General features: G+C 63.8%; 53 protein-coding genes. 32 read left to right on the top strand and 21 right to left on the bottom strand.

Going from position 1 to position 56,255, the window contains the following annotated elements; all coding sequences use genetic code 11:
• The first annotated feature begins 90 nt into the window (after positions 1-90).
• From ACYVHK_RS23415 to ACYVHK_RS23400, 4 genes are all read left to right on the top strand, one after another.
• A complete protein-coding gene (locus ACYVHK_RS23415) occupies positions 91-633 on the top strand; it encodes a porin family protein (protein ID WP_460537240.1) in 543 nt (180 codons plus the stop codon).
• 155 nt (positions 634-788) lie between these two features.
• The gene (locus ACYVHK_RS23410; RefSeq protein WP_460537237.1) at positions 789-2,606 is read left to right on the top strand and encodes a CIA30 family protein; all 1,818 of its coding nucleotides are present in this window, start codon (positions 789-791) and stop codon (positions 2,604-2,606) included.
• Between the two features lie 46 nt (positions 2,607-2,652).
• Positions 2,653-3,774, top strand: a complete 1,122-nt coding sequence (locus ACYVHK_RS23405; protein ID WP_460537235.1) for a sensor histidine kinase — start codon at positions 2,653-2,655, stop codon at positions 3,772-3,774.
• A gap of 29 nt (positions 3,775-3,803) precedes the next feature.
• Positions 3,804-4,412, top strand: coding sequence for a response regulator (locus ACYVHK_RS23400; RefSeq protein ID WP_460537233.1), 609 nt, complete (start codon positions 3,804-3,806; stop codon positions 4,410-4,412).
• A 223-nt stretch (positions 4,413-4,635) separates the two neighbouring features.
• Here ACYVHK_RS23400 and siaD read toward each other — a convergent pair whose 3' ends face one another.
• The 9 genes from siaD to ACYVHK_RS23355 all read right to left on the bottom strand — a co-directional run bounded on the left by siaD (position 4,636) and on the right by ACYVHK_RS23355 (position 13,741).
• A complete protein-coding gene (siaD, locus tag ACYVHK_RS23395; protein WP_460537230.1) occupies positions 4,636-5,421 on the bottom strand; it encodes a GGDEF domain-containing protein in 786 nt (261 codons plus the stop codon).
• The gene (siaC, locus tag ACYVHK_RS23390; protein ID WP_460537227.1) at positions 5,421-5,798 is read right to left on the bottom strand and encodes a biofilm regulation phosphoprotein SiaC; all 378 of its coding nucleotides are present in this window, start codon (positions 5,796-5,798) and stop codon (positions 5,421-5,423) included. Before siaC ends, siaD begins: the two co-directional genes overlap by 1 nt.
• Before the next feature lie 19 nt (positions 5,799-5,817).
• Complete coding sequence (gene siaB, locus ACYVHK_RS23385) at positions 5,818-6,360, bottom strand: biofilm regulation protein kinase SiaB (protein WP_460537225.1); 543 nt, start codon at positions 6,358-6,360, stop codon at positions 5,818-5,820.
• A 39-nt stretch (positions 6,361-6,399) separates the two neighbouring features.
• Positions 6,400-8,397 carry a biofilm regulation protein phosphatase SiaA gene (gene siaA / locus ACYVHK_RS23380; protein WP_460537222.1) on the bottom strand — a complete coding sequence of 666 codons (1,998 nt, stop codon included), beginning with the start codon at positions 8,395-8,397 and terminating at the stop codon, positions 6,400-6,402.
• A gap of 208 nt (positions 8,398-8,605) precedes the next feature.
• Positions 8,606-9,952 (bottom strand): glutamine synthetase family protein, encoded by a 1,347-nt coding sequence (locus ACYVHK_RS23375; RefSeq protein WP_460537220.1) that lies wholly within the window; start codon positions 9,950-9,952, stop codon positions 8,606-8,608.
• Complete coding sequence (locus ACYVHK_RS23370) at positions 9,949-10,560, bottom strand: YdbT family protein (RefSeq protein WP_460537218.1); 612 nt, start codon at positions 10,558-10,560, stop codon at positions 9,949-9,951. The genes ACYVHK_RS23375 and ACYVHK_RS23370 overlap by 4 nt, the downstream gene beginning before the upstream one ends.
• A complete protein-coding gene (locus ACYVHK_RS23365) occupies positions 10,557-11,708 on the bottom strand; it encodes a CaiB/BaiF CoA transferase family protein (RefSeq protein WP_460537215.1) in 1,152 nt (383 codons plus the stop codon). The genes ACYVHK_RS23370 and ACYVHK_RS23365 overlap by 4 nt, the downstream gene beginning before the upstream one ends.
• 31 nt (positions 11,709-11,739) lie before the next feature.
• Entirely contained in the window at positions 11,740-12,492 is a 753-nt protein-coding gene (locus tag ACYVHK_RS23360; RefSeq protein WP_460537213.1) for a substrate-binding periplasmic protein, read from the bottom strand.
• Positions 12,493-12,562: 70 nt separating this feature from the next.
• Positions 12,563-13,741: an acyl-CoA dehydrogenase gene (locus ACYVHK_RS23355; protein ID WP_460537211.1), complete on the bottom strand. Its 1,179-nt coding sequence runs from the start codon at positions 13,739-13,741 to the stop codon at positions 12,563-12,565.
• A gap of 252 nt (positions 13,742-13,993) precedes the next feature.
• On the opposite strand from ACYVHK_RS23355, the gene ACYVHK_RS23350 reads away from it, so the two are divergent.
• The 5 genes from ACYVHK_RS23350 to ACYVHK_RS23330 all read left to right on the top strand — a co-directional run bounded on the left by ACYVHK_RS23350 (position 13,994) and on the right by ACYVHK_RS23330 (position 17,815).
• Positions 13,994-14,884: a DMT family transporter gene (locus tag ACYVHK_RS23350; protein WP_460537209.1), complete on the top strand. Its 891-nt coding sequence runs from the start codon at positions 13,994-13,996 to the stop codon at positions 14,882-14,884.
• Complete coding sequence (locus ACYVHK_RS23345; protein WP_460537207.1) at positions 14,881-15,636, top strand: IclR family transcriptional regulator; 756 nt, start codon at positions 14,881-14,883, stop codon at positions 15,634-15,636. The genes ACYVHK_RS23350 and ACYVHK_RS23345 overlap by 4 nt, the downstream gene beginning before the upstream one ends.
• A 116-nt stretch (positions 15,637-15,752) precedes the next feature.
• Entirely contained in the window at positions 15,753-16,286 is a 534-nt protein-coding gene (locus ACYVHK_RS23340; RefSeq protein ID WP_460537205.1) for a glutathione peroxidase, read from the top strand.
• Positions 16,283-17,269, top strand: coding sequence for an NAD(P)/FAD-dependent oxidoreductase (locus tag ACYVHK_RS23335; RefSeq protein ID WP_460537203.1), 987 nt, complete (start codon positions 16,283-16,285; stop codon positions 17,267-17,269). Before ACYVHK_RS23340 ends, ACYVHK_RS23335 begins: the two co-directional genes overlap by 4 nt.
• Positions 17,270-17,362: 93 nt before the next feature.
• A complete protein-coding gene (locus ACYVHK_RS23330) occupies positions 17,363-17,815 on the top strand; it encodes a DUF3429 domain-containing protein (RefSeq protein WP_460537201.1) in 453 nt (150 codons plus the stop codon).
• Positions 17,816-17,822: 7 nt separating this feature from the next.
• Here ACYVHK_RS23330 and ACYVHK_RS23325 read toward each other — a convergent pair whose 3' ends face one another.
• From ACYVHK_RS23325 to ACYVHK_RS23315, 3 genes are read right to left on the bottom strand one after another with little or no spacing between them, the layout of a single operon-like run.
• Positions 17,823-18,470 (bottom strand): FMN-binding negative transcriptional regulator, encoded by a 648-nt coding sequence (locus ACYVHK_RS23325; RefSeq protein WP_460537199.1) that lies wholly within the window; start codon positions 18,468-18,470, stop codon positions 17,823-17,825.
• Between the two features lie 39 nt (positions 18,471-18,509).
• The gene (locus tag ACYVHK_RS23320; protein ID WP_460537197.1) at positions 18,510-19,124 is read right to left on the bottom strand and encodes a pyridoxamine 5'-phosphate oxidase family protein; all 615 of its coding nucleotides are present in this window, start codon (positions 19,122-19,124) and stop codon (positions 18,510-18,512) included.
• 35 nt (positions 19,125-19,159) lie between these two features.
• Positions 19,160-19,777, bottom strand: coding sequence for a pyridoxamine 5'-phosphate oxidase family protein (locus ACYVHK_RS23315; protein WP_460537195.1), 618 nt, complete (start codon positions 19,775-19,777; stop codon positions 19,160-19,162).
• 71 nt (positions 19,778-19,848) lie between these two features.
• On the opposite strand from ACYVHK_RS23315, the gene pdxR reads away from it, so the two are divergent.
• From pdxR to ACYVHK_RS23295, 4 genes are all read left to right on the top strand, one after another.
• A complete protein-coding gene (pdxR, locus tag ACYVHK_RS23310) occupies positions 19,849-21,411 on the top strand; it encodes an aminotransferase-like domain-containing protein (protein WP_460537193.1) in 1,563 nt (520 codons plus the stop codon).
• A 97-nt stretch (positions 21,412-21,508) separates the two neighbouring features.
• Positions 21,509-23,068 (top strand): S41 family peptidase, encoded by a 1,560-nt coding sequence (locus ACYVHK_RS23305; RefSeq protein ID WP_460537191.1) that lies wholly within the window; start codon positions 21,509-21,511, stop codon positions 23,066-23,068.
• A 93-nt stretch (positions 23,069-23,161) separates the two neighbouring features.
• On the top strand, positions 23,162-24,823 hold the full coding sequence (locus ACYVHK_RS23300; protein WP_460537189.1) for a M28 family peptidase: 1,662 nt from the start codon (positions 23,162-23,164) through the stop codon (positions 24,821-24,823).
• A 29-nt stretch (positions 24,824-24,852) separates the two neighbouring features.
• On the top strand, positions 24,853-25,386 hold the full coding sequence (locus ACYVHK_RS23295; protein ID WP_460537187.1) for a cysteine hydrolase family protein: 534 nt from the start codon (positions 24,853-24,855) through the stop codon (positions 25,384-25,386).
• A 28-nt stretch (positions 25,387-25,414) separates the two neighbouring features.
• Here the strand turns inward: ACYVHK_RS23295 and ACYVHK_RS23290 are convergent, their stop codons facing one another.
• A complete protein-coding gene (locus tag ACYVHK_RS23290) occupies positions 25,415-26,860 on the bottom strand; it encodes a protein adenylyltransferase SelO (RefSeq protein ID WP_460537185.1) in 1,446 nt (481 codons plus the stop codon).
• Positions 26,857-27,465, bottom strand: a complete 609-nt coding sequence (locus tag ACYVHK_RS23285) for a GNAT family N-acetyltransferase (protein WP_460537183.1) — start codon at positions 27,463-27,465, stop codon at positions 26,857-26,859. The genes ACYVHK_RS23290 and ACYVHK_RS23285 overlap by 4 nt, the downstream gene beginning before the upstream one ends.
• Positions 27,466-27,484: 19 nt before the next feature.
• On the opposite strand from ACYVHK_RS23285, the gene ACYVHK_RS23280 reads away from it, so the two are divergent.
• The 9 genes from ACYVHK_RS23280 to mutY all read left to right on the top strand — a co-directional run bounded on the left by ACYVHK_RS23280 (position 27,485) and on the right by mutY (position 38,500).
• Positions 27,485-27,976 carry an aminoacyl-tRNA deacylase gene (locus ACYVHK_RS23280; protein ID WP_460537181.1) on the top strand — a complete coding sequence of 164 codons (492 nt, stop codon included), beginning with the start codon at positions 27,485-27,487 and terminating at the stop codon, positions 27,974-27,976.
• A 136-nt stretch (positions 27,977-28,112) separates the two neighbouring features.
• The gene (mdtD, locus tag ACYVHK_RS23275; protein ID WP_460537179.1) at positions 28,113-29,498 is read left to right on the top strand and encodes an MFS transporter; all 1,386 of its coding nucleotides are present in this window, start codon (positions 28,113-28,115) and stop codon (positions 29,496-29,498) included.
• A gap of 74 nt (positions 29,499-29,572) precedes the next feature.
• Positions 29,573-30,688: a ketoacyl-ACP synthase III gene (locus ACYVHK_RS23270; RefSeq protein ID WP_460537177.1), complete on the top strand. Its 1,116-nt coding sequence runs from the start codon at positions 29,573-29,575 to the stop codon at positions 30,686-30,688.
• A 177-nt stretch (positions 30,689-30,865) separates the two neighbouring features.
• Positions 30,866-32,458 carry an ABC transporter substrate-binding protein gene (locus tag ACYVHK_RS23265; RefSeq protein ID WP_460537175.1) on the top strand — a complete coding sequence of 531 codons (1,593 nt, stop codon included), beginning with the start codon at positions 30,866-30,868 and terminating at the stop codon, positions 32,456-32,458.
• A 211-nt stretch (positions 32,459-32,669) separates the two neighbouring features.
• Entirely contained in the window at positions 32,670-34,271 is a 1,602-nt protein-coding gene (locus ACYVHK_RS23260; protein WP_460537172.1) for an ABC transporter substrate-binding protein, read from the top strand.
• An 88-nt stretch (positions 34,272-34,359) separates the two neighbouring features.
• Positions 34,360-35,940: an ABC transporter substrate-binding protein gene (locus ACYVHK_RS23255; protein ID WP_460537170.1), complete on the top strand. Its 1,581-nt coding sequence runs from the start codon at positions 34,360-34,362 to the stop codon at positions 35,938-35,940.
• Positions 35,941-36,166: 226 nt separating this feature from the next.
• Positions 36,167-36,862 carry a riboflavin synthase gene (locus ACYVHK_RS23250; RefSeq protein WP_460537168.1) on the top strand — a complete coding sequence of 232 codons (696 nt, stop codon included), beginning with the start codon at positions 36,167-36,169 and terminating at the stop codon, positions 36,860-36,862.
• 14 nt (positions 36,863-36,876) lie between these two features.
• Positions 36,877-37,329: a VOC family protein gene (locus tag ACYVHK_RS23245; RefSeq protein WP_460537737.1), complete on the top strand. Its 453-nt coding sequence runs from the start codon at positions 36,877-36,879 to the stop codon at positions 37,327-37,329.
• Entirely contained in the window at positions 37,313-38,500 is a 1,188-nt protein-coding gene (mutY, locus tag ACYVHK_RS23240; protein WP_460537166.1) for an A/G-specific adenine glycosylase, read from the top strand. The genes ACYVHK_RS23245 and mutY overlap by 17 nt, the downstream gene beginning before the upstream one ends.
• Before the next feature lie 6 nt (positions 38,501-38,506).
• On the opposite strand, the gene ACYVHK_RS23235 is transcribed toward mutY, so the two are convergent.
• Genes ACYVHK_RS23235 through ACYVHK_RS23225 form a run of 3 tightly spaced genes read right to left on the bottom strand, consistent with a single transcriptional unit; the run spans position 38,507 to position 40,817 of the window.
• Positions 38,507-39,730: a beta-ketoacyl-[acyl-carrier-protein] synthase family protein gene (locus tag ACYVHK_RS23235; protein ID WP_460537164.1), complete on the bottom strand. Its 1,224-nt coding sequence runs from the start codon at positions 39,728-39,730 to the stop codon at positions 38,507-38,509.
• A complete protein-coding gene (locus ACYVHK_RS23230; RefSeq protein WP_460537162.1) occupies positions 39,727-39,972 on the bottom strand; it encodes an acyl carrier protein in 246 nt (81 codons plus the stop codon). Before ACYVHK_RS23230 ends, ACYVHK_RS23235 begins: the two co-directional genes overlap by 4 nt.
• Positions 39,957-40,817: an alpha/beta hydrolase gene (locus tag ACYVHK_RS23225; RefSeq protein WP_460537160.1), complete on the bottom strand. Its 861-nt coding sequence runs from the start codon at positions 40,815-40,817 to the stop codon at positions 39,957-39,959. The genes ACYVHK_RS23230 and ACYVHK_RS23225 overlap by 16 nt, the downstream gene beginning before the upstream one ends.
• Positions 40,818-40,890: 73 nt before the next feature.
• Here ACYVHK_RS23225 and ACYVHK_RS23220 point away from each other — a divergent pair, with 73 nt between their 5' ends.
• Positions 40,891-41,559, top strand: coding sequence for a response regulator transcription factor family protein (locus tag ACYVHK_RS23220; RefSeq protein WP_460537157.1), 669 nt, complete (start codon positions 40,891-40,893; stop codon positions 41,557-41,559).
• On the top strand, positions 41,549-42,928 hold the full coding sequence (locus tag ACYVHK_RS23215) for a sensor histidine kinase (RefSeq protein ID WP_460537155.1): 1,380 nt from the start codon (positions 41,549-41,551) through the stop codon (positions 42,926-42,928). Before ACYVHK_RS23220 ends, ACYVHK_RS23215 begins: the two co-directional genes overlap by 11 nt.
• 10 nt (positions 42,929-42,938) lie before the next feature.
• On the opposite strand, the gene ACYVHK_RS23210 is transcribed toward ACYVHK_RS23215, so the two are convergent.
• Positions 42,939-43,799 (bottom strand): GNAT family N-acetyltransferase, encoded by an 861-nt coding sequence (locus tag ACYVHK_RS23210; protein ID WP_460537153.1) that lies wholly within the window; start codon positions 43,797-43,799, stop codon positions 42,939-42,941.
• 41 nt (positions 43,800-43,840) lie between these two features.
• Complete coding sequence (locus ACYVHK_RS23205; protein ID WP_460537150.1) at positions 43,841-44,437, bottom strand: DUF2087 domain-containing protein; 597 nt, start codon at positions 44,435-44,437, stop codon at positions 43,841-43,843.
• A gap of 281 nt (positions 44,438-44,718) precedes the next feature.
• Here ACYVHK_RS23205 and ACYVHK_RS23200 point away from each other — a divergent pair, with 281 nt between their 5' ends.
• On the top strand, positions 44,719-45,318 hold the full coding sequence (locus ACYVHK_RS23200; RefSeq protein ID WP_460537147.1) for a hypothetical protein: 600 nt from the start codon (positions 44,719-44,721) through the stop codon (positions 45,316-45,318).
• Positions 45,319-45,365: 47 nt separating this feature from the next.
• Positions 45,366-47,591: a TonB-dependent receptor plug domain-containing protein gene (locus ACYVHK_RS23195; protein WP_460537145.1), complete on the top strand. Its 2,226-nt coding sequence runs from the start codon at positions 45,366-45,368 to the stop codon at positions 47,589-47,591.
• Positions 47,592-47,664: 73 nt separating this feature from the next.
• Here the strand turns inward: ACYVHK_RS23195 and ACYVHK_RS23190 are convergent, their stop codons facing one another.
• Together ACYVHK_RS23190 and ACYVHK_RS23185 are read right to left on the bottom strand one after the other, a co-directional pair.
• Positions 47,665-49,722 carry a S46 family peptidase gene (locus ACYVHK_RS23190; protein WP_460537143.1) on the bottom strand — a complete coding sequence of 686 codons (2,058 nt, stop codon included), beginning with the start codon at positions 49,720-49,722 and terminating at the stop codon, positions 47,665-47,667.
• Between the two features lie 117 nt (positions 49,723-49,839).
• A complete protein-coding gene (locus tag ACYVHK_RS23185; RefSeq protein WP_460537141.1) occupies positions 49,840-51,228 on the bottom strand; it encodes an aminopeptidase P family protein in 1,389 nt (462 codons plus the stop codon).
• 227 nt (positions 51,229-51,455) lie between these two features.
• On the opposite strand from ACYVHK_RS23185, the gene argJ reads away from it, so the two are divergent.
• From argJ to ACYVHK_RS23155, 6 genes are all read left to right on the top strand, one after another.
• Positions 51,456-52,679, top strand: coding sequence for a bifunctional ornithine acetyltransferase/N-acetylglutamate synthase (gene argJ, locus ACYVHK_RS23180; RefSeq protein WP_460537139.1), 1,224 nt, complete (start codon positions 51,456-51,458; stop codon positions 52,677-52,679).
• Between the two features lie 13 nt (positions 52,680-52,692).
• Positions 52,693-52,989, top strand: coding sequence for a hypothetical protein (locus ACYVHK_RS23175; protein ID WP_460537136.1), 297 nt, complete (start codon positions 52,693-52,695; stop codon positions 52,987-52,989).
• Positions 52,990-53,016: 27 nt separating this feature from the next.
• Positions 53,017-53,865 carry an ATP-binding protein gene (locus ACYVHK_RS23170; protein WP_460537134.1) on the top strand — a complete coding sequence of 283 codons (849 nt, stop codon included), beginning with the start codon at positions 53,017-53,019 and terminating at the stop codon, positions 53,863-53,865.
• Between the two features lie 62 nt (positions 53,866-53,927).
• Positions 53,928-54,869: a Nudix family hydrolase gene (locus tag ACYVHK_RS23165; RefSeq protein ID WP_460537132.1), complete on the top strand. Its 942-nt coding sequence runs from the start codon at positions 53,928-53,930 to the stop codon at positions 54,867-54,869.
• A complete protein-coding gene (locus ACYVHK_RS23160) occupies positions 54,866-55,285 on the top strand; it encodes a hypothetical protein (RefSeq protein ID WP_460537130.1) in 420 nt (139 codons plus the stop codon). Before ACYVHK_RS23165 ends, ACYVHK_RS23160 begins: the two co-directional genes overlap by 4 nt.
• Positions 55,286-55,408: 123 nt before the next feature.
• The coding region (locus ACYVHK_RS23155; protein ID WP_460537129.1) for a cache domain-containing protein at positions 55,409-56,255 on the top strand (847 nt) is incomplete at its 3' end.

Raw genomic sequence — 56,255 nt, 5'->3', positions numbered from 1 at the left:
CAAGAAGGACGTGCAAGAAGTACCGGATAGTGCCTGTTTTCAGGGCTGTAACGGGACTTCTCTACAACAAACTGACTAGAGGATAAAGTCATGAAAAAGCAATTCTCCCTGCTCGCTATTGCCGCCGTACTGGCCGCTCCCGCTTTTGCCGACAACTTCTACGCAGGTGGCGATATCGGCCGCAGCAAGATTGAAGCTGATCTGGGCAATGGTTACTCCGCGAGCAAGAACGATACCGCCTGGTCCGTCTTCGCTGGCTACCAGTTCCACACCAATTTCGCTGCCGAAGTTGGCTACCGCGATCTGGGCAAGATCGAAGATCGCGCTGGCAACAACTACGACCAAGTCAAGGCCCGTGCCGTGCAGGCCTCGCTGATCGGCATCCTGCCCGTGAGCAACGAGTTCAGCGTATTCGGCCGTCTGGGCCTGGCCAGCATCAAGGGTGAGGGCGAAGGCCGCTTTGGCAACTACACCTACTCGAGCAGCGAAACCAAGACCAAGGGTCTGTTCGGTATCGGCGCCCGCTATGCTGTAACCAAGGAACTGGGCCTGCGCGCCGAGTACAACCAGTACAGCAAGATCGAAGACGTGAAGCTGTCGACCCTGACCATCGGTGCCGACTACCGCTTCTAAGCGCAGGCTGTTTTACTGCTCGCGTTGAAAAGGTGCCTTCGGGCACCTTTTTGTTTTTCCGGGAGATGACATCTGTCATCTCCAAGTCCTGACGCTTGCGACTGCCAATTGCGTGCAGCTTGACCATAATGCTCCCCATACCAAGAGGAGGAGCCATGATGCGTCTTAACCTGATTTCCCTGTTGTTGTCGGCCTTTGTCAGCGGTGCGGCCTGTGCCGATGCCACGCTGATCCGGGATGTGGCGGTGTTTGATGGGACCGCCATGCTGGGCAAGCGCAGTGTGCTGATCCGTGACGGGCGTATTGCCGATGCGGATTTCAAAGGCCCGGCGCCGGCGGGTACGATCGAGCGGCGTTGCGATCCCTGCACCCTGCTGCCCGGCCTGATCGACAGCCATGTCCATGCCTTTGCCAACCAGAAGCTGCCGGTGCTGCTGGGGGTGACCACCCAACTCGATATGTTCATGCCGCCCAGTGCGACGCAAGAGACCCGGGCCCGCATGGCCAAGGGTACGCTGGATGACGAGGCAGACCTGTTCAGTGCCGGCATTCTGGTGACGACACCCAAGGGCCATGGTACCGAGTATGGCATTCCCATCCCGACCCTGAGCAAGCCGGAGGACGCCGATGCCTTCGTGGCGGAGCGGCTGGGGGAGGGCTCGGACTATATCAAGCTAGTCTACGACGACGGCAAGAACTATGGCCTCAACTTCACCACGCTGGACCTGCCTACCTTGTCCGCGGCCATCGCTGCGACCCACAAGCGCGGCAAGCTGGCGGTGGTGCATGTCTCGACCTTGCAGGCCGCGACCGAGGCGGTACAGGCGGGTGCGGACGGGCTGGTCCACCTGTTCGTAGACAAGGAGGCCGATGATGCCTTCGTCGCCCTGGCCAAACAAAAGCGCATCTTCATCGTCCCCACCTACACGGTGTATGAAAGCGTGTTCGGGCGCGCCGGCAGCGCCGAGCTGTTGAAGGCGCCTGCCATTGCGAACCTGCTCGACAGTGGGCAGCGCGGTGCCCTGGGGCAGACCATGCGGCCGGTCAATGCCAGCGCCCGGCTTGATGGCCTGATGCGTATCAGCATCGGCCGGTTGAAGGCCGCAGGTATTCCCATCCTGGCGGGGACCGATGCGGGGAATCCGGGCACCTTGCACGGTGCCAGCCTGCATCGTGAACTGGCACTGCTGGTGCAGGCTGGGCTCAGTCCCAGCGAGGCGCTGGCAGCGGCCACCTCGGTGCCGGCCGCCGCATTCGGCCTCAAGGACCGGGGGCGGATCGCCAAGGATATGAAGGCCGACCTGCTGCTGGTCAAGGGCGACCCGAGCCGAGACATCCTTGCCACGCGCGATATTGTCGAGGTCTGGAAGAACGGCAAGCCGGTCGATGGTTTGCGTACGGCCCGCCTTGTGGCGATGGAACAGGAGCGGTTGGCGGCAGCACAGCGCAAACCGCAGGCCTTGCCCAAGGATGGTCAGATCGGCCAGTTCAGCCTGCAGGATGGGCAGATCAAGTTGGCGGCGCCTTTCGGTAGCTGGAGCCAGACCGCGGATGGGGTCATGCAGGGCAAGTCGAGCGTGGCGTTCAGTGCCGGCCTGGGGCCGGAGCAGCAGACCAGCCTGCGCTTGCAGGGCGAGCTGCGCACCGGCTTCGCCTATCCGTGGGCTGGTGTGGCCTTTATGCCGGGTAGCCAGCCTTTCAGCCCGGTCGATCTCTCTGCGGCCAAGGGTATCCGCTTCAAGGTACGGGGTGATGGCGGCCTCTATGCGATCCAGGCCTTCTGGCAGGCGGGGGGCTATCAACCTTCGGCAGCGACCTTCCGGGCTGATCCGGAATGGAAGGAATTGACCTATGCCTGGGGGTGCTTCGCCGGTTTTGATCCCAAGACCACCACCAGCCTCGGCATCGTGGCCGCCATGCGGCAGGGGCCATTCCAGTTCGAGATTGCCGATGTGAAGCTGATCGTGGATTGATCGACATAATCGTCGTGGGTTGGGCAGGATTAGCGAGGAGAACATGATGTTCAAGCGGGGATGGGTGGCGAGCCTGCATGGCATGGAGCAGGCACATGACGGAAATGAGAACGAGGACTTTGGCGGCCCATGGTTCAGCCTGCTCTATCTCGGCTTCCTGTTCCTGCCGCTACGGCATGAGGTGGGGGTGGAGTGGTTGGCGACCGGTATTGCCATCGCAATATTCCTGCCAATCCACTTCTGGAGCTTCTATGCCAGTGGCCCGCGGTTGTGGCTGAGCTGTGTGCTGATTTTCGTCCTCGGATTGGTGCTGTTCCCTTACAACCCGTTCGCGCATACCTTTTTCATCTATGCCGGTTTTCCCGCTGCCCGGGCCAAGCTACGGGAGGCGACGGCGATCATTGTGCTGACGACCGTCGCGGCGTTTGGCTATTTCAGCTGGCGTAATCTGGGTGGCCTCTATTTCGGCATCATCTCGGCCATGCTGCTGGGCGTGGGTTTTGCCATCCTGGGCGGCCGTGCGAGCAAGGCGTCGCGCAAGACCATTGCCGGCAAGGACCAGGAGATAGAACGGCTGGCCAAGCTGGCCGAGCGCGAGCGCATTGCCCGTGATCTGCATGATCTGCTGGGCCATACCTTGAGCCTGATCGCGATCAAGGCGGAGTTGGCCCACAAGCTATTGCCACAGGAAGTGGAGCGGGCCTCGGGTGAGATGCGCGAGGTGGCCGGCATTGCCCGCTCGGCGTTGGCCGACGTGCGGCAGGCCATTGTTGGCTTGCGTAGCGTGGGATTGCTCGATGCGACCCGTGCCGCCGATACCATGCTGCGAGCGGCCGGCTTGAAGACCGAGCTGGCGATCGCGACGCTGCCCGTACTCTCGCCCGCCAGCGAGCACGCGTTGGCTCAGGCGGTCCTGGAAGCCAGTACCAATATCGTGCGCCATGCCGATGCCCAGCGGGTCCGCATTGCGCTCTCGGTGGATGCGCAGCAACTGGTGCTGCGTGTGGAGGACGACGGTGGCGGTAAGGACATCGTGCCGGGTCAGGGGCTGAATGGCATGCGGGAGCGTCTTCAGGCCGTGGCAGGCAGCCTGGACTGGATTGCCCTGCAGCCGGGCCTGCGCCTGCGTGCCAGTGTGCCGCTTGCGGCGGCGACGCAGCCGGCTTAGGCTGGCCGTCGTTTGTCGGGAGGGTGATGGTGGCGAATCTACGTATCGTATTGGCAGAAGACCAGGCACTGGTGCGCGGCGCGCTGGCGGCCCTGTTGCGACTGGAGACGGGCTTCCAGGTCGTGGGGGACGCCGGTGACGGTCAGGCCGCCTTGCAACTGGTGGAGCAACTGCAGCCGGATATCCTGCTGACCGATATCGAGATGCCGTTGATGACGGGGCTGGAGCTGGCCCAGCAGGTCAAGCAGCGCGGCTTGCCGACCCGGGTGGTGATCGTCACCACCTTTGGCCGGGCCGGCTACCTGAATCGCGCCATGCAGGCCGGCGTGGCGGGCTATCTGCTCAAGGATGCGCCGAGCGAGCAGTTGGCCGCCGCGATACGCCGGGTGGCGGGTGGCGGCCGGGCGATCGCGCCGGAGCTGGCCTTGGCGGGTTGGGATGGTGAGGACCCGCTCAGCGACCGCGAACGGCAGGTATTGCGGCTGGCGGGGGAGGGGAAGTCGTCCGGTGAGATTGCCGGGCTGGTGCATCTGTCCGAAGGAACGGTGCGCAATTATTTGTCTGAGGCGATCGGGAAGCTGGGCGCGGCGAACCGGATCGAGGCGGCGCGCTTGGCGCGGGACAAAGGCTGGTTGTAGGGCCCGTTTCCGTTGCGGGGAAACATGCCCACCTTACAAAGACAAGCGCGAGGGATCCCAAAATGGTGGTGCTGTCGGGCCACCTTTTCTCTGCTTGCTCTCGTCGGTGACGGGGTACATCCGGTCGAGCGTAAGGCAGCTTGCGGGACTCACTCCCGCATTCAATGCGGGCACGGGGCAATTGCCGTCCACAACAGCACAGGAAGCGTGCCGAACAACCGGCTTATGCGACTTCGCAGCGGTCGCGGCCGCCGCGTTTGGCGGCGAGCAGGGCGTTGTCGGCGCGCTTGATGGTTTCGGAGTAGCTTTCACCGGGCTGATGCTGGGCCAGGCCGCAGCTGACCGTCAGGCTCAAGGCCTGGTCGCCGACGCGCACCGCCAGGGTACGGATGCTGTCGCGCATACGTTCGATCACGCCGAGCGAGGTATCCACGCTGGTCTCGGGCAGCAGGATCAGGAATTCCTCCCCGCCCCAGCGGCCGCAGAGATCGTACTCGCGGACTTCGGCTTCCATGACGCGGGTGATCTCGATCAGCGCGGTATCGCCGACCTCATGACCGTACTGGTCATTGACCCGCTTGAAGTAGTCGATGTCGATCATCGCCACGCTGAATACATGCTGCTGTCGCTCACTGCGCTCGACCTCGGCCTTCAGACGTTCCACCAGCAGTCGGCGGTTGGCGATGCCGGTCAGCGAGTCTCGCGTGGAGGCTTCGCGCAGGGCGAGGTTGAGGTCGCGCATCATGTGTTGGTAGCGGTCCGAGATGCGGGCCACCTTTTCCAGCTGGCGCAACTGCTTGTCAAAGCGCTCGCTGAGACTCATCTCGCGCTCGCGAGCCAGGCTCTGGTAGACGTCCGAGACCCGGGTGATGCGCTCCATTCGGTTCAGGAGTTCGCGGTGCTGCTGCCAGAGCTGGCCCAGGACGTGTGTGACCGGACTGTCCCGATAGTCGGGGTCCGCCAGTAGTCGCTTGATCAGTGCTTCGAGTTCGCTCTGGTCCGGTTTCATCAGTCGTGTCCAACAATCTCGAACGGGAAGGTGCAGTCTTCCTTGAATTCCTCAGCCAGCTCCGCGACCCGCTCGTTGCGATGATCGTAGTGCCAGTTCACCGATACCTGCTTGCCCCTGTGGTGGGCTTCTTCCAGCAGGTCGAAGATATCCATCATCGCCTTGATGCTGCTGGTATTCAGATATAGCAAACGCAGTTCCAGCCGCAGTGGCTGGCCGCCTTCGGCGAGGAAGCGTTCCACCCATTCGAAGACCTGGTGGAACAGTTCGTAGGAATTCTCCGGGTAGGAGTCGCCCTGCATGCTCAGGGTCCCGGTTGCCCAGGCGCCCTGGATGGCGGGGGTGGATTGGGTACCGGCGATGGAGAAATCATTCATGGTTTTGCTCTTCAATCACTTAAATCACAGCGCGCAGGCTGAAAAAGGCGCGGCCATCGGCCAGCTCGCGCAGCGAGGCGACCAGCGGTGCGCTGGCCTTGCGAGCAATGTCGATCAGGCCCAGACCGGCGCCACTGCTGGCGGCCTCGTCGCGGGGCTTGCGCAGTTGCTCCTTGTAGGCGGCCTTGAGGGCGATCTTGTCGAGGCCGGCCAGCTTGTCGACCTGGGCCAGCAGGTGCTGGCCATCCGCCTGTTCGACCAGGTTGCCGGCTGACACGACATAGTGGCCCTCGCTATCGCGGGCAATGACCACGGTAGCCGCTGCTTCCTGCTCGGCCCAGCCCTTGAGGTTGGCGTAATGGCGGATATTCTGTGTCATCTCGATATAGACCGCGAACACGTCCATGGCAGCGGACGGATGGGCATGATCGGCTTGCAGGTAGTTACGCAGGGCATTGCCGATCTCTTCGATCAAGCTGCGCGAGATGGGGCCATTGAAGCACAGCATGATCTGTTGCCGGTTGTAGCTCTCGCGCATGCTGTAGAGGTCTAGCGATTCCATCGTGACTCCAGTTGGGTGGTTGAGCAGTCGCTTGGCGCATCAATCAAAGCGGAAACACAACATCGTAATATCGTCTCGCTGGGCGTGCTCGCCCTGGTAGTCGGCCAGGGTGGCGGCGAAGGCATCCCCCTGCTCGGACAACGGCAGTCGCGCGTGCCGCACAATCATCTCGGTAAAGCGGCTGCTGCCAAAACCAAAGCCCTGTTCACCGCCGGCCTGGTCAAGAAAGCCATCGGTGGTCAGGTAGAAAGTATGGCCCTTGGCGAGGCTGAGCAGTGTATTGCTGTACTGGCCCTGGCGCTTGTCGCCAATGGCACGGCGGGCTCCTGGCAATTGCTCGACCGTGGCGCCATCGCTGTAGTAGAGGGCAATCTTGGCACCGGCGAAGGTGATCTGGCGGCGGTCGAAATCCACATAGGCAAGGCCGACATCCATATTGGTCGCCAGCGCCTGTTGCTCTGGCTGGTCGCGTAGCATGGCGCGGACGATCTGGTCGGTACGGGTCAGGATGGCAGCCGGGTCGGACAGACTGGCATCTGCAATCGCCTGATCGATGGCGGCGTGCGCCAGCATGGTCATCAGCGCCCCCGGTACGCCGTGGCCGGCGCAATCCACCACGCCGAACAGGCAGCCCTGCTCGCCAGCGCGGTAGACATAGAAGTCGCCACCGACCACGTCGCGAGGGCGCCACAGCACCGCGTGTTTCTCGCCCAGTGCGCTGACCAGTTGCCGGTTCGGCAGGATGGCACGCTGGATCAGGCTGGCGTAATCGATGGAATCGTCGATCTTCTTGTGGGCCGCGGCCATGTCCCGGTTGGCCTGTTCCAGCGCCTGGGTGCGCTCCTGTACGCGGGACTCCAGGTCGGCAGTGTGGCTGCGCACCTTCTCGGCCATTACGCCGAAGGCGGTGCTGAGCTGGCCGATCTCGTCGCTACGCCCTGCCGGCAGGGCGACTTCGTAGTGGCCGGCGGCCATTGCCTGGGCGGTTTGCTGCAACTGGCGCAAGGGGCGCAGGACCAGCTTTTCCACTGCGTAGGCAAAGCCGGCAAGAAGGGCGATCAACATCAGCGCCAGTGTCAGCAGCAAGGGCGTGAGCCACTGGTCTTCGATCACCTTGGCCGCGTGCAGGTCGACCGCAGTCAGCACATGCCAGGCCAGTTCCGGGATATAGCTGATCGCGAGCAGCTGCGGCTTGCCACTCAGTACGACCGAACGGACTTCGACGCTGTCGGGCTTCTGCTCGACGGCCGTCATGGCGGCGCGCACGTCGGCAATCTGCTGGTTGTTGCCGAGCAGGCGGAACAGACTGGTGGTTTCCGACTCTGTCTTCTGGGTGGCAGAATTGAAGCCGATCAGCTTGCGATCCGGGTGGGCCTGGATGGCGCCCTTGCGGTCGATGATGATGGGTGTGACGCCGGCCTCATCATTGCTGATGAATTGCTTGAGGAAGGTCGTGAGATCAAGGCCGGTGCCGGCCATGCCGAGCTTGCGCTTGCCGTCCTGCACGATGATGTTGAACCAGACCTTGGTCTCGTTCAGCGTGACATCGCGGTTGACGTTGATGCTGTAGTGCGAAATGTCGCGCAGGGTATTGAAATACCAGCTGTCCGGTTCGTTGTTGTTCTTGAGCTGATAGCGCGGTGCAGTACTGAAGCTGCCCTTGGTATCGTTGAAGTAGTACTGGTAGCTGTGGTCGGAGACGATGAAATAGGAGTGGTCGCGAAAGTCACTGCGATAGCCCTCGGCCTCGCGAAAGAACAGCTCACGCTTGGCGGGATTGTCTTCATCCTCCAGCCACTGCCGCGTGACCTCGGAGGCGGCCAGACGTTTGGACAGCGCCAGCTCGCGCGATACCGGGGCGAAGATTCGCTCGCGGTTGAGCAAGGTGGCGTTGCGGGCGTAGGCGAGGCCGAAGTGGTTGCGGATATTGTCGACCACCTGCCAGCCGATCAGGGCCGCCGGGATCAGAGCCAGCAGGCAGGCGAGCGCGAGCGCCAGCAATGATTTGCCACGTAAACCCAAACCTAATGCCGCCATGACCATCCTTGTTGGGCGCAGAGCCCGTGCCGATTTGGTCGCGATTGTGCCGTGCTGCGGCTGGCGGGGCAATCTGCGTTAGCCCGATGCTGCGGCATTTCGGCCACTCTCGGTGCAATTTGTTGTACGAATGTGCAGAAGACGGGCCGGCAGGTGAGTCGCTTTGACGCCATCCCGCCGGTGGGTGCACGCAAATGGTGCGGTTTTCTCAGACGAGGGCAGCCAGGTAACGTCGCTCCCAGGGGGTGATTTCGGTCAGGAAGCTGTCCAGTTCCAGCTCCTTGACCGCGACGAAGGCGTTCACGAATTCGTCGCCCAGAAGGCGACGTACCACGGTGCTGCCGTGCATGGCGGCCAGCGCTGCATCGAGCGTGCGCGGCAGGGCCGGACCGCTATCGGCCTGGTCGAACACGGTGCCTTGCGCTTCGGCCGTAGGTTGCAAGCCTTGCTCCATGCCATGCAGGCCGGCGGCCAGGCTGCCGGCCAGGGCGAGGTAGGGGTTCGCGTCGCAACCGGGGATGCGGTTCTCCACCCGTCGTGCGACCGGCGAGGATTGCGGAATGCGGATGCCGACCGATCGATTGTCGTGACTCCAGGCCAGATTGACCGGTGCGGCCATATGCTTGGCAAAGCGGCGGTAGCTGTTCACATGGGGACAGAACAGCGGCATCAGCTCGGGGATGACGATCTGCTGGCCGGCGATGAACTGGCCGAACAGGGGGGTAGCGCTGCCATCCGGCGCGCTGAAGATATTCTGTCCCTGGCTGTCGACCACGCTCTGGTGCAGATGCATGGAACTGCCTGGCTGGCCTGCCAGCGGCTTGGCCATGAAGACGACTTGCAAGCCATGCTTGAAGCCAATCTCGCGCAGGGCGTACTTGAACAGAAAGGTCTGATCGGCGAGCTTGAGTGCGTCGCCATGCAGCAGGTTGATCTCGTACTGGCTCGGCCCCAGTTCGTGGACGAAGGTGTCCCCCGGGATGCCAAGCACTTCGAGCGCGGTGTAGACCTCATCCCAGAAACCGGCATGATCGTTGAGCCCGCCCAGGCTGAAGCCCTGGTTCCCATCTTCGCGACGGCCGTTGCGGCTGTCAGGCGGCGTCAGCGCCTCGTTGGGGTCGGTATTGGCGGCCAGCAGATAGAACTCGAGCTCCGGCGCGACCACCGGTGACCAGCCCTTGGCGGCATATTGCGCCAGGACCGATTTCAGCACATTGCGGCTGGCGATAGGGGTGGGGCGACCGTCCAGGTCCACGCAGTCATGGATGGCCAGGGCACGGGGCTGGCTGGCCCAGGGGACCGGCTTGAGCGTTTCCAGGAGCGGCAGCAGCTTCATGTCCGGATCGCCCTCGCCGGAATAACGATAGTCTGCCCAATCACCGGTCACGGTATGGATGGCCACGGCCCGACATAGGCGCAGCTCCTGCCCGCCGACGAAGGCCTTTGCGGGCATGGCCTTGCCGCGCGGGACGCCGTTGATGTCGGCGACCAGGCATTCTACTTCGCGGATACCGTGTTCGGTGATGAAGGTGGTGATCGGGTCGTGCTGTTTCATGATTGTTTCTCGTGCTGTTGCAGGCTGCTGTCGGCCTGGTGGGAGCGTTGCTTGAGCTGGTTGCTGATTTCGTCGAGCCGATCGGCGATCCGCGCCAGCAGGGCGAGCTGCGCGGTCTGCTCATCCGTGGCGGTCGCGTGGGCGGGCTGACCGTGCCGCAGGGCGTCGCGAGCCGCGAGGATGCGGGCACGGAAGTCGTGGGCGTCGATGATGCCGATCAGCTGCATCTGGTTGCCGGCATGCTGGCTTTGTCCGGCCGTTTCGAACTTGAGCATGGCGAGATTGAATTGCCGCAGGATGGGGCCTTCGATAAAGGTCACGTCCTGGATGTTCTCAAGGGGGATGGTCTTTTCAACCTGGAACAGGATGCCTTTGCGGAAGCGCAAGGTGCGGCTACCCAGTTCGCATTCGAGCTTGTCGTAATAGTGATGGGCCCACCACTGGCCGACACCGCAGAACCACAGTACCGCCAGCGGCAGGCCGACAACGGTGATGGCGATCAGGAGGCCGATCTGGATAACCAGATAGGGGCGGATCAGTGTATTGAAGCTGGCGCGTTGCAGCAGCTTGTCGGTGCTGACAGGCAGCGGTGCAGGGCTGGGGCTCATGAGGGCAGGACCTTGTCGGTATGTTGACCCAGCGTCGGCGGGGCGGCCTGATAGCGGATGGGGGTGCGCGAGAACTTGATGGGGTTGGCCACCATGCGCACGCTGCCGGCAGGATGGGGGATGTCCACCACCATCTGCCTGGCCTGGGCCTGCGGTTCTGCCAGGGCTTCCGGTATGGTGTTGATCGGTCCGCCGGGGATGCCGAGTTTTTCCATCTGCCTGATCCAATGGCGACGTGGCTGGGTGGACAGCGCGGCCTGGATCAGTGGGATCAGTTCAGTGCGATGGGTTACGCGTGCCTTGTTGCTCGCATAGCGCGGGTCCTGTGCCCAGCCTGGGTGGCCACAAAGTTCGGCGAAGCGGGCGAACTGGCTGTCATTGCCGACCGCCACGATCACGTGCCCGTCGCTAGCCGCGAAGGCTTGGTAGGGCACGATGTTGGCGTGGGCGTTACCGTAGCGTGGCGGGTTCACCTCGCCGACCAGATAGTTGCTGGCGACGTTGGCGAGCATGGCCAACTGGCAGTCGAACAACGCCAGGTCGATATGCTGACCCTCGCCGCTGCGATCGCGGTGGGAGAGGGCGGCCAGGATGGCTACGGTGGCATACATGCCGGTGAACAGATCGGTCACCGCGACACCCACCTTCTGGGGCTCGCCGTCCGGTGCGCCGGTGATGCTCATCAGCCCGCCCAGGCCCTGGATCATGAAGTCGTAGCCGGCCTGCTCGGCGCGCGGCCCCTGCTGGCCGAAGCCGGTGATGGAGCAATAGACCAGATCCGGCTTGATGGCCGACAGGCTGGCGTAGTCGAGCCGGTATTTGGCGAGCCCGCCGACCTTGAAGTTCTCGACCACCACGTCACAGCTTTTGACCAGCTCATGCAGCCTGGCCTGGCCCGCCTCGCTGGTGATATCCAGCGTGACCGATTCCTTGCCGCGATTGGTGCACAGATAGTAGGCCGCCTCGCGGGTCGTCTCGCCCTGCCTGTCCTTCAGGAAGGGTGGACCCCAGCCGCGGGTGTCGTCGCCGCCGTCGGGCTTTTCGATCTTGATCACTTCGGCGCCCATGTCGGCCAGTTGCTGGGTGGCCCAGGGGCCGGCAAGGACACGTGACAGGTCGAGGATGCGCAGGTGCTTGAGTGCGGACACGGTACTGGTTTCTCCATACCGCACGGCATGCCTAGCGGTACTGTTGCAGGTACTGGCGGAAGCCGGCCGATTCGCGCTCGCTGCGTATTGCCTGCCAATAACGCTCGACCAGTTCACGGTTCTGTTCATAAAACGGTCGCGCCACCATCAGGTACAGCACGGTCCGGTCAAACGGCGGTTCGACCGCCTCGATCACATCCCGGTAGCGGTTTTGCACCAGCTGACCGGCTTCTTCTTCCATGGCGATCACGCCAGCGAGACGACCCAGTCGCAGCTTCTCCAGGTTCTGCACCGCCGAGCGGGCACCGTCGTCATACGGCGCCCCGGTCGCCTGCAGCTTGGCGACATGCACAAAGCCCAGTTGCACACCGATCAAGCCGTTGCCGAGCCCGCTGAACTGGCCTCCGTCCCAACTGCTGGTACTGCCCTTGCGCCGGAACAGCATGAAGCGGGTGACGGTCAGTGCCTGGGCCTCATCCAGCGCGCCATTGCGCATGGGGAAGGCGGCGTAGGCTTCCCGCTCACCTATCCAGGCGCCGATGATGGCTTCGGTCTGGCCGTTTTTCAGCTCATCTAGGCAACGCCGGCGCGGTGCCACATGATTCTCGAACTGCAGTGGCATCGTCCTGGCTGCGCGGCGCAACAGGTGCTGCAACTGCCCTTTGCCGTTGGGCAGGGTGTGCGGGTAGAACGGCACATCCAGCGTGCAGACGCGAAACGGTACGGCTGCCTCCGTGACCAGGGCACAAAGGCCGAGGCCAATTGCAATAAAGGGAAAACGCATCGGGGGAGACCCTGTTGCTCGGGTGTGTGGATCCATTCTAATCCGCCCCGGCTGCGCTTTCCGGTTGGTGTTACTGGCCGAAGGCGGCAATCCCCGTCTGAGCTCTGCCCAGGATCAGCGCATGCACGTCATGGGTGCCTTCGTAGGTGTTCACCGCTTCCAGGTTCATGACGTGGCGGATCACGTGGAATTCGTCGCTGATGCCATTACCGCCGTGCATGTCGCGGCTGATGCGGGCGATGTCCAAGGCCTTGCCACAGTTGTTGCGCTTGATCAGGCTGATCATCTCCGGCGCGGCGCGCCCTTCGTCCATCAACCGGCCAACGCGCAAGGCGGCCTGCAGGCCGAGCGTGATCTCGGTCTGGAAGTTGGCGAGCTTGAGCTGGATCAGCTGGTTGGCGGCCAGCGGGCGGCCGAACTGCAGGCGGTCCAGTGTGTATTGGCGTGCAGCATGCCAGCAGAATTCGGCCGCACCCATGGCGCCCCAGGCAATGCCGTAGCGTGCCTTGTTCAGGCAGCCGAACGGGCCTTTGAGGCCACGCACGTTCGGCAACAGGTTGGCTTCCGGCACGAATACCTCGTCCATCACGATCTCGCCGGTGATGGAGGCGCGCAGCGAGAACTTGCCTTCGATCTTGGGGGCGGAGAGGCCCTTCATACCGCGTTCCAGCACGAAGCCGCGGATCTCGCCGTCGTCGGTCTTGGCCCAGACCACGAAGACATCGGCGATCGGGGAGTTGGTGATCCACATCTTGGCGCCGGACAGCGCGTAGCCACCATCCACCGAACGGGCGCGGGTGATCATGCTGCCTGGGTCGGAGCCGTGGTTGGGTTCGGTCAGGCCGAAGCAGCCCACCCATTCGCCCGTCGCGAGCTTGGGCAGGTATTTCTGCTTTTGCTCCTCGGTGCCGTAGGCATAGATGGGGTACATGACTAGCGAGGACTGCACGCTCATGGCGGAGCGGTAGCCGCTGTCGACGCGTTCGACCTCTCGGGCGACCAGACCGTAGGCCACGTGCGAGACGCCGGCGCAGCCGTAGCCTTCGATGGTCGAACCCAGGAAGCCCAGCTCGCCCAGTTCGGTCATGATCTCGCGATCAAACCGCTCATGCCGGTTGGCTTCCAGCACGCGCGGTTGCAGTCTGCCCTGGCAATAGTCGCGGGCCGCGTCGCGGATCATGCGTTCGTCTTCGGTCAGTTGCTCGTCCAGCAGCAACGCGTCGTCCCATTGGAAGTGTGGCTTGGCCATGTCTCTCTCCATCTCCGTATTCGATTGAGGCAGCGGCTTGCGTGACTGGCCGGACCGACGATCTTCGTATCCGACTTCCTCTTCCGCGGCACCTGGGCGCCGCCGGACCGCGTCATCCGGTTCATGGACGACCAGTCACGCAAGCCACTTGCTTTGTTCCGCAATGCGGAACACAATTTCACAGTGCGAAACAGATTACCCGCCAGTTTGGCTGGTGTAAAGTCGCGCCCCTTCGCTTGAATTGATCCTACGATGCTGATTTCCTTGAAGAACCGCTGGCAAGCGATGTCTGGCAATACCCGCGGGGTATGGCTGGTGATTATTGCCATGCTGTGCTGGGCGGTCATGAATGCCATCAACAAGCAGCTGGGTGGCTATGACCTCAATGCGGAACAGCTGGTATTCCTGCGTGCCAACGTGGTGCTGACACTCCTGCTGCCGCTGGTGCTGTGGAGCCGGGGTCGGGTCATCTTGACCCGTAACCCGCGCCTGCACCTGATACGCGGCTTCTTTATCGCGTCCTCGGCCTATTGCGCAGCCTGGGCGGTGACCCGGCTGCCCCTGGCCGAAACCAACGCCTACCTGATGACGGCCTCGTTGTTCATGCTGCCGTTGGGCGTGTTCCTGCTGGGTGAAAAGGCACACTGGCTGCGCTGGGCTGGCGTGGGCATCGGTTTTCTCGGGGTGCTGGCGATGTTGCGACCAGGTGCCGATGCTTTCCAGCTGGCGGCACTGGTCGCACTGTTGTGCGCGCTGTTCGAGGCTTCGCTCGGCGTCGTGCTCAAGAAGCTGGGCAGCGTGGAGGCCATACCCACCATCATCTGGTGGAGCTATGTCACCAACTGGGTCGTGTTTGGCGTGCTGAGCGGTTTTCATCTGCCTGCCTTGCCGATGTCGGCCTGGTGGCTGTTACCGCTGCTGGGCATCTGCACGCTGGGGATATTCATCTGCTACATCCATGCCTACCGGGCTGGCGATGCCAGCGCAGTGGAGGCGGGCAGCTTCTCCTTGCTGCTGTTCAGCCCGCTGCTGGGCTATCTCTGCTTTGGTGAGATACCGCAGCAGGCTTTCTGGCTGGGCGCGGGCCTCCTGGTTGCCGGTATCGGCCTCGTCATCATCGAACCCAAAGGGCGCGCCGCATGAACGCCGAACACGATAACGACCGCCTGTTCGTGACCGCGCTGGCGCGCGGCCTCGATGTGCTGGCGGCTTTCAAGGCCGGAGACCGGGCCCTGGGCAATACCGAACTGGCCCAGCGCTGCGGTTTGCCGAAGTCCACCGTATCGCGCCTGACCTATACCCTCTGCCAGCTGGGCTACCTGAGCCAGGACGAGGCCGGCAAGTACCACCCTGCGCCCGCAGTGCTGACGCTGGGTTTTGCCGCGCTGGCAGGGCTGGACCTGCGCGAACGGGCACGGGCACCGATGCGGCGCCTGTCAGAGGAAACCGGCCTGTCGGTGACACTCGGGGTCCGACAGGGGACGCGGGTGGTCTACGTGGAAACCTGTCGGGCACCGACGCGGGTGGGGATACGCCTGGAGGTGGGGTCCAGTGTGCCGCTGGCCACCACGGCCATTGGCCGCTCGCTCTATGTCACCCTGGACGAGGCCGAACGCAACCGCCTGGACAGCCTGCTGGCCGATGAGTACGGGCCGCGCTGGCCGGCGCTTCAGGCAAGCCTGCTACAGGTTCTGGCCAGCTACCGCCAGGATGGCTATTGCGCCTCCTTTGGGGAGTTCGAGCCCGATATCCATGCCGTAGCGGTACCGATCGTCGGCAGCCTGCCTGCCATGGCCATCAATTGCAGCGGGCCAGCCTACCGGCTTACCCCGGCACGCTGGGCGCAGGAGATTGCGCCGCAGGTCCTGAAACTGGCACAGGGTCTGTCGGTCTGAGCTGGGCGCGACGCGCACCGGATTGACCGTCGGCAGCTACACTGAAAGTTGTTCGCCCACTTTGCGCCATCCGGCATGGTCCATGCCTTATCGTTTTCCCCCTCGGAGATATCCCCATGCTTCGTCCTGTCCTGATTGCCGCAACCCTGTTGCTGCTGCCTGCGGCCTACGCTGCCGACTGTCCTGCATTGCTGAACCACGAGTTCAAGACCTTGCAGGGCAAGCCGCTCGACCTGTGCGGCATGGCTGGCAAACCCATCCTGGTGGTGAATACCGCCAGCAAGTGCGGCTATACCCCGCAGTTCGAGAAACTCGAGGCCATGTACAAGCAGTACAAGGCGCAGGGACTGACGGTGGTGGGCTTCCCCAGCAACGACTTCAAGCAGGAGCTGGCCAGCAACAAGGAGATCGGCGACTTTTGCAAGCTGACCTACTTCATCGAGTTCCCGATGGCGGAAGCCTCCAGCGTCAAGGGCGAGTCGGCCAATCCGTTCTTCAAGGACCTGGCAAAGGCCAGCGGCCAGGCACCGAAGTGGAATTTCCAGAAATACCTGATCGCACCGGATGGCAAGACGGTCTACCCCTTCTCCACCCCGACCGAGCCTGACGCCCCCGAGGTCATGGCCAAGCTCAAGCCGATGCTCAAATGACCCTCTCCAGCCTGGCCATTGTCGATGTCGCCGTGATCGGCGCTGGCCTGGCCGGGCTGAGCTGCGCCCGTGCCCTGGCCGATGCCGGGCGTGGCGTGGCGATCTTTGACAAGGCGCGTGGCGTGGGTGGACGGATGGCGACCCGTCGCGGCACGCTGGCCAGCTTTGATCATGGTGCGCAGTACTTCACGGCGCGTGACCCGGATTTCGTCAGCGCCGTGGGCGATTGGCAGGCGGCCGGCGTCGTCGGCGGCTGGCAGGGGCGGATACGCGCGTTCGACGGCCTGAATTTTGCGCCGGTCGCCAGCGAACGCCGTTTTGTCGGCCTGCCCGGCATGAGCAGCCTGGGGCGTCACCTGCTGGGCAGCCTGCCCTTCTTTGCCGAGCACAAACTCATGGAGCTGGCCTTCAATGGCAGCGACTGGCGTTTGAAGTTCGACGACGGCGGCCGTTGCCATGCCCGTTGGCTGGTGTTGGCCGTGCCAGCGCCGCAAGCGGCTGCCTTGCTCGGGCCGGACCATCCGCTGCACGAGCAGGTGGCGGCGGTGAGCATGGCGCCCTGCTGGTCGTTGATGCTGCGCTTCGATCATCCGCTGCCGTGCGAGTTCGAGGGCTGCTTTGTGAACACCGGCCCCTTGAGCTGGGTCGCGCGCAATAGCAGCAAGCCGGGGCGGCCATCGGGGGAAGCCTGGGTGTTGCATGCCTGTCCCGAATGGTCGCGCCTGCATGTGAGGGAGTCGCCCGAGTCGGTGGTCGTGGCCTTGCTGTCTGCCTTCTCGCGGATCGCGAATGTCCGGATCGAGCCACCGGAGGTCAATGCCCACCGCTGGCTTTACGCCTTGGCTGACCGGCCCTTGTATGAAGGCTGCCTGCTGCTCGAACACGAACAGCTTGGCCTGGCCGGCGATTGGCTGCATGGTTCCCGGATCGAAGGGGCCTGGCTATCTGGCCGACAACTGGCTCAGCGCCTGTTGGCCTTGTAAGCACCCCGATCAGCGTCAACAATCCAGTGGCAGGCTGATTACGGCCCCTTTGTTCCCACGGCGGGGTCCGATCCTTCTGAAAGCGAGTTACTCATGCGCACTGCACATTCCATTCCTGCCCCGGCGCTTTGGCTGGGCGTGGCTGGCCTGCTGCCCTTCTATGGCTGCCTGCTGGTTGCGGCGCTAGGCTGGGCTCACCATCCGATGATTCCACTCAATGCGATGGCGATCTATGCGGCCCTGGTACTGAGTTTTGTCGGCGCGATCTGGTGGGGGCTGGTTGTGCATGCGCCACCGGGCACGCCGGTGGGACGTTTCTATGCCTTCAGCGTGCTGGCGGCCCTGGTGGGCTGGCTGGCCCTGCTGCTGCCGACCAGCAAGGGACTGGCCTTGCTGATGGCGGGTTTTCTGGCGCAGAACCTGATCGACTACAGCCTCGCGTTCCGCTACCCCAGCCTGTTCCCTCGTTGGCTGTTGCACTTGCGACGCGGCCTCACGGTGGGTGTGGTACTGGCCTTGATCCTGGCCTCAGCTTTATTGCCCTGAACTTTGCTTATCCGGCTTTTTCCGCGAGCGGCCGGGTGCGTTGCATCCAGTCGGCGGTAGCCTGTTCGCGTGGTGCGCCGCTGGCTGCCAGGCCGACAAGCGTGCCGGCGTAGTCGGGCAGGGGCCGGTTCTGGCTCAGCTTGAATTTCCCCATCAGGCTGTCCAGCGGAATCTCGATGCCGACGATGGCCCGGTACAGCTGTGCCAGGTAGTCAGCCGGGGCATGGTCGATGTGCCAGGGTTCTGCCTGGCCAGCCTCGAAACGGCGGGTCAGCGTGTCCAGGATGGCATGCAACTGTTCTGGTTCGCGAAAGAGGTTCAGCTTGCCACGGCCTTCCACCAGCGCGTAGTTCCAGGTCGGGACGACCTTGCCATGTGCCTGTTTGGAGGGATACCAGCCCGGCGAGATGTAGGCATCCGGGCCGTGAAACTGCACCGTGGCCTCCTGGCCTGCCAGCGCCAGCAAGGGGTTGGCGGCGGCGACATGGCCGATCAGGGTACCGTGCGGGCCCCGGCTCGGGTCGAGCAGCAAGGGGACCGGATTGGCCTCTATCCCGGACGGGCCGATCATCATCACGGTAGCCAGCGGAAAGTCGTGAATCAGCGCTTGCAACAGCTCGGTGCGCTGCTCGCTGAAGTGGGCGGGCTGGTACATGGGCTTAGGCACTCCTGCGCCTGGTGGGCGATGAGGGTTTCATGTTGCCATGGCCGGGTCGGGGATGGGGGCGCCAAAGCGGGTTTCGATAGGACGTACACCGGCCCAGACAGGTATGGCCATGTCGGCCTCGTCGTCCTTGGGCGGGCCGGTGCGTATCTTGGCGACGGCCTCGACGATATCCAGCGCCAGTACGGTCGTGGCGGCGAATTCGCTGGCGTCCGGCATGCGGACCGCTTCACGCCGTCCGGGCGCGATCTTGTCCATGAAAGCGTCCAGCGATTGCCACTTCTCGGCATCGTCCGCGACGACCCGGAACTGACCGTACACCATGGCAGAGCGATAGTTCATGGAGTGGTGGAAGGCCGAGCGCGCGAGCACGAGGCCGTCCACCTGCGCGATACAGACACAAGCTGCCGCGCCACTCGCCAGCGCCTTGAGCAGGCGACTGCCGTTGCTGCCATGGATATACAGCGTGTCCTCGATACGCCAATGCGCTGTGGGCAGGCAGTGAGCCTGGCCATCCACCGCAAAGGCGACCTGGCAGATCCAGCCGGCGTCGATGATGGCCTGTACGGTGGCGCGGTCATAGTTGGCCCGCGCGGCCATGCGGCGTACACGGGTCAACTCTGTCTGGGCGTAGCGGGTATCCATGGCGTAGCTCCGGTCGGTATGGGGCGCCGGCCTGATCAGGCGGGCACGGGTTCGGCGTGATGCTGTATGGGGGTGCCAAAGCGGGTTTCGATGGGCCATTCCCCTGCCCAGACATCGATGCCCAGATCGGCTTCGTCATCCTCTGGCGGGCCGGTGCGGATCTTGGCGACAGCCTGCACGATCTCCAGTGCGAGCACGGTCGTGGCGGCAAACTCGTTGGCATCGGCCCCGCGCACCTGATGGCGTCGGCCAGGCTCGATCTTGTCCATGAAGGTATCGAGCGACTGCCACTTCTCGGCGTCGTCATTCACCACCCGGAACTGGCCATAGATCATGACCGAGCGATAGTTCATGGAATGGTTGAACGCCGAGCGGGCCAGGACCAAGCCGTCCACATGGGCGATGCAGACGCAGGCGGCAGCGCCGTTGGCCAGTGCCTTGAGCAGGCGGCTGCCGTTGCTGCCGTGGATGTAGAGGGTGTCGCCGACACGCCAGTGGGCGGTGGGCAGGCAGTGGGCCTGGCCGTCCACGGCAAAGGCGATCTGGCAGATCCAGCCGGCATCGATGATGGCCTGCACCGTGGGCCGGTCATAGTTGGCATAGTTGGCGATCCGGCGGATGCGGGTCAGGTCGGTCTGTGAGTAGCTGTCCATGGTGCAGTAAACGGTTGACTGTGAAAGAAGGCTAAGCGTAAATCACGGGCAGTCCCATTGATGGTGCCGATATGAGCAAGATTGAAGGAACCAATTTCGTGGCCTTGCAGGAGTATCTGCAGCGGCAGCTGGATCGTGCCGCAACGGAGCCGATCAATCGCCAGCTCTATCGAGCCTTGCGCTCGGCCATCCTGCAAGGGCGCCTGACGCATGGACGAGCGCTGCCACCCAGCCGTACCTTGGCGACGGAGCTGGCCGTGGCTCGCAATACCGTGCTGCATGCCTACGAGCAGCTGTGCGCCGAGGGTTATTGCGTCAGCCGCAGCGGGGCGGGCACCTTCGTCGCCGGCAAGCTGCCGGACCCATGTCCCTTGCCTGTGGTGCCGGATGGGCAGGGTGAAGCCTCGCCGGGCCTGTCTGCCCGAGGCCGGCAACTGTTGGGCAAGGAGACGCGTCGCCTGACCGTGTCGGGTAACGCCTTTGTCCCTGGCCAACCGGATCTGGCGGCGTTTCCCTGGCATATCTGGCACAAGTTGCTGCTGGCGCGGCAACGGCGGGCCAGCCCGGATGACTACGACTATCGCAACGAAGGCGGTCATGCTGCGCTCAAGGCCGCGCTGGCCGATTATCTGCGCCTGTCGCGCGGCGTGAACTGCCTGCCGGACCAGATACTGATCACCGGCGGCATGCAGCAAAGCCTGGGCCTGATTGCCCAGACGCTGGCCGACCCTGGCGATGTGGCGTGGATCGAGGAGCCCGGCTACCTGGGGGCGCGGCGGGCCTGGCAGGCTGCGAGCCTGGCGATCCACGGCGTACCACTTGATGAAGAGGGGCTGGCCTGGCAGGGATGCCCGCTACCGTCGCCACGACTGATCTATGTCACGCCCTCCCATCAATACCCGCTGGGGCATGTGCTGAGCCTGGCACGGCGGCAGGCCTTGCTGCAGGAGGCGGCCCAGCATGGCGCATGGGTGGTGGAGGATGACTACGACAGCGAGTTCCGGCACCGGGGCCGGCCGCTCGCTGCCATGCAGGGCCTGGACAGCGTGGGCAGGGTCATCTACCTCGGCACCTTCAGCAAGGTCATGTTTCCGGCGCTGCGGCTGGGTTATCTGGTCGCACCCATGAAACTGGTCGATCCGCTGCGGCGGCTGCAGGCCCGGCTGTATCGGGAGAGCGACTACATCACCCAGGCCGCACTGGCCGATTTCATCACGCTGGGGCACTTTGGCAGCCATCTGCGCCGTATGCGTGGCATCTACGCCCGTCGACAGGCCAAGCTGCGTGACACGCTGGCCGAGCAACTGGGCGATGCTCTGCCGCTACTGGGTGGAGAGGCCGGCATGCATGTGACCGCACGACTACCGGACGGTAGCGACGACGAGGCCATCAGCCGGGCGCTGGCCTTGCGGGGCCTGGTGGCGGCGCCACTGAGCAACTACTGCGGCAGCGCTCCGCCTTTCCCCGGCCTGGTGCTGGGCTACGCCGGCCTGGATGATGCCGCGGTGCGATTGGCGGCGGTACAACTGGCGCGCGCCTTGCTGGAGCTCGGGGTGTTGTCGCGATCAGGCGACGCTAGCCCGGCGGTCTTGCCACACCCACCGACGTCGCGGCAGAAAACAGTTGCCCACTAGCGCGTTTCTTCTCTAGCCTCGCCCGCTTTGCTGCTGGAACTGGTCTTGTGTCAGCGTGCGACGCAGTGAGTCTGGTGGCGGGTCTCAGGAGGAAGTAATGCATACGGAAAATCACAAACGACGCTCCATGCAGGGCGCGAATACGATGCCGCTGGGTCGGCTATTTGGTGGCTGCGCACTGGCTACCATGCTGGCTGCCTGCGGTGGTGGCGGAGGCGGCACGACCGGTTCCGGCACGGGCACCGGTACGACACCTCCGGTCAGCAGCGTGCGGGCGCAGACCTGCTCACCCAACAACCCGTATCGGCAGGATGCCCTGGCCGCGACCTCGGTTGGCACCCTCAACGACGAAAAGCGCTGGTTACAGGACTATTTTGACCGGCAGTACCTCTGGTACCGGGAGGTGCCCGTCGTTAACGCCGATGCCAGCGCCTACAGCGATGACCGCCAGGTCTACAACTCGCTCGACAACTATTTCGAGGCGCTGAAAACCCCTGCCCTGACTGCGTCGGGCAAGCGACGTGACGCGTTCAGCTTTACCTACCCGACCCGCGACTGGAATGCGCTGTCGCAGTCCGGCACCTCGCTGGGCTACGGGATCGAGTGGTATCTCAGCGCGAGCAAGCCGCCACGCGGCATCCGGGTGGCTTATGTGGAGCCCGCCTCGCCGGCGGCTCAGGCGGGTGTGCAGCGGGGTGACATGTTGATCAGCGCCGACGGCATCGCTGCCGATGCTGCGGCTGCCAGCGATGTGGCCGCGCTGAATGCAGCCATGTACCCCAGCGGCGGTAACCACGGCTTCGTGCTGAGCCGAGCCGGAAACGTCCTGCCGGCCATCAACCTGCTTGCCAGCAAGGTGGTGCGACAGCCTGTGCTGGTGAGCAAGTCGGTCGACGTCGCCGGACAGAAGGTCGGCTATATCGCCTTCAACGACCATATCGCACCGGCCGAGCAGCAACTGATCAATGCGGTGACCCAACTGAAGGCGGACAAGATTACCGACCTGGTGCTGGACCTGCGCTACAACGGCGGTGGCTACCTGTACATCGCCAACGAGCTGTCCTACATGATCGCCGGCCCCGGCCGCGTCGGTGGCAAGGTGTTTGAAACGCTGCAGTACAACGACAAGCGCACCACCGATACCGCCCGCTCGCGTAGCCTGTTCTCGAACGTGGATTGCCAGCTCAATGCATCGTCCAACTGCACATCCAGCAAGCCGCTACCCAGCCTGGACCTGCCGCGCGTCTATATCCTGACCTCGGCCTCCACCTGTTCTGCCAGTGAATCCATCATCAATGGCTTGCGTGGCGCGGATGTAGAGGTGCAACTGATCGGCAGTACGACCTGTGGCAAGCCTTATGGCTTCGTCGCCAAGGACAACTGCGGTATTTCGTACTTCCCGATCGAGTTCGTGGGCAGCAATGCCAAGGGTTTTGGCGACTATGCCGACGGCTTTGCCCCTACCTGTGCGGCCAAGGATGATTTCAACCTGCCGCTGGGTGACGTCAGCGAAGGCCTGTTTGCCGCGGCGCTGTACAAGCGTAGCCAGGGTAGCTGTCGCCCGGCTACGGCGGCCATGCAGCAAGGTGGCGTGACGGCCGGGGAAGGCTTCCTGTTGCGGCCGCCAGTACGGGAGAACCGTATCGTCCTGCCCTGAAGCGTCAGACCTGCAGCATCCCGGGAACCGTTACGGTGACGGCTCTCGCCACCACAGTCCGACCGCCTGGCGGTCGGTTGCCCAAGGAATTCCATGTCCCACCCCGTTTTACGCTGTAGCGTCGTCCTGCTCTTGCTGCCAGCCCTGCAGGCATGGGCTGCCGGCCCCCAGACGCCGATCCGACCCGAAGCCTTGCTGGCCTATACCCAGGTGCTGAGTTCGGATGCCTTCGAAGGTCGGGCGCCCGGGACGGCTGGGGAAACCGCGACGGTCAACTACCTGACCGAGCAGTTCAAGGCGCTGGGACTGGAGCCGGGCAATCCGGATGGCAGCTATGTACAGAAGGTACCGCTGGCCGGCATCAGCACCAGGACGTCGCTTAGCCTGGGCGGCTGTGGCAAGAGCCTGCAGCTTAGGGAGCCGGTGGACTATGTCGCCGGCAGCACCCAACTGAAAGACAAGGTGGCAACGGCGGACAGCGAGCTGGTGTTTGTCGGTTACGGCATCGACGCGCCGGAATACGGCTGGGATGACTACAAGGGCGTCGACGTGCGTGGCAAGACCTTGCTGATGCTGATCGGCGACCCGCCGATCCCTGACCCCAAACGGCCCGGCAAGCTGGATGCCAGGCAGTTCAAGGGGCCGGCGATGACCTACTACGGCCGCTGGACCTACAAATACGAGGTCGCCGCGGCCAAGGGGGCGGCCGGCGCCATCATCATCCATGAGACGGCGCCGGCAGGTTACGGCTGGTTCGTGGTCATGAATGGCTGGAACCGTGAGCGCTATGTGGTGCGCAGCGCAGATGGCAATGCCGGCGAGCTGGCGGTGCGTTCCTGGTTGCGGCTGGATCATGCCCAGTCCCTGCTCAAGGGCTGTGGCCAGGATTTCGATGCGCTGAAACTGGCCGCATTACGACGGGATTTCCGGCCGATCGTGCTGGGCGGACAGGCGAGCTTCACGCTGGAGCAGACGCTGCGCGAGCTGGAGTCGCAGAATGTGGTGGCCAAGCTGGGCGGCAATGATCCCCAGCGCAAGGACGAGTGGCTGGTCTATAGCGCGCACTGGGATCACCTGGGCCGTAGTGGCGACCAGATCTACCACGGTGCGGCCGACAACGCGCTCGGCGTGGCCGGTCTGCTGGAGTTGGCGCGGGCCTATCAGGATGCCGCCAAGGCGGGCAAGCGGCCTGGCCGCAGCCTGCTGTTCCTGGCGCCGACGGCGGAAGAGTCCGGCCTGCTGGGTGCTCGCTACTACGTCCAGCACCCCCTGTATCCCCTCGCGCAGACGGTGGCGGATATCAATATGGATATCGTGAACAGCTTTGGGCCGACCCGGGATATCGGCGTGGTCGGGCTGGGTCAGTCGGACATGGACGACAGGCTGCGCCGGGCCGCAGCACCCTGGCGGCGCAAGGTCGTGGAAGAAGCGGCACCGCAGAACGGTATGTACTACCGGGCGGATCACTTCGAGTTCGCCCGGGTGGGCATACCGGTGCTGTATACCAATGCGGGTGTCGACTATATCGGCAAGCCGGCGGCCTTTGGCAAGCAGAAGGCCGAGGCCTATATCGCCAACGACTATCACAAGCCGTCCGACGTGGTGAAGCCGGACTGGGACCTGCGCGGCGCCGCCCAGGATCTCGGGCTGCTGTACCAGGTCGGTCGTGAGCTGGTGGATGGCAAGGATTACCCGCGCTTTGCCGGGGATTCCGAATTCAAGGCCAGGCAAGACGCGCTGAAACAAGGCCGGTAGGCCTGGGCTACCAAAAGGAGAGAGCAAGCATGAAATCAGCCCTGCTGATCATCGACGTACAACGTGGCCTGTTTGACGAGACGCCGCGTCCGGAGGAGGCCGATGCGGTCATCGCCCGCATCAACGACATGGCCAGTCGCGCCCGTGCGGCCGGCCAGCCGGTGATCCATATCCTGCACGAACGGCCGGAAAGCCGACTGGCTTATGGCTCCGAGGGTTGGCAGCTGGAGCGCCAGTTACAGGTTGCGCCTGACGACCATCAGGTGCGCAAGACCACGCCGGATTCCTTCCTGAGGACCGAGTTGGCTGCGCTGCTGGAGCGGGAAGGCGTGAAGCAACTGGTGGTCTGCGGCTACGCGAGCGAGTTCTGTGTCGATACGACGACTCGCCGGGCGGCGGCGCTTGGTTACCCGGTGCAACTGGCGATGGATGCCCATACCACCCATGACAAGGCCCATGCCACGGCGGCGCAGATCCGGGCGCATCACAATGCGACCCTGCCCGACCTCACCAGCTTCGGGCCGGTGATCCGCGCCTTGCCGGCTGCCGAGGTCGTGTTCTGATCGTCGAGCCGCTGTGCGTCGGGCTTGCCTAGGATGAACAGCTGACGGACAGGTCGTTGGCCCAGTCCGGCGGCAGGCCGGCATAGCTGTCGAAGCCCGGCTGCTCGTCGTAGGGCTGCGCCAGCAGGGCCTGCAGCCGACCGATCTCGTTGAAGTCACCACCGTTGGCGGCGCGGATGGCGTTCTCGGCCAAGTGGTTGCGCAGGATGTACTTGGGGTTGACCCGGCGCATGGCGGCCTGCCGCTCGGCATCCACGCTGCCTTCCTGCGCCAGGCGGGCCTTGTAGTCCCAGCTCCAGCCATCGAAGGCGGCGCGATCGGTGAACAGGTCGCGCACGGCTTCGTTGAGGGCGCCTGGGCTGCTGTCGAAATCGCTCAGCTTGCGCCAGAAGATGGTCCAATCGGTGCGGCCGGCCTGCAGCAGATCGAACAGGCGGGTCAGCAATTGCCAGTCGTCCGCCTGGCTTTGCCGCAGGCCGAGCTTGGCGCTGAAGCGCTCGGTCAGGGCTTCCTCGAACAGCGGCTGGTAGCGTTTCAGGGCGCCGATGGCGGCATCGCGGTTCAATAGGGGCAGCAGGGCCTGCGCCAGGCAGTGCAGGTTCCAGAGACCGATCTCCGGCTGTTCGCCATAGGCATAGCGCCCGGCGTGATCGGAGTGGTTGCAGATGTGGCCCGCGTCGAAACCGTCGAGAAAGCCGAACGGGCCGTAGTCCAGCGTCAGCCCGAGCAGCGACATATTGTCCGAGTTCATGACCCCATGGCAGAAGCCCACCGCCTGCCAGTCTGCGATCAGGCTCGCGGACCGGGCGATCACTTCTTCCAGCATGGCCTGATAGGGATTGTCGGCGCCGAGACTGGCCGGGAAGTAGTGCTTGATGGCGAAGTCGGCAAGCAGCCTGAGCGAAGCGTGATCGTTCTGGTAGAAGAAATGCTCGAAATGGCCAAAACGCAGGAAGCTGGGCGCGACGCGGGTGACGACGGCGGCGGTCTCGCGCGTTTCACGCCAGATAGGCTGCGGGCTGGCGAGCAGCGCCAGGGCCCGCGTGGTGGGAATACCCAGGCCGTGCATGGCCTCCGAGCACAGGTATTCACGGATGCTGGAGCGCAGTACCGCCCGACCATCGCCGCGGCGTGAGTAGGGTGTGGGGCCGGCCCCCTTGAGCTGGATCTCCTGTCCCTTCAGCTCACCCAGCAGCAGGGCCCGGCCGTCGCCGAGCTGGCCGGCCCAGACACCAAACTGGTGGCCGGAATAGACGGTCGCGATGCTGGCGGGCGATGCCGGCGCCTGATTGCCGGCGAGGATGGCCAGCAAGTTTGTGTCCGGCTCGGCAGGCAGGCCCAGCGTGGCGGCGAGGTCGCCGTTCCAGGCGGCGAGCACGACGTCGGGCAGCGGGCTGGCGCTGACCTGGCTGTAGAACTGCTCGCCCAGTTGCTGGAAGCCGGCAGAAAATTGCGTGGTGGGCATTAGGCTCATTCCGTCCTGAAACGTGGTTGTTGTCGCCATTCCTCGGCCAGGATCGCGAATTGCAGGTCATCGGCCCAACCGCCCTTGAACCACAGGCTTTGCCGGCTGTGTCCTTCCTGGCGCATGCCAAGTCGGGTCAGTAGTCGGGCCGAGGGGCGGTTGGCGGGGTCGCAACTGGCGTACAGCCGGTGCAGGCCATGCCTCTCGAAGAGCCAGTCGAACAAGGCACTGAAGGCCTCCCGCGCATAGCCCCGGCCCTGGTGCCCGGTGGCCAGGGTGATGCCGAGTTCGCCTTGCCGTCCGTCCTTGCTCAGGTAGACCGCACAATCACCGAGCAGGGTGTCGTCGCTGCGCAGGGCGATGGCGATCTGCCGCCATTCCCCGGCCAGGAAAGGGCGGCCGGCATCGCACGCGGTGAACAGGGCTTCGGCCGCCGTCTGCGGATAGGGCGGCGAGAAACTCTGCCAGTGCGCCACCTCCGGATCGTTCCGGTAGGCGGTGAAGGTAGCAAGGTCGCGTTCGGCCAGCGGCCGGAGGCGCAGGCGGTCGGTTTCGATCAGCATAGGTTCCGGGGATGGCGCCCGCAGCGCCTTATGGCCAGAATATTGGGTCATCGTCCTACAATTCCAGACCATGAGCCAGGATAAAGCCCCCGTTACCCAAGCCGTCCGTGTATTGCGCCAGTACAAGGTGGCGTTTACCGAGCACCTGTACGAATACATCGAGAAAGGCGGCACGGCCGAATCCAGTCGCCAGCTCGGCGTCCCGGAGCACGCCGTGATCAAGACCCTGGTCATGGAAGACGAGGCGAAGAAGCCATTGATCGTGCTGATGCATGGTGATTGCGAAACCTCTACCCGCAACCTCGCCCGGCAGACCGGCCGCAAGCATGTCGAGCCCTGCGCGGCCGAGATCGCCAACAAGCATACCGGCTACCTGGTAGGCGGTACCTCGCCGCTGGGGACAAAAAGGCCGATTCCGGTCTATATCGAACGCAGCATCCTCGAACTGGAACGTATCTATCTCAATGGCGGCAAGCGCGGTTTTCTGGTCGGGCTCGATCCCAAGGCGCTGCTGCCCATCCTCAACCCCACTCCGGTCGACGTCGCCAACCCGCATGAATAGCGGGCGGTTCGCCTGGAAGGCGCCGTTGCATTTGCGACATATTTTTGCTCGTGTCTGCGCGTAGACTGCGGTGACCTTCTTCCTGAGTGGAAGAGGCGGGCCAGTGCACTGACAAATCGAGTTTCGGAACCGCTCTATGAATAACCCAGACCACAACCGACCGCTGCTCTGGCTGGTGGCGCTGGGCTTTTTCATGCAGGCGCTGGACGCCACCATCCTCAATACGGCGTTGCCCAGCATCGCCGCGAGCCTGGGTGAGAGCCCGCTGCGGATGGAGTCGGTGATCATCAGCTATATGCTGACCGTGGCGCTGTTGATGCCGGCCTCGGGCTGGCTGGCGGACCGTTTCGGTACACGGCGCGTCTATATGGCGGCGATCGGCCTGTTTGCACTGGGCTCCCTGCTGTGCGCGGAATCCCAGACCCTTTGGCAACTGGTCGCGGCCCGGGTGGTACAGGGACTGGGCGGCGCCTTGCTGATGCCGGTGGGGCGGCTCGCCGTGCTGCGGGTCTTCCCCGGTGCGCAACTGGTGGCGGCGCTGAGCTTCGTGACCATGCCAGGCCTGCTCGGGCCCTTGATCGGTCCGTTGACCGGGGGCTGGCTGGTGGAGGTGGCCTCCTGGCACTGGATCTTCCTGGTCAATCTGCCCATCGGTGTGATCGGGGTGTGGGCCGTGCGGCGCTACATGCCGGACTTCATCAACCTGGAGCGACCACCGTTCGACTTCACCGGCTTCCTGCTGCTCGGCGGCGGCATGGTCATGCTGTCGCTGGGCCTGCAAGGGCTGGGCGAGCTCGGCTTTGCCCGTGCCAACGCCACCTTGCTGCTGGTGGCGGGGCTGACCGCCACGGTGGCCTACTGGCTGCATGCGGCGAGAGCCAGGGCACCACTGTTCGAACTCAGCCTGTTCAAGACCCGCAGCTATGCGGTGGGTCTGCTTGGCAATCTGTTCGCCCGGCTTGGCAGCGGTGCCATGCCCTTCCTGCTGCCGTTGATGCTGCAGCTGGGCTTGGGTTACAGCCCCCTGCAGGCGGGTCTTGCCATGATGCCGGTAGCGCTGGCGGCCATCGCCATGAAGACCGTGGTCGAGAAGATCCTGGCCCGTTATGGCTATCGGCGGGTACTGGTGATCAACACCGTGCTGGTTGGCCTGCTGATTGCGAGCTTCGCGCTGTTCTGGAAAGGCATGCCGACCTGGTGGCTGCTGGTGCAACTGGCCTTGTTCGGCGCCGCCAACTCGATGCAGTTCACCGCCATGAATACCCTGACACTGAAGGATCTCAGCGGGCGGGACGCCAGTGCCGGCAATAGCCTTCTGTCCATGACCATGCAGTTGTCGATCAGCCTGGGGGTCGCATTTGCGGCCGCCTTGCTGTCGTCCTTCGGCAAATACTTTGCTGAGGGTGAGCTATTGTGGGTGTTCCGCTCGACCTTCGTCTGCGTGGGCATACTGGGGGCGATGGCGGCGGCGATCTTCGCCCAGATCGATCCGCCGACCGGCGGCGAGCAGCTTGTGAAATAGGGTGATCTGCTATCATCCGCCCACTCTACCGCTTGCTCGAATGCGGAATTTCCTTTTAAGTCAAAGGTTTAGTCATGCATCAAGCCGTTATCACCGGCACCGGCCTGTATACGCCGCCCCAAGCGATCAGTAATGAAGAGCTGGTCGCCAGCTTCAATCAATATGCCCAGCGCTGGAACGCCGCGAATGCCGAGCGCATCGCCAGCGGCGAATTGACCGCCATGGCCGACAGCTCGGTCGAATTTATCGAAAAAGCGTCCGGTATCAAGCAGCGCTACGTGGTGGACAAGGAAGGGATACTGGACCCGGAACGGATGTGTCCGCGTATCGAACCGCGTGGCAACGAGGCCTTGTCGATCATGGCCGAGATGGCGGTTGCCGCTGCGCGCGATGCGCTGCAGCGCGCCGGCCGTTCGGTGGACGAGATCGATGGCGTGATCTGTGCCGCCAGCAATATGCAGCGCGCCTATCCTGCCATGGCGATCGAAGTGCAGCAGGCCCTGGGCATCCAGGGTTGGGCCTTCGACATGAACGTAGCCTGCTCCAGCGCGACCTTCGGGATCGAGCAGGCAGCCAATGCGGTCAAGCTCGGTAACGCTCGCGCAGTACTGATGGTGAACCCGGAAATCTGTTCGGCCCACCTCGAATGGCGCGACCGCGACTGCCATTTCATCTTTGGCGACGTGGCGACGGCGGTCGTGGTGGAACGCGCGGACCTGGCCAAGGTCAGCGGCTACGAGGTGCTGGGCACCCGGCTCGCGACGGTGTTCTCCAACAATATCCGCAACAATGCGGGTTTCCTGAACCGGGCCGAGGACAAGACCGGCGACCTGCGCGACAAGCTGTTCGTGCAGGAGGGACGCAAGGTATTCAAGGAGGTTTGCCCCATGGTGGCCGAGCATATCGCCAGCCATCTGGGCAGCCTCGAACTGCAGCCCACCGACGTGAAGCGCTACTGGCTGCACCAGGCCAACCTGAGCATGAACCAGTTGATCGCCAAGCGGCTGCTGGAGCGCGAAGCCACGCTGGAAGAGGCCCCGGTGATCCTGGATCGTTACGCCAATACCTCGAGCGCCGGCTCCATCATCGCCTTCCATCTGCATGGCGAGCTGGCTCAGGGTGAGCTGGGGGTCATCTCCAGTTTCGGCGCGGGTTATTCGGTCGGCAGCGTCGTCCTGCGCAAGCGTTGACCGTTTGGTCGCAAGGCATGGACAAGGCCACCCTCGGGTGGCCTTGTTGCATTCATGCCGGTCTTTTCCACAAACGCGACATGCGCGCCTGGAAGGCTTTCCTTGCATCGCGGCTCGCGCCAGAATGCGCCGCGTACTGATCCCCATTCCCATGCGGTGCTAACAAGGAACGACCCCATGTTGCGTAAAACGCTCTCCTGCGCGGCTATCGCCGGCGCATTTGCCTTTGCGGCAGCCTCTACCCAGGCCGCCACGACGCTCAAGTATTGCTCGGAAGGCAGCCCGGCCGGCTTCGACCCTGGCCAGCTAACTGCCGGTACCGATTTCGACGCGTCCTCCCAGCCGGTGTTCAACCGCCTGGTCGAGTTCGAGCGTGGCGCGACGGCCGTGGTACCGGGCCTGGCCGAGCGCTGGGAGATCAGCCCGGATGGGCTCAGCTACACTTTCTTCCTGCGCAAGGGCGTGAAGTTCCACAGCAACGAGAGCTTTAAGCCCAGCCGTGACTTCAATGCCGACGACGTGGTGTTCACCTTCGAGCGCATGGGCAACAAGGAGCACCCGTACCGCAAGGCCTATCCGGCCGAGTTTCCGTTCTTTACCAGCATGGGCCTGGAGAGCAACCTGCTGAAGGTCGAGGCGGTGAATCCGCTGACCGTGAAGTTCACGCTCAAGAATGTTGATGCCGCCCTGCTGGCCGACTTGGCGATGGGCTTTGCGTCCATTCATTCGGCCGAGTACGCCGACTTCCTACTCAAGGCCGGCAAGCCGGCACAGATCGCCAGCGCACCGATCGGGACCGGGCCTTTCGTGCTCAAGAGCTACCAGAAGGACGCGATCATCCGTTACTCGGCCAACAAGGATTACTGGAACAAGGCCGAGACCAAACTCGACAACCTGATCTTCGCCATCACCACCGACAGCGCGGTGCGGGTGCAGAAGCTCAAGGCCGGTGAGTGCGATATCGCCTTCCAGCCCAAGCCGGCCGACCTGGTGTCGCTCAAGGATGACCCGAAGATCCAGATCAAGTCGCAGGCAGGCTTCAACCTCGGCTACGTGGCCTTCAATGTGACCCGCAAGCCGATGGACAAGCTGGAAGTGCGCCAGGCGCTCGACATGGCGATTAACAAGAAGGCCATCCTTGAAGCGGTCTACCAGGGCACCGGCCTCGCGGCCAGCAACCCCATGCCGCCCACCCAGTGGTCCTATCACAAGGGCCTGAAGGACCCAGCCTACAACCCGGTCCAGGCCAAGGCGCTACTGGCCAAGGCAGGCGTCAGCAATATGGAAGTCAACCTCTGGGCCATGCCGGTACAGCGTCCTTACAACCCGAATGCCAAGCTGATGGCCGAGATGATCCAGGCGGATTGGGCCAAAGTAGGTGTCAAGGCCACCATCGTGACCTATGAGTGGGGTGAGTACCTCAAGCGGGCCAAGAAGGGCGAGGTCGATACCGGCATGTTCGGCTGGACCGGCGACAATGGCGATCCGGACAACTGGCTAAACCAACTGACCTGCGATGCAGTCGGTGCCGGCAACTACGCGCAGTGGTGCAACAAGGGCTTTGATGAGCTGATCGCCAAGGGCAAGCGCACCACTGACGTGAAGAAACGGACCGAGACCTATGTGAAGGCTCAGGAACTGTTCAAGAAGGAAATGCCCTGGAGCACTATCGCGCACTCGGTGGTGAGCGTGCCGATGTCGAAGAAGGTGCAGGACTTCAAGATCAGCCCGTTCGGCCGGATGTCCTTCTCCGGCGTATCGGTGAAGTAAGCTCGGCGGTAGTGGTAAAGAAGGGCGAGCCCGGTGCTCGCCTTTTTTCATGCACTGGCGGCTGGACTATATTCCTGCTGCATTTGTGCGCGGGGCTGTCAGCCACTTGCAACAAGGCTTGTGGCCGGCTGTCATCGTGGCGTGCGACTGTGTTACCGTTTTGCGCGAGACGTTACACCCGTCATTGTTTTGCACAACTCAACCCACGAGGATGAACTCCATGAAGCGTCTGACCGTGCTGTCCTTCGCGCTTGCTGCCGGCTTTGCCGCGGCCCAGGCCTCCGCAGCGACCACCCTGAAATACTGCTCCGAAGGCAGCCCGGCCGGCTTCGATCCCGGCCAGTACCAGGCCGGCACCGACTTTGATGCCTCGGCCGAGACGGTGTTCAACCGCCTGGTGGAGTTCGAGCGTGGTGCCACCAAGGTGATCCCGGGTCTGGCCGAGAAGTGGGATATCAGCGCCGATGGCCTGAGCTATACCTTCCACCTGCGCAAGGGTGTGAAGTTCCACAGCAACGAGAGCTTCAAGCCCAGCCGTGAATTCAACGCCGACGATGTGCTGTTCACGTTCGAGCGCATGCTGAGCAAGGAGCAGCCTTTCCGCAAGGTCTACCCGAGCGAATTCCCCTACTTCACCGATATGGGCCTCGACACCAATATCGCCAAGGTGGAGAAGCTGGACCCGCAGACCGTGAAGTTCACGCTGAAGAATGTCGACGCCTCCTTCCTGGCTGACCTCGCCATGTCGTTTGCGTCCATCCATTCGGCCGAATACGCCGACAGCCTGCTGAAGGCGGGCAAGGCCTCGCAGATCAATATCGCGCCTATCGGTACCGGCCCCTTCGTGTTCAAGAGCTACCAGAAGGACGCGATCATCCGCTTCTCGGCCAACAAGGATTACTGGAAGAAGGGTGAGGTCAAGATCGACAACCTGCTGTTCGCGATCACGACCGATAGCGCCGTGCGTGCCCAGAAGCTGAAGGCCGGCGAGTGCGATATCGCCTTCCAGCCCAAGCCGGCCGACGTGGTCGTGCTGAAGCAGGACCCGAAGGTCACCGTGCTGAGCCAGCCTGGCTTCAACGTGGGCTGGGTGTCCTACAACGTCAAGCACAAGCCTTTCGATAACGTCGCGGTGCGCCGTGCGCTCGATATGGCCATCAACAAGAAGGCCATCATCGAGGCCGTCTACCAGGGTTCCGGTGTGCCGGCCGTCGCGCCGATGCCGCCGTCGCAGTGGTCCTACAACAAGAACCTCAAGGATGCCGCCTACAACGTGGAAGCCGCCAAGGCTGCGCTAGCCAAGGCCGGGTTCCCGAATGGCTTCGAGACCACGCTGTGGGCCATGCCGGTACAGCGTCCCTACAACCCCAATGCCAAGCTGATGGCCGAGATGATCCAGTCCGACTGGGCCAAGATCGGCGTCAAGGCCAAGATCACCACCTTCGAGTGGGGCGAGTACCTGAAGCGCGCCAAGGCCGGGGAATCCGATGCCGGCATGTTCGGCTGGACCGGTGACAATGGGGATCCGGACAACTGGCTCGGTACCAACCTGGGTTGCGATGCCGTTGGTGGCGCCAACTATGCCCAGTGGTGCGACAAGGAGTTCGACAAGCTGATCGTCGACGGCAAGCGTACCTCCGACGTCAAGAAGCGTACCGCCCTGTATGAAAAGGCCCAGGAAGTATTCAAGCGCGAGCTGCCCTGGACCACCATCGCCCACTCGGTCGTGAATGTGCCGGTGAGCAAGAAGGTGGATGGCTTCAAGATCAGCCCCTTCGGCCTGATGTCGTTCTACGGCGTATCGCTGAAGTAAGCGACAGCGCGATGTAAAGGGACAGGGCAACCTGTCCCTTTTTCATGTTTGGCCGCGGCTGCGGCGCAGGTAGATCAAGGATAGCGCGATGAGATTGCACGGGATTTCGTTGTTGGCATTGGCCCTGATGGCCGCCGCCCAGGCCAAGCCGCTGGTTTATTGCTCGGAAGCCGCGCCGGAAGGCTTCGATGGCGGCATGTTCACGGCATCGGCCACCCACGACGCCTCGTCCGAGGCGATCTACAACCGCCTGGTGGAGTTTGAGCCCGGCACGACCAAGGTCATACCTGCCCTGGCGGAACGCTGGGATATCAGCAAGGACGGCCTGGAGTACACCTTCCATCTGCGTCGTGGCGTGAAGTTCCATACCACGGAGTGGTTCAAGCCTAGCCGGGATTTCAATGCCGACGACGTGCTGTGGACTTTCCAGCGCATGATCGACGCCAAGCACCCGGGCAACAAGGCGAGCCCGCAGGGCTGGCCATATGCCAGCGATATGGGCTTCCCCACCCTGATCAAGCAGATCGACAAGATCGACCCCTACACCGTGAAGTTCACCCTGAGCCAGCCGGAGGCACCCTTCCTGGCCGATCTGGGCATGGGCTTCACCGACGTGGTATCGGCCGAGTATGCGACGCAGCTCGACAAGGCCGGCCGCGCCTACGACATCAACCTCAAGCCAGTGGGCACCGGCCCCTTTGTATTCAAGCGCTACGACAAGGGAGCGCAGATCCGTTACGAGGCCAATCCGAGCTATTGGCGCGGCAAGCAGCTCAGCGACAAGCTGATCTTCGCCATCACCCAGGACGGCGCGGTACGGACGCAGAAGCTCAAGGGTGGCGAGTGCAATGTCATGGTCTACCCGAACCCGGCCGACATCCCCGGCCTCAAGGCCGATCCCAAGCTGACGGTACTGCAGACCCCGGCACTGTTGCTGACCTATGTGGCCTACAACGCCCAGAAACCGCAGCTCAAGGACAAGCGCGTGCGACAGGCGCTGTCGCTGGCGATCGACAAGAAATCCATCATCAACGCCGTCTGGCAGGGCAATGCGGCGCCCGCCCATCTGCCCTTGCCGTCGCGGATATGGGGTTACAACAAGTCCATTCCGGCCTACAGCACGGATATCGAGAAGGCGAAGAAGCTGCTCAAGGAGGCCGGCGTGCCCAATGGCTTCGAACTCAACATCATGGTGCGCAGCGGCAGCAGCGGTTCTAATCCCAATCCCAAGCTGACGGCCGAGATGCTGCAAAGCGACTGGCGTAAGATCGGCATCAACGCCAAGGTCACGGTGCTGGAATGGGTCGAGCTGCAGAAACGCACCAAGGCCGGCGAGCATGATGTGACCGTGTATGGCTGGGCCGGTGACAACGGCGACCCGGATAATTTCCTGACGCCCAACCTCAGTTGCTCTTCGGTCGAGAGCGGGGAAGGCCGGGCGCGCTGGTGCAACAAGGAGTTCGACAAGCTGCTGGACCAGGCCAAGCGTACGACCGATATCGCGGCCCGGACCAAGCTGTATGAACAGGCCCAGAAGATATTCATTGAGGAAATGCCGTGGGCGACGCTGGCCGAGCCGCTCAGTACGGTTGCCTTCCAGAAGAGCGTCACCGGCTATGTGCCGAGCCCCTTCACCAACAACAATTTCGAAGGGGTGGGGATCAAGTAGCCGGACGGTCCACCACGATGATGGACAGCCCGCGGGCTGTCCATTTTTCATGGGCCGGGCTGTAAATGCCGTGGTTTCGTCCCCATGTGCGGTGAATGCGCCGCAGCGTAGTGCCTGCAACAAACCCTGATGTCCGGCACGCTCGCGTAAAATACCGAACAGACCCCCTCGGGCTTGGCGCTTACCGTGCTGCCAGGCTCGCTACTTTGTCGAGATGGGAAATCACATGTTTACTGGAATCGTGTCTGGCCGCGCTGTCGTTGCCGACCTGATCAAGCAGCCGGGCCTGGTCTCGGTCCTGTTGCGGCTGCCCGATGGCATGACCGAGGGCCTGGAGATCGGTGCGAGCGTGGCGGTGGAGGGCGTTTGCCTGACCGTGACGGAACTGCAGCCCGAAGCGACGGCCTTCGATGTGATGCTGGCGACGCTGGATATCACCACCCTGGGCAAGCTCGAGGTGGGCAGCTCGGTCAATGTCGAACGCTCGGCGCGTGAAGGTGCGGAGATCGGCGGGCATATCCTGTCGGGCCATGTGGATTGCACTGCCGAGATCGCCGACATCACGCTGCCGGAGAACAACAAGGTCATCACCTTCCAGCTGGCGCCGCAGTACATGCGCTATGTCTTTGCCAAGGGTTTCATTGCCATCGACGGCGCCAGCCTGACCGTGGCAGCGGTGGACAAGCAGCGCAATACCTTCGACGTCTGGCTGATCCCGGAAACCCGTCGCGTGACCACGCTGGAAGCCAAGCGCATCGGCGACCGGGTCAATATCGAGATCGAGCGTGCCACGCAGGTGACGGTCGATACCATCTACCGCTTCCTCGAAGAGCGGCTGGGTCATGTACTGCCGCAGCTTGAATCGCTGCTGGTCTCGGACCTGACCGGCAAGCCGGTACTGCCGGCGCAGCCGCAGGATTAAGCCGGGCCGTGCCGATGCCCAAGGAACCCAGCCTGCTGCCGCGCCTGAGCTTTATCACGCTGGGCGTGGCCGACCTGGCACGTGCCCAGCGCTTCTATTGCGAGGTACTGGGCTGGCCGCTGTCGCCCAAGAGCCAGGTAGGTGTGGCGTTCTTTCAGCTCAATGGCTTTGTGCTGGCGCTCTATCCGGCCGAGGATCTTGCCCGGGATGCCGGGCTTGCCGGTGGCGTAGCGGGGCACGCGCGGGTCTCGCTGGCCTATAACGTGGCCGAGCGGCACGAGGTGGATGCATTGCTGGCCGCGCTGGCGGCCAAGGGGGCGACCATTACCCGGCAGGCTGAAGATGCCGTGTGGGGCGGTCGTACCGGCTATTTTGCCGATCCCGATGGCTATGTCTGGGAGCTGGCCTGGAATCCGGGCGGGTATCTCGATGACGCCGGAAATTTCAATTTTGAAGCACCGCGCTGAATGGCCGGTCTTGTCGCTGGGTGGTTCGATGCGTGATGTTGCCCGGGCCGCGGTCTTGCCGTCGGCTGTCCTGGTTCCTGTTCATGATGGTCGGGGGCCTGCAGTGAGCCCGTTTGCCGAGCGCCTGGTGCGCTGGCAGCGTGCCCATGGTCGGCATGACCTGCCCTGGCAGGTGGCCGATCCGTATCGGGTCTGGTTGTCCGAGATCATGCTGCAGCAGACGCAGGTCGCGACTGTCATCCCCTATTACCAGCGCTTCACTGATTCCTTTCCGACCGTGGCGGCGCTCGCCGCCGCGCCGCTCGATGACGTGCTCGCCCACTGGGCCGGCCTGGGTTACTACACCCGGGCGCGTAATCTGCACAAGGCGGCTCGCCAGGTGGTCAGCGACTTCGATGGTGTTTTCCCGGCCAGTGCGGCCGGGATGGCGACCTTGCCCGGCATAGGCCGCTCCACGGCCGCCGCCATCGCCGGCTTCTGTTTTGCCGAGCGCACGCCCATCCTGGATGGCAATGTGAAGCGGGTCCTGACCCGCTGGGCCGGGATCACCGGCTTCCCAGGCGAGAAGAAGATCGAGAACCGGCTGTGGGAACTGGCGGAGGCTTTGCTGCCGGTGAGCGGGGAGGACATGCCTGCGTTTACCCAGGGCATCATGGACCTTGGTGCGAGCCTGTGTGCCCGCAGCAAGCCGCAGTGCGCTGCCTGCCCCCTGCGGGAGGATTGCCGGGCGCATATCGAAGGCCGTACCGCCGAGCTGCCGACCCGCAAGGCCAAGAAAGCCGTGCCGGAGCGCGAGACGGTGATGCTGCTGCTACAGCACGAAGGCCGCCTGTTGCTGGAAAAACGACCACCCAGCGGTATCTGGGGCGGGCTGTGGAGCTTGCCGGAAGCGGCAGGCAAAGCGGAAGCCACGGCGCTGGCCGGCGCCCGCTTTGGCTTGCAGGTGGCGACGGGGCCGACCTTGCCGGCGCTGGTGCATACCTTTACCCACTTTCGCCTGACCATCACCCCGCTGGTGCTGGACGTGACGGGCACGGTGCCCGTGGAGGCCGACGACGATAGCCGCTGGTTCAGCCGGGCCGAAGCGCTGAACGCCGGCATCCCGACGCCAGTACGCAAGCTGCTGCTGGCGAAGCCCGCGGCTCAGGCCAGCCTGTTTGACGAGGCCTGAGCGGGGTCAGGGCCTGGCGGTAAAGGCCAGCACGACGTTGCTGCCGCCGAAGGCGAAGGAATTGCTGATGGCAGCCTGCAAGGTGGGGGCGGCAATGCCGTGATCGCGGATCAAGGGTACGTTGCAGGCCGGGTCCGGTTCGTCGCAATGTGCCGTGGGCGGTAGCTGACCATGGTGCAGTGCCAGCACCGTGATTGCGGCTTCCAGCGCGCCGGCTGCGCCTAGCAGATGACCATGCATGGACTTGGTCGAACTGACCTTCAAACGACCCAGATCATTCCCCCATACCTGACGCAAGGCCGCACATTCGGCCGGGTCTCCGACCTGGGTGGCGGTGCCGTGCGCGTTGCAGTAGCCCACGTCTGCGGCTTGCAGGCCCGCGTCGAGCAGGGCGGCCTGCAGGGCGCGGACCTGGCCGTTGGGGTCCGGGCGAGTCAGGTGGCTGGCGTCGCAACTCATGCCATAGCCGCTGAGCTGGGCGTAGATGGTGGCACCGCGTGCCTGGGCGAGGTCCAGGCGTTCGAGGATCAGCACGGCGGCGCCTTCACCGAGCACCAAGCCGCTACGCGTACTTGAGAACGGCTTACAGGCGGTATGGGCTTGCTCGATGTCGGGCGTGGCCAGCGTCTGCATGCTCTGCCAGGCACGGATCACGCCCGGGACCAGCAGTGCCTCCGCACCGCCAGCGATGGCGATCTCGGTATCGCCATACTGGATGGCCCGGCAGGCCTCGCCGATGGCGGCGGCCGAGGAGGCGCAGGCCATGGCGTAGCTCATGACCTTGCCGTGGATGCTGTAGCGCATGGCGATATGGGCTGCGGGTGCATTGGTCATGCTGGCGACGACCGATAGCGGCGACACCCTGGGGCGGGCGGAGAAGTGGCCGGTATAGGCGCTCTCCAGTGCCTGGGCGCCCCCCATGCCACAACCCAGGTAGACGCTGGCGTCCGCCAACTGGCTGCCGGCGAGCCCGGCGTCCTGCAGCGCGAGATCACTGGCGGCGACGGCCAGTTGGCTGACGCGATCAACCCCCGAGAGCTGCAGCTTGTTGAACCAGGGGTCGGGAATGAAGTCGCAAAGACCGGCGGCGGTGGCGACGCCGTTGTCGAGGGCTGGGGGTAGCAATCGTATGCCGGACTGGCCCGCCAGTAACCATTCGAAAGCCTGACCGGGATCGTTGCCCAGGGGGCTGATCAGGCCGATGCCGGTGATCGCGACCGCGTGCTTCATACCAGGGCTGCCTCGCCGCGCAGTTGATCCACCAGCGCAGCCAGTGCCGCCAGGTTATCTACCTGTGCGTGTTCGTCCGAGATGCTGATGTCGAAGGTTTCTTCCACGCTGAAGAGCAGTTCCACCTGGCTCAGGGAGTCGAGGCCGAACTCGCTCAGTGCGCGCTCGGGCTGTAGTTCGGCGCGCTCGACGCCATATTTCTCGACGATCAGGTCCTGCAGGGTGGTCAGGGTTGCAGACATGGTTGGATTCCTTCCGGATAGAGATGGGTCGTGGTGTAGACGGCAGGCATGGCGGGCGCCGTGCTGCGCAGGAAATCGGCGATCTCGCGCTGGACGATATGGCGGTCGTTGTCGAGCGTGATCATGTGGTAGCTGTTCTCCAGCACCGTGAGGCGGGTGCGGACCGTCCCGAGCGCGTCGACCAGGTGATGGGCGCTACGCAGGCTGGTGACCTCGTCCTCGCGGGCATGCAGGATCAAAGCGGGGGTGCGCACCTGGCCCAGCGTGCGCTTGATGTGGGCGATCAGCTTTTCGGCTTCGTGGATGGCCCACAGCGGCAAGGTGGCTGCGCCGGCGGCAGACACCGCCTGCTTTTCCAGTTCCCGGGCGATCCATTTGCGGATCTGCGGGTTCTTCACCCCGTACGGCTCCCGCTCACGAGCACCTATCCAGCGCCGCAGGCCCGGCAGATAGCCCAGATGACGCAGCCGGCGCCAGCGCGACAGGCCCCAGCCGTCGTAGTACAGGGTGGGGGAGAGCAGCACCAGGTGGCTGACCTTCTCCGGTGATTCGGCCGCCAGCGCCAGCGCCAGCAGGGCTCCGATGCAGAGGCCGCCGACCGCCACCGGCGTGCCGTCCTGGCTGGCGGCATCGAGTTCCAGCCGGGCGGCAGCCAGCCAATCCTGCCAGCGATGCGGCTTGAGCTGGGGGGCATGGCTGTAGCCTGGCAGGGCCGGCGTGTGCACGGCGATGCCTTGCGCGGCCAGCGGGGCGCGCAGCGGCGAGAATTCGGCGGCGCTGCTGATCAGGCCGTGCAACAGCAGGCAAGGCTGGTTGGCAGGCCTTAAGGGCGACTTCAGGTACATGGGGTAAACCTGTGCGGCGGTGGTGAATTGCTCGCCATCTTAGGAAGCCAAGCTTAAAGAGGGCTGAAATACGATGCGTATCCTGCTGGTGGAAGACGACCCGGCCTTGCAGCGTGGCCTGGAACAGGCCATTACGGGCATGGGCTACCTGGTACAGGTGGTCAGCGACGGCCAACATGCCGATACCTTGCTGGCGGCCGAACAGTTCGACCTGGTCGTGCTCGACCTGGGTCTGCCCAAGCTCGATGGGCTGGAAGTGCTGCGGCGTCTGCGGGCTCGGCGGCGGCAGTTGCCGGTGCTGATCCTGAGCGCGCGTGATCGGCTCGAGGACCGGATCAACGGCCTCAATAGCGGTGCCGACGACTACCTGCCCAAGCCTTTCGACCTGGCTGAATTCGAAGCACGGGTGCGGGCGCTGTTGCGCCGGGGGCATGGCGCGGTGACCAGCCTGGGCCGCCTGGAATGGGATTGGGAGTCGCGCCAGGCCATGGTCGACGGTGCGGCCCTGTTCCTGTCGCCCAAGGATCTGATCCTGCTGGAATCCCTGCTGCAGCAAGCCGGCAAGGTCGTGAACAAGGAAAGCCTTGCTTGGCGCATGGGTGACGCGGACCTGGCGGCGGGTGAAAACATGGTGGAGGTCTATATCCACCGGATGCGGCGCAAGCTGGCGCCGGCGGGGCTGGGCATCCTGACCGTGCGCGGCGTGGGTTACCTGCTGCGCGAGGAAACCCATGGCGCTTGACCGCTCGCTGCGTCGTACCCTGACGACCCGGCTGGTGGCGGCGCTCAGCGTCATCGCGCTGGTGGGGGCGGCGGTGGGCTATGCCCTGGCCGAGCGCTATGCCAACCTGGCCTATGACCGGGCGCTGTTTGACCTGGCGACCAGCCTGGCGCAGCAGGTGGTATTGCGTGATGGCGTCGCTCACCTGGACCTGCCGGCCCCGGCCCAGCGCGTGTTGCTGACCGACCAGTTCGATCAGATCGTCTACCGCGTCACGGACCTGCAGACCGGCCATATCCTGGGGCAACACGAACTGCCCGCCCAACTGGCCATCGAGTTGCCGCAGGGGGCGCAGGTGCAGTACCGCGACGTGGATTCCCATGTCGGCCGCTTGCGGTTGATCCGTATCGCCCCCAGCCTGGGCAGTGGTGGGCGGGTACTGGTCGAGGTGGGCGAGACGCGCCACAAGCGCGACTCGCTGATCCGTGACGTACTGTTTGGCCTGATTGCGCTGATGGGGGTGCTGATGATCGTCAGCGTCGGCATGCTGTGGCGTGGCATTGCCAGCGGGCTGGCACCCCTGGCTGCGCTGGAAGCCGAGGCCGCCCGCCGCTCGCTGGAGAATCTTTCCCCGCTGGAGCCCGGCCTGGCCCCGCGCGAAGTGAGAGGCCTGATCCACGCGATCAATCTGCTGATGGCGCGGCTTGATGAAGCGATCGGCATGCAGCGGCGCTTTACCGCCAATGCTGCGCATCAGCTGCGTACGCCGCTGGCCGCCTTGCGACTGCAGGCGCAACTGGCACTCAAGGATGAGCGCATCGTCAGCGCCCACGCGGTATTGGGCGAGATAGAGCAGAGCGCGCTGCGCGCCAGCCACACCGCCGAACAACTGCTGTCGCTGGCGAGGGCCGAATCGGGCCTGGCGGTGGCGGCCAGCTACCAGCTGGTCGATCTGGCCGGACTGATGCGCAACACCACCGAACAGATGGTGCCGACGGCACTCGCCCGTCAGATCGACCTCGGCTATGAGGGCATGGAGGAGGCGCGTGGCATCAAGGGTAATGCCGGGTTGCTGCGGGAGATGCTCAGCAATCTGATTGACAACGCCTGCCGCTATTGCCCGCCAGGGAGCTGGGTGACGGTGGCGGTACATCCGGAGCCCGGTCGGCTGGTGATCAGCGTGAGCGACAACGGCCCGGGGATACCGGCGGCGTTACGCGAGCAGGTCTTCCTGCGGTTTTTCCGGGGTGACAATGTGCCGGCCGAAGGGGCGGGACTGGGATTGTCCATCGTCCGCGAGATCGCCGAGCGGCATGGCGGCGAGGTCCGCATCCTGGCGTCGGAGCAGGGGCAGGGCTGCCGGGTGCTGGTCAGCCTGCCCCTGTCCTGAGTGATGCTAGCTATAGATGGCGTTCATAGACCGTCCAGCTGGGCATGCGCTCGCTGAATCCCAGCTTTTCATGCAGGCGCATGGAGGCCCGGTTGGTGCTGGCGACCATGGCCCGCAATACCGCATGCCCCTGGGCGAGCAGGCTGGGACCGGCCCGACGGTAGAGGATGGCGGCGAGGTCATGACCCCGCCAGGCTTCGCAGACACCGACGGCATCAACCTCACCCTCGGTGATCAGCAGGAAGGCCTGGTACTCCCCGACGGGGTCGGCCAGCACGCAGCTCGATTGCCAATCTGCCTCTAGCCACTCCGCTTGCATGGTCGCGACATCCGGGACCGGTGCGTTCGGCACATGGGCGAAAGTCTCCGCATAGCAGGCCTGCATGCGTGACCAGTCGATCTGATCGACCGGCACGCTGTGCAGGCCTGCCGGCAGCCCGGATTGTCCGGCCAGGGGCAGGGCGATCTGCAGGTGCACGAAGTCGAACAGGCTGGTGAACCCGGCGGCTTCGAGCGCCTGTCGCTTGGCCTGCTCCGGCAGGCGGGCGCTGATGCGTAGCCGGCTTGCACCGGCATCCCGCGCTGCCTGCCGTACCGTGGCGATCAACAGGCTGGCGGCGCGGATATCGGTGGCCAGCAACGGCGAACCGTAGGCACAGCCGTCCTGCTCGACACCCAGCAGCACCCAGGCGGCATAACCCAGCGCCGTTTCACCCAGCCAGGCCGAGCAGGCCTGACGGCCGTGGCCGCGAGCGGCATCGGCCAGGGACAGCGGATCGCCGACCTCCCACTCGTAGCCGGCCTGCCGACGGCGGAGGGCACCCAGTGCCTCATCCTGGCTCGGGTCGTAAGGTTTCAGTTCAATCTGCATGGTGGTTCGCTCTGGACGTAGGGGGCAAAAGGCCATCGGCGTCATGCCGCGGCCTTGCCGAGGACGGTATGCACCAGTTCGGCAAGCGCAGGCGGCAGCGGCTGCTCGACCCGACGGTAGACGCGACCATCCAGGGTACGGGCGAGCAGCTTGTAGTTCACCAGCTCGCGCCGTAGCAGGACATGGTCGCCAAAGCTTTCGCCCTCGCGGATGTAGTCGTTGATCTCCCGCTCACTGAAATCGCGGCGGGCGGGGATGCGCGCCCACAGGGTCCAGAGTATGGGCAACTGCTCGGAGAACTTGCCGGGCCAGCGTTGCAGCCGGCCTTGCGCATCGAAATGGCGTAACAGCCGCTTGCTTTCCACCGGACCGAGTCGGGCTTCGGCGGCGCGCTGCGCGGCGTGATCCGGTTCGGTGAGCGTTGCATCGTCCGGTAGCGCGAGTGTCGTCGGACTGGCGGGGGCCGCCTCGACCTGATCGCGGAAGTGCTGGAAATTCTGATAGCCGACGGCGCGGGCCAGCATGTTCAGCATCTGCACATGGCCGGGCGGCGTGTCCTGATCCTGCCATTGCTTGCACAGGGAACGGGCGAGGATGGAGATATCGTCGGCGTGAAACGGGAATACGGGACGGGACATGGTCGAATCCTTGTCGTCGTGCCTACCGCATGGGTATGCCATGGTCGCCGTTGTGGCTTGGCACTCGAGGTTCGAGCCAAGCGGCGCAACACACGCAGGATGCGTGGGCGCTTTTTAATTGCCTGGCAGGTTTAGCGTGTCCCGGAGAGGGATGGCGACGCCTGGGTGAACTGCCGACCGTTACAAAGGATACGACGAGCTCCGTGGTTTTGTAAAACCCCGCCGGCTAGATTGGCGCCCGGCGTTAGGCCGACATAAGCAATCCAATCGGAGGAAATCCCATGTATTCATCACGGCATCTGCCCGTTCCGCCCAAGGTCTGGGCACTGTCCCTCTCGGCCTGCCTGCTCATGCCGACCTTGATTGCCGCCGAGCTGCCCAAGGGCTGGATGCTCGGCGGCCGCAAGGTCTCCCACTACCAGGCCGCGCTGGACACCAGGACGACGCTGTCGGGCCATGGCGCCGGTACGCTCTGGAACAACCAGGATCGCGGTGAAGGTTTTGGCAGCCTGCTGACCGCCTTCGATCCCGCGGATTACGCTGGAAAGCGCGTCCGCCTGAGTGGCTGGCTGCGCTATCGGAACGTGACCGGCTGGACCGGCTTGTGGATGCGGGCCGATAGCCCGGACAAGTTCGGCAGTGCCTTCTACAACAGCCAGGATTTGCATCTGCATGGCAGCCGTGACTGGACCGAGTACAGTGTGGTGCTTGACATACCGGCCCAGGCGGAGCGACTGACCTATGGGGTGCTGCTGGATGGGCAGGGCCAGGTCTGGCTGGACCGCATGCGTTTCGAGGTGGTCGACGAACAGGTGCCGGTCAGCGTGCAGGCGCCGGGCGAGGGTGAGAAGATGAGCCGCCAGCCGGCCCTGTTCCAATGAGCCGGGCGGTTGTTTGCATGCAACGCCTACGCTGCCGGATACGACGAATGACACACTATCGTGGCATGCTCGCGCGCTTTGCTTCGGTCCCCGCGCTTCCCATGCCTTCGATACTCCCCGTTTTACGCCCCAGCCAACTGGTGGTCCTGGTCGCCTGCGCCTTGCAGGCCTATGCCGATGAAGCCAAGCCGGCGCCCAAGCCCGCTGACGACAAGATCCAGATACAGGGCAGCCAGGCGACCGACGAACGACGTCTGTCGACCGCCTCCAAGGTGGTGGTGACCCGCGAGGAGATCGTGCGTTATGGCGACAGCACGCTGGCGGATGTGCTCAAGCGCCTGCCCGGCGTGACCATCGGCGGTACGCAGGGGCGTGGTGGCGAGATACGCATGCGTGGCCTGGGCAGTGGCTACACCCAGATCCTGCTCAATGGCGAGCCGGCGCCACCCGGCTTCTCGCTCGATTCGGTTTCACCCGAATTGATCGAGCGTATCGAGATCATGCGGGCCGCGACCGCCGAGTACAGCACCCAGGCGATCGCCGGTGGTATCAATATCGTACTCAAGAAGGCGGTGCAGACGGCCCAGCGCGAGATCAAGCTCAATCTTGCCGAGGAGAGTGATCGCTACTCGCCCAGCGTGAACGGCCAATGGTCGGACAGGGACGGCAACTTCTCCTACAGCCTCGCAGCCAACCTGATCATGAACCGGGCCGACCGGCCGTTGACCTCGGTGGATCGTGCCGATGACGGCCACGCGCCTACCTTGCTGCGCACGACCGACACGGTCCGCGACGATCACTACAACTCGCTCAATCTCTCGCCCCGCCTGAACTGGAAGTTCGGCGATGGCGATACGCTGACCTCGCAAAGCTTTGCCAGCGTCAACCAGTACAAGAGCTTCGTGACCGAGCGGGCCAGTACCGAGCTGGGTGGCCAGCCTGCCTATCCCAACAACGACATGCAGATCGACGTGCACTGGGAGATGGTGCGCAGCAACCTCAACTGGGTGCGCAAGATCGGCGAGGAAGGCAAGCTCGACCTGAAACTGGGGGCCAGCTACAACCAGCGCAGTTCGGACGTGCTGCTGGTGGGTTACAACGAAAAACTGCAGCAGGGGCTGAGCCGTACCGTGACCTCGGGGGCGACCGACAAGGGCTTTACCCTGGGTGGCAAGTACACCAGCCCGCTGATGACGGACCATGTACTGGCCCTGGGCTGGGATGGCGAGTACAGCGAGCGCGGTGAGGATCGTATCCAGCGCGACCATAATTTCGACGGCCGCCCCAGCGTCAACATCGACGAGGACTATGTCGCCAAGGTCAGCCGGCTGGCATTGTTTGCCCAGGATGAGTGGGCGGTGAACCCGCGCTGGTCGCTGTATGCCGGTCTGCGCTGGGAGGGGCTGGATACGCGGACGGATGGCAATGTGCTGGCCGCCATCCAGAACCGTTCCAGCGTCTTCAGCCCCCTGATGCAGGCGCTGTGGAAGATACCGGACACCAAGAATGACCAGTTGCGCTTTGGCCTGACCCGCACCTACAAGGCACCGAGTACCGGCAATCTGGTGCCGCGCCGCTATATCTCGGTCAACAATTCGCAGAATAGCCCGGACTACCAGGGCAACCCCGATCTCAAGCCGGAACTGGCCTGGGGGCTGGATCTGGGCTACGAGCACTACATGGCGGAAGGCGGCTTGCTGAGCGCCAGCGCCTTCGTGCGGCGTATTTCGGACGTGACCTTGCGCGACCTGTCGCTGGTCAACGGCCGCTGGACCAGCCAGCCGCTCAACAAGGGCAATGCCAATACCCGCGGTATCGAACTGGAGGCGAAGGTCCGGCTCAAGGCGCTGATGCCGACGGCGCCGGCGATCGACCTGCGCGCCAACCTGACCCGGGCCTGGTCCAGCGTGGACGAGGTGCCTGGCCCGAACAACCGGCTGGATTCGCAAACGCCGGTCAGTGCCAACCTGGGGCTGGACTACAAGCTCGAAGGGAAACCGCTCACGATCGGTGGCAACTTCAGCTTCCAGGGCGGTGGTTCGGTCCGCTTGTCCGAGACGCAGTACTCGTACAGCGGCGCCAAGCGGGTGCTGGACGGCTACGCACTATGGAAATTCGACCCCAAGATGCAGTTGCGGGTGTCGCTTTCGAACGTGCTGCACCAAGACAATATTGCCCAGACCGCCTATGCGGATGCCAATGGTCGCGTGATCGGCGATACGATCACCCCCAGCAGCACTGTGGTACGTGCGTCGCTGGAACTGAAGTTCTAGGCGATTGCTGATCTGCCCGTGTAATGAAAACGGCTGCCAATAGGCAGCCGTTTTTCTTGCCCTGCTGACGGGACTACTTGCCGCCACGCAACTCCTTGGCCAGTTCGGGCACGCCGTAGATACGCTCCAGGGCGTGCAGGATGGCGCGAGCGTCGACCGCCGTGGAACGCGCGGTGGCATCGCTGTAGGCAAAGCGACCAGCGAGCCCTTCCAGATTGCCGTCGAAGATCAGGCCGACCCAGTCACCGTCCTTGTTCAGGACCGGCGAACCGGAATTGCCGCCGATGATGTCGGCCGTGGTGACGAAGTTCAGCGGCAGTCTTGGATCGAGCTTGCTGCGCGCGACAGCGATCTTGCTGGCGAGCTGGAACGGTGGTTTGCCATCGAAGCTGTCGGACCGTGCCAGCAGGCCACCGAATGTGGTCTTCCAGGGCGTGGCAATGCCACCTGATTGGTAACCGGCCACCGTGCCATAGCTCAGGCGCAGCGTGGCGGTCGCGTCGGGCGGTAGGGCGCGGCCGCTCATGGTAAAGCGGGCCTGGCCCAGTTTCTCGGCCGCCTGCTTGCTGGGGGTGTCGATCTGGGTTTCCTGGTAGCGGATCAGTTCACGGCGCAAGGGATAGACCTTGCGGGCCAGCTGGATCAGCGGGTCGTCCGACGCCTCGATGGCGGCGATACCGCCACCCAGCAGCCGGACGCGCTCGTTCACGTCATCGAGCTTGCTGGTACGGATGGCGCGCTCGGCCGCGCTTTCCGGTGTTTCGTCGCCCAGTACGGTGCGGACGAAGGCATGCTGCTTGCCCAGCAGTTGTTCGGCTTCCAGGAAATACCCGGCCTGGATGGCGACTTGCAGGTCCTTGTAGAACGGTACCTTGGCCCGCAGGCGGCGTTCGATTTCGGGTAGGCCAGCACTACGGTAGGTGCTGAGCCGTTCGCTCTCCGGCAATTGCCGCTCATAGGCCTGCTCCACCAGGCTGCCGGCATAGTCAAACAGGGTGCGATAGCCATAGCCCAGTGCCCACAGTTCCTTGCCACGCGCAGCTTCACGGCGGCTGGCGGCTTCGGCATCCGCCCAGGGATCACCCGCCAGACCTTGCTGCTGGTAGGCGGCACGGAAGCGCGCCTCTTCCGCCTCCTTCCGGGTCATCTGGTCGGCATCGAGCAGGAAGGTCTGCTGGCCCAGGCTGGATTTCAGTCCGTTTTCCACCCCGAACAGCTTGTCCAATGCCTGTCGGGCCGCTTCCGGCGAGCGTTTTGCGTAGGCCTGCAGCAGCGCCTGCTGTCGCTTGAGGCTGGCGAGCTTGATCGGCAGCGTCACGTCGCGCACCGTACGCAACTGGGCCATGGTCAACAAGCGGTCGGTCGCGCCGGGGTGGCCGGCGACGAAAATCAGGTCGCCTTCTGCCACCGGTTTCCGGGCCAGCTTCAGGTAATGGGCGGGCTGTACCGGCCTGCCGTTCTCATAGACGCGCATCAGGGCAAAGTCGAGCGCGTAGCGGGGATAGACGAAGTTGTCGGCATCGCCGCCAAAGAATGCGGCCTGGTATTCCGGCGCAAACACGAGGCGCACATCATCCCACTCCTTGTAGCGATACAAGTGATAGAGCGAGCCCTTGTACAGCGGGATCACTTCGCAGCTCAAGCCGCTTTGTTGCTTGCAGTCTGCCTCCAGCCGGGCGATGACGGCCTTGCGGCTGGCGGTGACCGCGTCGCCACCCTTGCTGCTGGTGCTGGCCTTGCTCACGCGTTCGGTCACGTCTTCGCTGGAGACAAGGATGCGGGCATTGCTGCCGGGGCAGCGCAGCTCTTCCAAACGGTGGCGTGCCACATAACCATCCCGGATCAGGTCATGACCAGGGCTGGACAGTTTTTCGAGGCAGCCCAGCGCAACGTGGTGATTGGTCAGCAACAGGCCTTCGGCAGACACGAAGGAAGCGGATGCACCCAGGTTGACCGCCGATTGCTGGACCCGGCCCAGCCAGGCGGGGGTCAGCTCGAAGCCATAGCGCTTGCTCAATGGCTCGGCAGGCGGGTTGTCGAAGGTCCACATGCCTTCATCGGCATGGGCCAGCGGCAGCAGGCAGGAAAAAACGAGGGCACAGGCGCGCATTAGCGAAGTACGGCGAAGCATGGGGGTCAACACCTCGAATATTGTTGTTCTCTGGCAGGACCGGTGGCCGTGCCCGCAACCTGACCAAGGAGTCCGGGCGGGGCAGTCTAGCGGGGGGCCAAGCCGGCGGGCATTGCCTCAGGCACTGGCTTGGGCTTCAACCTCGGCGATGGTCTTGGGAATGGGCTTGCCCAGTACCCGCGCACCGTCGGCGGTGATGAGCACGTCGTCCTCGATGCGGATGCCACCGAAGTTGCGCAGCTTGTCGAAGGCGTCGTAGTTGATCAGGTGGTCGTGGCGCTTCTCGCTGGCCCAGCGGTCGATCAGGGCCGGGATGAAATAGGCACCGGGTTCGACCGTTACCACCCAGCCTTCGCGTAGTGGGCGACCCAGGCGTAGCGAACGGCGGCCGAAATCGGTGCTGCGCTCCACGCCCTCGCCATAGCCGACGCGGTTCTCGCCGAGCGCTTCCATATCGTGCACATCGAGGCCGATATGGTGGCCCAGGCCGTGCGGAAACAGCAGCGCGTAGGCGCCACCGTTGACGACGTCGATGGCCGGGCCCTTGAACAGTTCCAGTTCCTCCACGCCGTTGACCAGCACACGGGCGGCCAGGTCGTGGATTTCACGGTAGGGGACGCCGGGCTTCATGCTGTTGATGGCGGCCAGCTGCGCATCCAGTACCGCCTGGTAGACGATCTTCTGCGGTTCGCTGAAGCGTCCGGCAACGGGGATGGTGCGGGTGATGTCGCTGGCGTAGTGCAAGGGACTTTCGGCCCCGCTGTCGTTGACGACAAGGTCGCCGGCCTTCAGCGTGTAGCCATGGCCGTGATTGTGCAGGATGTGACCGTCGCGACTGAAGATGATGGGGTAGGCGAGCGAGCGTCCCTGACTGGCAGCAAGGCCTTCCATCAGGCCGACGATTTCCTGTTCGCGTACGCCCGGACGTGCCGAGCGCATGGCGAGCAGGTGCATGCGGTGCGCGACGTCGAGGGCGTTTTCCATCTGGGCGATCTCATCGTCCGACTTGACCGAGCGCAGATCGATGACGGCACGGGTCAGGCTGTCGGAGGCCGCGGCATCCACCGCGCTGGCATAGAGCGCCAGCAGCTCAGCCAGCCAGAGCCGGTGTTCGGCGCGGTACGGCGGCAGGAAATGGACCTGGCGGCCGGCGTCACGCGCGGTGGCCACCACGTGGGCAAGCTTCGCCATCGGCTGGGTCTGGCTGACCGCGACGGCCTGGGCCTGCTCGGCGAGGCTGGGCAGCGGGCCGGTCCAGACGATGCTGTCGATGCCGCCATCGTCGCCGAACAGGGTGGCGGTGTTGGCGTCGACGTCGATCAGGGCGGCAAGGCCCGGCAGGTCGAGGCCGAAGAAGTACAGAAAGCTCGAATCCTGGCGGAAGTGATAGATGTTGTCGGTGTAGTTCATCGGGCTGTCGGCATTGCCGAGCAGCAGGATGAGGCCGGAGCCGACCTGTTGGGCGAGGGCCTCGCGGCGGGCGCGGTAGGTATCGGGAGTGAACATGGGAAGCCTTGTTGGTGCCGGTAAAGATGGCTTGCATGATAACCCGTGGCCGGCCGCTGCCGGCAGGGGCGATGGGGTGGAATCTTTCGCTGCTGGCGAGGTCCGTATCGCCTTGTGCCAGCAGGGGGAAATTCCTGTCGCCAAAGGTCTTTGGATGAGACGGCTATCTGGTTACAATCCGCTTTTTTCGCACCGCAACATTTCGCTTCCCGATAAGGATTTACGTCATGCCCGTCAACCTGTCCGCCCCCGACCCCGCCTCCTTGTTTGCTGTGCCCGGCATTACGCTGGGTATCGGGTCGGCCGGTATCAAGAAACCTGGCCGCAAGGATGTGCTGGTGATGAAGCTGGCGGCGGGCAGTACGGTGGCGGGCGTGTTCACCAAAAACCGTTTCTGTGCGGCACCGGTGCAACTGTGCCGTGAACATCTGTCGGTCGCGGCGCCTGTGGCGCTGGTGGTCAATACCGGTAACGCCAATGCCGGCACCGGCCTGGATGGCCGTGAGCGCGCGCTGAAGGTCTGCGATGCCCTGGCGGCCCAACTGGGCGCACAGCGTGAGCAGATCCTGCCCTTCTCGACCGGCGTGATCCTTGAGCCGCTGCCGCACGAGAAGATCGTGGCTGCGCTGCCCGGGGCTGTCGCCAAGCTGGCACCAGCCAACTGGGCCGAGGCGGCCGAGGCGATCATGACCACCGACGTGGTCTCTAAGGCCGCCAGCAAGCAGGTCGTGATCGGCGGCAAGACCATCACAATTACCGGCATCGCCAAGGGCGCCGGCATGATCCACCCGAATATGGCGACCATGCTTGGCTACGTGGCCTTCGACGCCCGGTTGCCGCAGCCCTTGCTGCAAAGCCTGGTCAAGCATGCGGCGGACCGCTCCTTCAACTGCATCACCATCGATGGCGATACCTCGACCAACGACAGCTTCATGCTGATCGCGACCGGTGCGGCCGAGCTGGAAATCAGCAATGCGGCAAGCGCCGAGTACGACGCGCTGCGCACCGCCGTGACCGAGGTGTCGCAGACCCTGGCCCAAGCGATCGTCCGGGATGGCGAAGGCGCGACCAAGTTCATGACCGTGCAGGTCGAAGGTGGCCGCGACGAGACCGAGTGCAAAGCCGTGGGCTATGCGATCGGCCGCTCGCCGCTGGTGAAGACAGCCTTCTTTGCCTCCGATCCCAACCTGGGCCGCATCCTGGCTGCGATCGGCTACGCCGGCATCGACGATCTGGATGTCGACAAGCTCGACCTTTACCTTGATGACGTGCTGGTGGCGACCCAGGGTGGCCGTAACCCGGCGTACCGCGAGGAAGATGGCCAGCGGGTCATGAACAAGGCAGAAATCCTGATCCGGGTAGTGCTGAACCGTGGTCCGGTCACGGCCACGGTCTGGACCTGTGATTTCTCCTACGACTACGTGAAGATCAACGCGGATTACCGCAGCTGAGCGGGGTGATCAGATGGCTTTCTGGCAACGCAAGACCGATGCGGAAAAACTGATCCAGTGGCAGCAGCTCGAGCGGCGCGGCTTCGTGCTGTTCGTGCTCGATATTGGCCTGCTGCGCTGGGGCCTGCCCATGTGCGTGCTGTTCACGCTGGCGCCGGTACTGCTCAGCTTTCCGGTGCCGGCGACCTTGACCACCGACTTTGTATTCCGCAATGCCGCCATCTGGGGCTCGGCCGGGCTGTTCTATGGCGTGGCCATGTGGTTGGTCGGCAAGACCACGGCGCAGCGGCTTAAGCGCGGTCGTTCCTGATAGCGCTCACCTCGCAGGGAGTGATGCATGTTTGATTTTGCAAACCTGGTCGCCCGTCTGGAAAGCCTGCTGCCGCCCGTCGGGCAGGCGCCGGACTGGTCGGCCCCGGCGTTCCGCTGGCGCAAGAAGGTCGCGCTCGGTACCTCGGTCGGCTGGCTGGAGGCCATCCACCAGCCGCATCTGATCCGGCTCGAGGATATCCAGAATGTCGAACCGCAGAAGGCCGAGATCGATCGCAATACCCGGCAGTTCGTGGCTGGTCGCCTGGCCAACAATGTATTGCTGACCGGGGCGCGCGGCACGGGCAAGTCCTCGCTGATCAAGGCGGTGCTCAACGAGTATGCGGAGCAGGGCCTGCGCCTGCTGGAGGTGGACAAGGAAGACCTGTGCGACCTGCCCGATATCGTGGCGCAGATCGCCGGCCGGCCGGAGAAGTTCATCCTGTTCTGCGATGACCTGAGTTTCGAGGAAGGCGAAGGGGGCTACAAGGCGCTCAAGTCGGTGCTCGATGGCAGCGTGGCCGCCCGTTCGGCCAATGTGCTGATCTACGCGACCTCGAACCGCCGCCACCTGCTGCCCGAGTATTTTGACGAGAATGCCCGTACCCGCCATGTCGATGGCGAGATCCATCCGGCCGATGCGGTCGAGGAGAAGATCAGCCTGTCCGAGCGATTCGGGCTGTGGCTGAGTTTCTATCCGTTCAGCCAGGATGAGTACCTGCTGACGGTGCGGCATTGGCTGACCGAGTTTGGCGTCACGGCCTGGGACGAACCGATCGAACGTGCTGCGCTCAACTGGGCGCTGGGTCGGGGTTCGCGCTCGGGACGGGTCGCCTGGCAATTTGCCAAGGACTGGGCTGGGCGCACTCAGCCCTGAGTATCCATCACCGGCTTGCAATCAAGGTTGCGGGCTGTAGCGTCATTCGATAGCGAGCATCTGTGAGCGACATCAAGACTACCCATGTAGCCGCCGGCATCCTGATCCGGCCGGACGGCCAGTTCCTGCTGGGTTCCCGCCCCGAAGGCAAGCCCTACGCCGGCTGGTGGGAGTTCCCCGGCGGCAAGCTCGAGGCGGGCGAGACCCCGGCAGAGGCACTGAACCGCGAGCTGGAAGAGGAAATGGGGGTCACTGTCACGGCTTCCCAGCCCTGGCTGGTACAGGTCTTCACCTATCCACACGCCCACGTGCGGCTCAATTTTTTCAAGGTAACCGCCTGGCAAGGTGAGCCGCACCCGCATGAGGGGCAACAGTTTGCGTGGCAGATGCCGGGGGCGTTGACGGTAGACCCGGTGCTGCCGGCCAATACGCCCATACTGCGTGGCCTGCAACTGCCTGCCGAATTGGCGTTCTCCAATGTGGCCGAGCTGGGTGAGTCCGAATGGTTGGCGCGGCTGGATGTACGGCTGGCGCAGGGTTTGCGCTGGCTGGTGCTGCGCGAGCCGCAGCTTGATGCCACGGCTTATGCCCGCCTGGCGACGCTGGTCCGTTCACGGCTCAGCGCTCACGGTGCCCGCTTGCTGGTGCACGGTAGCGCAGAGCAGGTGGGCAGCTTGCCCGCAGATGGCCTGCATCTGCCGGCGCGTGAGCTGATGCGTACCGAAGTGCGGCCTGCCGGTTGGGTCGGTGCTTCGGTCCATAATGCAGAAGAACTGGCCCAGGCGGCCAGGCTGGAGCTGGACTACGCGGTGCTCGGCAATATCAAGCCTACGCTAAGCCACCCCGGCAGGTCGGGCCTGGGCTGGGCAGGGTTTTCTGCGCTGGTGGGGCAGGGCTGGCCATTCCCGGTCTACGGTATAGGCGGGCTGACGACAGCCGACCTTGCCGATGCCCGGATGGCCGGCGCGCAAGGCGTGGCCTTGCTCAGGGCTGCCTGGCAATGAAACCTGCCTGGGGTCTGCTGCTGGCGGTACTGGGCCTGGCGGCGTTGCTGGGTTTGGCGAACTGGTTGCGCAAGCCCGCCCAGCAGACGATGGTGCAGGTCAGTTGTAGCGATCTCACCGTGGCCTGCACGATTCCCCTGGCAGGACAAGCGCTGACTGTGCGCGCTGATCGACCTCCTTCGGGGCTGAAGCCGTTCCGGCTGGAGATCGCCGGGGGGGCGGTGCCGATGACCGCCCGCTTTGGCATGGTGGGCATGGACATGGGCCCGATTGCCATACCACTGCAACCTGCTGGCGAGGGCCAACTGGCGGCATTGGTTGTGCTGCCACTCTGCGTGCAGGGACGTCGTGACTGGCGTTTGTGGCTGGAAAGCCCAAAGGGCACGATCGCGGTGAATTTTACCGCCAGTAGCTGATCTCTCCTCCTCATTTCGGGCGTTTTGACGGCGCCTCTTCCTGAATGCCGCGTTCTTGCTTGCTCGTCGGTCTATAAAGACTGCTTAATGGCAGGGCATAAAAACAGGATGGAGGCGGTAGCCATGAAGCAGATGAGCATGCGCAGCAAATTGCTGTCATTGGTGTTGATTGCCCTGGTGGGCTTGCTGGTGGTGGCCACGACGGCACTGAGCAGCCAGCGGTCGACCCTGATGGAAGACCGGCAGCAGAAGACCCGCAACCTGATCGAGGTGGCGCACGGTGTGATCGTGTCCAACCATGCGCTGGAAGTAAGCGGCAAGTTGAGCCGCGCCGATGCCCAGGCCCGTGCCAAGGAACAGATCCAGGCGTTGCGCTACGACAAGAGCGAGTATTTTTGGATCAATGACATGACGCCGGTCATGCTCATGCACCCGATCAAACCCGAACTGAACGGCAAAAACCTGACCGAGAACAAGGACCCGGCCGGCAAGCACCTGTTTGTCGAGTTCGTGAAGGTGGTGCAAGCCAAGGGCGAGGGTTTTGTGGACTACCTCTGGCCCAAGCCCGGTGCCGACAAACCGGTCCCCAAACTGTCCTATGTGAAGGGCTTCGAGCCCTGGGGCTGGATCGTCGGTAGTGGCATCTATCTCGACGATGTGGACGCTGCCTTCTGGCGCAACAGCATCACCTTGCTCACAGTCGTGGCGATCACGCTGGTGGTGATGTTGCTGGTAGGCCTCAAGCTCGCCGGTGACCTGATCCGTCAGTTGGGGGGCGAGCCGGCCTACACCGTGGACGTGGTGCAGCGCATTGCGGCCGGCCATCTCGATACCCAGATCGTGATGAAATCCTCCGACCATAACAGCCTGCTAAATCGTATCAACGAGATGCAGACGCAGCTGCGGGAGTTGATCCGGCAGATCCGCGAGAGCGCCGACAGCATCGGCGAGATGGCGGAGACGGTCTCCT

Source organism: Chitinimonas naiadis, from assembly GCF_054780835.1.
The sequence above is the reverse complement of the archived record's forward strand: the minus strand, read 5'-3'. Positions and strand labels throughout refer to the sequence as shown.

Coding starts and splice junctions, on each gene's coding strand:
- ACYVHK_RS23270 (WP_460537177.1), top strand. CDS start 29,573: ATGCATCAAGCCGTTATCACCGGCACCGGCCTGTATACGCCGCCCCAA.
- ACYVHK_RS23295 (WP_460537187.1), top strand. CDS start 24,853: ATGAAATCAGCCCTGCTGATCATCGACGTACAACGTGGCCTGTTTGAC.
- ACYVHK_RS23255 (WP_460537170.1), top strand. CDS start 34,360: ATGAGATTGCACGGGATTTCGTTGTTGGCATTGGCCCTGATGGCCGCC.
- ACYVHK_RS23175 (WP_460537136.1), top strand. CDS start 52,693: ATGGCTTTCTGGCAACGCAAGACCGATGCGGAAAAACTGATCCAGTGG.
- argJ (WP_460537139.1), top strand. CDS start 51,456: ATGCCCGTCAACCTGTCCGCCCCCGACCCCGCCTCCTTGTTTGCTGTG.
- siaD (WP_460537230.1), bottom strand. CDS start 5,421: ATGAAACCGGACCAGAGCGAACTCGAAGCACTGATCAAGCGACTACTG.
- ACYVHK_RS23340 (WP_460537205.1), top strand. CDS start 15,753: ATGCTTCGTCCTGTCCTGATTGCCGCAACCCTGTTGCTGCTGCCTGCG.
- ACYVHK_RS23290 (WP_460537185.1), bottom strand. CDS start 26,860: ATGAGCCTAATGCCCACCACGCAATTTTCTGCCGGCTTCCAGCAACTG.
- ACYVHK_RS23355 (WP_460537211.1), bottom strand. CDS start 13,741: ATGGCCAAGCCACACTTCCAATGGGACGACGCGTTGCTGCTGGACGAG.
- ACYVHK_RS23235 (WP_460537164.1), bottom strand. CDS start 39,730: ATGAAGCACGCGGTCGCGATCACCGGCATCGGCCTGATCAGCCCCCTG.
- ACYVHK_RS23315 (WP_460537195.1), bottom strand. CDS start 19,777: ATGGACAGCTACTCACAGACCGACCTGACCCGCATCCGCCGGATCGCC.
- ACYVHK_RS23325 (WP_460537199.1), bottom strand. CDS start 18,470: ATGTACCAGCCCGCCCACTTCAGCGAGCAGCGCACCGAGCTGTTGCAA.
- ACYVHK_RS23250 (WP_460537168.1), top strand. CDS start 36,167: ATGTTTACTGGAATCGTGTCTGGCCGCGCTGTCGTTGCCGACCTGATC.
- ACYVHK_RS23350 (WP_460537209.1), top strand. CDS start 13,994: ATGCTGATTTCCTTGAAGAACCGCTGGCAAGCGATGTCTGGCAATACC.
- ACYVHK_RS23215 (WP_460537155.1), top strand. CDS start 41,549: ATGGCGCTTGACCGCTCGCTGCGTCGTACCCTGACGACCCGGCTGGTG.
- ACYVHK_RS23280 (WP_460537181.1), top strand. CDS start 27,485: ATGAGCCAGGATAAAGCCCCCGTTACCCAAGCCGTCCGTGTATTGCGC.
- ACYVHK_RS23205 (WP_460537150.1), bottom strand. CDS start 44,437: ATGTCCCGTCCCGTATTCCCGTTTCACGCCGACGATATCTCCATCCTC.
- ACYVHK_RS23245 (WP_460537737.1), top strand. CDS start 36,877: ATGCCCAAGGAACCCAGCCTGCTGCCGCGCCTGAGCTTTATCACGCTG.
- ACYVHK_RS23335 (WP_460537203.1), top strand. CDS start 16,283: ATGACCCTCTCCAGCCTGGCCATTGTCGATGTCGCCGTGATCGGCGCT.
- ACYVHK_RS23405 (WP_460537235.1), top strand. CDS start 2,653: ATGTTCAAGCGGGGATGGGTGGCGAGCCTGCATGGCATGGAGCAGGCA.
- ACYVHK_RS23360 (WP_460537213.1), bottom strand. CDS start 12,492: ATGCGTTTTCCCTTTATTGCAATTGGCCTCGGCCTTTGTGCCCTGGTC.
- ACYVHK_RS23210 (WP_460537153.1), bottom strand. CDS start 43,799: ATGCAGATTGAACTGAAACCTTACGACCCGAGCCAGGATGAGGCACTG.
- pdxR (WP_460537193.1), top strand. CDS start 19,849: ATGAGCAAGATTGAAGGAACCAATTTCGTGGCCTTGCAGGAGTATCTG.
- ACYVHK_RS23220 (WP_460537157.1), top strand. CDS start 40,891: ATGCGTATCCTGCTGGTGGAAGACGACCCGGCCTTGCAGCGTGGCCTG.
- ACYVHK_RS23370 (WP_460537218.1), bottom strand. CDS start 10,560: ATGAGCCCCAGCCCTGCACCGCTGCCTGTCAGCACCGACAAGCTGCTG.
- mdtD (WP_460537179.1), top strand. CDS start 28,113: ATGAATAACCCAGACCACAACCGACCGCTGCTCTGGCTGGTGGCGCTG.
- ACYVHK_RS23300 (WP_460537189.1), top strand. CDS start 23,162: ATGTCCCACCCCGTTTTACGCTGTAGCGTCGTCCTGCTCTTGCTGCCA.
- siaB (WP_460537225.1), bottom strand. CDS start 6,360: ATGGAATCGCTAGACCTCTACAGCATGCGCGAGAGCTACAACCGGCAA.
- ACYVHK_RS23185 (WP_460537141.1), bottom strand. CDS start 51,228: ATGTTCACTCCCGATACCTACCGCGCCCGCCGCGAGGCCCTCGCCCAA.
- ACYVHK_RS23375 (WP_460537220.1), bottom strand. CDS start 9,952: ATGAAACAGCACGACCCGATCACCACCTTCATCACCGAACACGGTATC.
- ACYVHK_RS23265 (WP_460537175.1), top strand. CDS start 30,866: ATGTTGCGTAAAACGCTCTCCTGCGCGGCTATCGCCGGCGCATTTGCC.
- ACYVHK_RS23330 (WP_460537201.1), top strand. CDS start 17,363: ATGCGCACTGCACATTCCATTCCTGCCCCGGCGCTTTGGCTGGGCGTG.
- ACYVHK_RS23410 (WP_460537237.1), top strand. CDS start 789: ATGATGCGTCTTAACCTGATTTCCCTGTTGTTGTCGGCCTTTGTCAGC.
- ACYVHK_RS23190 (WP_460537143.1), bottom strand. CDS start 49,722: ATGCTTCGCCGTACTTCGCTAATGCGCGCCTGTGCCCTCGTTTTTTCC.
- ACYVHK_RS23285 (WP_460537183.1), bottom strand. CDS start 27,465: ATGACCCAATATTCTGGCCATAAGGCGCTGCGGGCGCCATCCCCGGAA.
- ACYVHK_RS23260 (WP_460537172.1), top strand. CDS start 32,670: ATGAACTCCATGAAGCGTCTGACCGTGCTGTCCTTCGCGCTTGCTGCC.
- ACYVHK_RS23195 (WP_460537145.1), top strand. CDS start 45,366: ATGACACACTATCGTGGCATGCTCGCGCGCTTTGCTTCGGTCCCCGCG.
- ACYVHK_RS23225 (WP_460537160.1), bottom strand. CDS start 40,817: ATGTACCTGAAGTCGCCCTTAAGGCCTGCCAACCAGCCTTGCCTGCTG.
- ACYVHK_RS23415 (WP_460537240.1), top strand. CDS start 91: ATGAAAAAGCAATTCTCCCTGCTCGCTATTGCCGCCGTACTGGCCGCT.
- ACYVHK_RS23305 (WP_460537191.1), top strand. CDS start 21,509: ATGCATACGGAAAATCACAAACGACGCTCCATGCAGGGCGCGAATACG.
- ACYVHK_RS23230 (WP_460537162.1), bottom strand. CDS start 39,972: ATGTCTGCAACCCTGACCACCCTGCAGGACCTGATCGTCGAGAAATAT.
- ACYVHK_RS23160 (WP_460537130.1), top strand. CDS start 54,866: ATGAAACCTGCCTGGGGTCTGCTGCTGGCGGTACTGGGCCTGGCGGCG.
- ACYVHK_RS23200 (WP_460537147.1), top strand. CDS start 44,719: ATGTATTCATCACGGCATCTGCCCGTTCCGCCCAAGGTCTGGGCACTG.
- ACYVHK_RS23320 (WP_460537197.1), bottom strand. CDS start 19,124: ATGGATACCCGCTACGCCCAGACAGAGTTGACCCGTGTACGCCGCATG.
- ACYVHK_RS23170 (WP_460537134.1), top strand. CDS start 53,017: ATGTTTGATTTTGCAAACCTGGTCGCCCGTCTGGAAAGCCTGCTGCCG.
- siaC (WP_460537227.1), bottom strand. CDS start 5,798: ATGAATGATTTCTCCATCGCCGGTACCCAATCCACCCCCGCCATCCAG.
- siaA (WP_460537222.1), bottom strand. CDS start 8,397: ATGGCGGCATTAGGTTTGGGTTTACGTGGCAAATCATTGCTGGCGCTC.
- ACYVHK_RS23345 (WP_460537207.1), top strand. CDS start 14,881: ATGAACGCCGAACACGATAACGACCGCCTGTTCGTGACCGCGCTGGCG.